This window comes from Rhizobium sp. CFBP 13726 (genome assembly GCF_014841925.1).
Classification (GTDB): Bacteria; Pseudomonadota; Alphaproteobacteria; order Rhizobiales; family Rhizobiaceae; genus Neorhizobium; species Neorhizobium soli.
The window spans coordinates 1,360,002-1,416,519 of sequence record NZ_JACYUU010000002.1; the positions used below are offsets into that span (position 1 = coordinate 1,360,002).

At 60.3% G+C, this 56,518-nt stretch carries 53 protein-coding genes (2 of these 53 only partly in view); 27 read left to right on the forward strand and 26 right to left on the reverse strand.

From position 1 onward, the window contains the following. The 5 genes from IFT66_RS13695 to IFT66_RS13715 all read left to right on the forward strand — a co-directional run. A protein-coding gene (locus IFT66_RS13695; protein ID WP_062462141.1) for an ABC transporter permease subunit crosses the window boundary here: on the forward strand, positions 1-353 show its 3' end. Its footprint begins 652 nt before the window's first position; only the last 353 of its 1,005 coding nucleotides appear in the window; the start codon falls outside the window, past its left edge; its stop codon occupies positions 351-353. A gap of 29 nt (positions 354-382) precedes the next feature. Next, positions 383-1,300: an ABC transporter permease subunit gene (locus tag IFT66_RS13700; protein WP_062462138.1), complete on the forward strand. Its 918-nt coding sequence runs from the start codon at positions 383-385 to the stop codon at positions 1,298-1,300. Between the two features lie 2 nt (positions 1,301-1,302). Beyond that, positions 1,303-2,160 carry an ABC transporter ATP-binding protein gene (locus IFT66_RS13705; RefSeq protein WP_082471963.1) on the forward strand — a complete coding sequence of 286 codons (858 nt, stop codon included), beginning with the start codon at positions 1,303-1,305 and terminating at the stop codon, positions 2,158-2,160. A gap of 5 nt (positions 2,161-2,165) precedes the next feature. Continuing rightward, positions 2,166-3,011: a dipeptide ABC transporter ATP-binding protein gene (locus IFT66_RS13710; protein WP_062462611.1), complete on the forward strand. Its 846-nt coding sequence runs from the start codon at positions 2,166-2,168 to the stop codon at positions 3,009-3,011. A 167-nt stretch (positions 3,012-3,178) separates the two neighbouring features. Continuing rightward, complete coding sequence (locus tag IFT66_RS13715) at positions 3,179-4,105, forward strand: methylenetetrahydrofolate reductase (protein ID WP_192077893.1); 927 nt, start codon at positions 3,179-3,181, stop codon at positions 4,103-4,105. Here the strand turns inward: IFT66_RS13715 and IFT66_RS13720 are convergent. After that, positions 4,072-4,884, reverse strand: a complete 813-nt coding sequence (locus IFT66_RS13720) for an MBL fold metallo-hydrolase (protein ID WP_192077894.1) — start codon at positions 4,882-4,884, stop codon at positions 4,072-4,074. The two genes, IFT66_RS13715 and IFT66_RS13720, sit on opposite strands and share 34 nt — an antisense overlap. Positions 4,885-5,056: 172 nt before the next feature. Between IFT66_RS13720 and IFT66_RS13725 the strand changes: the two genes are divergently transcribed. After that, entirely contained in the window at positions 5,057-6,136 is a 1,080-nt protein-coding gene (locus IFT66_RS13725) for an acyltransferase family protein (RefSeq protein WP_113111668.1), read from the forward strand. Between the two features lie 41 nt (positions 6,137-6,177). Here the strand turns inward: IFT66_RS13725 and IFT66_RS13730 are convergent, their stop codons facing one another. The 9 genes from IFT66_RS13730 to araD1 form a co-directional block, all read right to left on the reverse strand. Then, on the reverse strand, positions 6,178-6,831 hold the full coding sequence (locus IFT66_RS13730; protein WP_062462125.1) for a TerC family protein: 654 nt from the start codon (positions 6,829-6,831) through the stop codon (positions 6,178-6,180). A gap of 285 nt (positions 6,832-7,116) precedes the next feature. Next, positions 7,117-8,505 carry a virulence factor family protein gene (locus IFT66_RS13735; RefSeq protein ID WP_274604831.1) on the reverse strand — a complete coding sequence of 463 codons (1,389 nt, stop codon included), beginning with the start codon at positions 8,503-8,505 and terminating at the stop codon, positions 7,117-7,119. After that, complete coding sequence (gene mprF, locus IFT66_RS13740) at positions 8,502-11,078, reverse strand: bifunctional lysylphosphatidylglycerol flippase/synthetase MprF (RefSeq protein ID WP_174197202.1); 2,577 nt, start codon at positions 11,076-11,078, stop codon at positions 8,502-8,504. Before mprF ends, IFT66_RS13735 begins: the two co-directional genes overlap by 4 nt. A 216-nt stretch (positions 11,079-11,294) precedes the next feature. Next, positions 11,295-12,485 carry a multiple monosaccharide ABC transporter permease gene (mmsB, locus tag IFT66_RS13745; protein WP_062462120.1) on the reverse strand — a complete coding sequence of 397 codons (1,191 nt, stop codon included), beginning with the start codon at positions 12,483-12,485 and terminating at the stop codon, positions 11,295-11,297. A 2-nt stretch (positions 12,486-12,487) separates the two neighbouring features. Further along, entirely contained in the window at positions 12,488-14,047 is a 1,560-nt protein-coding gene (gene mmsA, locus IFT66_RS13750; protein WP_062462117.1) for a multiple monosaccharide ABC transporter ATP-binding protein, read from the reverse strand. Positions 14,048-14,100: 53 nt separating this feature from the next. Then, positions 14,101-15,162, reverse strand: coding sequence for a multiple monosaccharide ABC transporter substrate-binding protein (gene chvE / locus IFT66_RS13755; RefSeq protein ID WP_062462113.1), 1,062 nt, complete (start codon positions 15,160-15,162; stop codon positions 14,101-14,103). A gap of 89 nt (positions 15,163-15,251) precedes the next feature. After that, entirely contained in the window at positions 15,252-17,096 is a 1,845-nt protein-coding gene (locus IFT66_RS13760) for an IlvD/Edd family dehydratase (protein ID WP_062581527.1), read from the reverse strand. A 2-nt stretch (positions 17,097-17,098) separates the two neighbouring features. After that, positions 17,099-18,031: a Gfo/Idh/MocA family oxidoreductase gene (locus IFT66_RS13765; protein ID WP_192077895.1), complete on the reverse strand. Its 933-nt coding sequence runs from the start codon at positions 18,029-18,031 to the stop codon at positions 17,099-17,101. A 1-nt stretch (position 18,032) separates the two neighbouring features. Further along, on the reverse strand, positions 18,033-19,022 hold the full coding sequence (araD1, locus tag IFT66_RS13770; RefSeq protein ID WP_184654661.1) for an AraD1 family protein: 990 nt from the start codon (positions 19,020-19,022) through the stop codon (positions 18,033-18,035). Between the two features lie 329 nt (positions 19,023-19,351). Here araD1 and ytfQ point away from each other — a divergent pair, with 329 nt between their 5' ends. From ytfQ to IFT66_RS13795, 5 genes are all read left to right on the forward strand, one after another. Continuing rightward, complete coding sequence (gene ytfQ / locus IFT66_RS13775; protein WP_113111665.1) at positions 19,352-20,311, forward strand: galactofuranose ABC transporter, galactofuranose-binding protein YtfQ; 960 nt, start codon at positions 19,352-19,354, stop codon at positions 20,309-20,311. 172 nt (positions 20,312-20,483) lie between these two features. Next, positions 20,484-21,989, forward strand: coding sequence for a sugar ABC transporter ATP-binding protein (locus IFT66_RS13780; protein WP_249406434.1), 1,506 nt, complete (start codon positions 20,484-20,486; stop codon positions 21,987-21,989). Beyond that, positions 21,989-23,023, forward strand: coding sequence for an ABC transporter permease (locus tag IFT66_RS13785; protein WP_192077897.1), 1,035 nt, complete (start codon positions 21,989-21,991; stop codon positions 23,021-23,023). The genes IFT66_RS13780 and IFT66_RS13785 overlap by 1 nt, the downstream gene beginning before the upstream one ends. Then, a complete protein-coding gene (gene yjfF / locus IFT66_RS13790) occupies positions 23,020-24,006 on the forward strand; it encodes a galactofuranose ABC transporter, permease protein YjfF (RefSeq protein ID WP_082471961.1) in 987 nt (328 codons plus the stop codon). The genes IFT66_RS13785 and yjfF overlap by 4 nt, the downstream gene beginning before the upstream one ends. 1 nt (position 24,007) lies before the next feature. Beyond that, positions 24,008-24,808, forward strand: a complete 801-nt coding sequence (locus IFT66_RS13795) for a FadR/GntR family transcriptional regulator (RefSeq protein WP_082471960.1) — start codon at positions 24,008-24,010, stop codon at positions 24,806-24,808. Here the strand turns inward: IFT66_RS13795 and IFT66_RS13800 are convergent. The 6 genes from IFT66_RS13800 to IFT66_RS13825 all read right to left on the reverse strand — a co-directional run bounded on the left by IFT66_RS13800 (position 24,786) and on the right by IFT66_RS13825 (position 30,784). After that, complete coding sequence (locus IFT66_RS13800) at positions 24,786-25,622, reverse strand: GNAT family N-acetyltransferase (RefSeq protein ID WP_192077898.1); 837 nt, start codon at positions 25,620-25,622, stop codon at positions 24,786-24,788. The genes IFT66_RS13795 and IFT66_RS13800 overlap by 23 nt on opposite strands. Continuing rightward, positions 25,619-26,365, reverse strand: a complete 747-nt coding sequence (locus IFT66_RS13805; protein WP_192077899.1) for an aspartate/glutamate racemase family protein — start codon at positions 26,363-26,365, stop codon at positions 25,619-25,621. The genes IFT66_RS13800 and IFT66_RS13805 overlap by 4 nt, the downstream gene beginning before the upstream one ends. 9 nt (positions 26,366-26,374) lie before the next feature. Then, positions 26,375-27,193 carry an ABC transporter permease gene (locus IFT66_RS13810; protein ID WP_062462092.1) on the reverse strand — a complete coding sequence of 273 codons (819 nt, stop codon included), beginning with the start codon at positions 27,191-27,193 and terminating at the stop codon, positions 26,375-26,377. Positions 27,194-27,211: 18 nt separating this feature from the next. After that, entirely contained in the window at positions 27,212-28,117 is a 906-nt protein-coding gene (locus IFT66_RS13815) for an ABC transporter permease (RefSeq protein WP_092659174.1), read from the reverse strand. A 251-nt stretch (positions 28,118-28,368) separates the two neighbouring features. Beyond that, entirely contained in the window at positions 28,369-29,658 is a 1,290-nt protein-coding gene (locus tag IFT66_RS13820) for an ABC transporter substrate-binding protein (protein WP_062462086.1), read from the reverse strand. A gap of 37 nt (positions 29,659-29,695) precedes the next feature. Continuing rightward, positions 29,696-30,784: an ABC transporter ATP-binding protein gene (locus IFT66_RS13825; RefSeq protein ID WP_192077900.1), complete on the reverse strand. Its 1,089-nt coding sequence runs from the start codon at positions 30,782-30,784 to the stop codon at positions 29,696-29,698. A 234-nt stretch (positions 30,785-31,018) separates the two neighbouring features. Between IFT66_RS13825 and IFT66_RS13830 the strand changes: the two genes are divergently transcribed. The 5 genes from IFT66_RS13830 to IFT66_RS13850 all read left to right on the forward strand — a co-directional run bounded on the left by IFT66_RS13830 (position 31,019) and on the right by IFT66_RS13850 (position 34,928). Then, the gene (locus IFT66_RS13830; RefSeq protein ID WP_192077901.1) at positions 31,019-31,732 is read left to right on the forward strand and encodes a GntR family transcriptional regulator; all 714 of its coding nucleotides are present in this window, start codon (positions 31,019-31,021) and stop codon (positions 31,730-31,732) included. A 169-nt stretch (positions 31,733-31,901) separates the two neighbouring features. Continuing rightward, positions 31,902-32,732, forward strand: coding sequence for a transporter substrate-binding domain-containing protein (locus tag IFT66_RS13835; RefSeq protein ID WP_092659166.1), 831 nt, complete (start codon positions 31,902-31,904; stop codon positions 32,730-32,732). Between the two features lie 101 nt (positions 32,733-32,833). Beyond that, positions 32,834-33,475, forward strand: coding sequence for an amino acid ABC transporter permease (locus IFT66_RS13840; RefSeq protein WP_192077902.1), 642 nt, complete (start codon positions 32,834-32,836; stop codon positions 33,473-33,475). Beyond that, positions 33,472-34,140 carry an amino acid ABC transporter permease gene (locus tag IFT66_RS13845; protein ID WP_184654670.1) on the forward strand — a complete coding sequence of 223 codons (669 nt, stop codon included), beginning with the start codon at positions 33,472-33,474 and terminating at the stop codon, positions 34,138-34,140. Before IFT66_RS13840 ends, IFT66_RS13845 begins: the two co-directional genes overlap by 4 nt. After that, positions 34,137-34,928, forward strand: a complete 792-nt coding sequence (locus tag IFT66_RS13850) for an amino acid ABC transporter ATP-binding protein (RefSeq protein ID WP_192077903.1) — start codon at positions 34,137-34,139, stop codon at positions 34,926-34,928. The genes IFT66_RS13845 and IFT66_RS13850 overlap by 4 nt, the downstream gene beginning before the upstream one ends. A gap of 7 nt (positions 34,929-34,935) precedes the next feature. Here IFT66_RS13850 and rocF read toward each other — a convergent pair whose 3' ends face one another. The 3 genes from rocF to IFT66_RS13865 all read right to left on the reverse strand — a co-directional run bounded on the left by rocF (position 34,936) and on the right by IFT66_RS13865 (position 38,304). Beyond that, on the reverse strand, positions 34,936-35,856 hold the full coding sequence (rocF, locus tag IFT66_RS13855) for an arginase (protein ID WP_192077904.1): 921 nt from the start codon (positions 35,854-35,856) through the stop codon (positions 34,936-34,938). A gap of 137 nt (positions 35,857-35,993) precedes the next feature. Next, positions 35,994-36,920, reverse strand: a complete 927-nt coding sequence (locus IFT66_RS13860) for a dihydrodipicolinate synthase family protein (RefSeq protein WP_192077905.1) — start codon at positions 36,918-36,920, stop codon at positions 35,994-35,996. A 187-nt stretch (positions 36,921-37,107) separates the two neighbouring features. Next, positions 37,108-38,304 carry an amidohydrolase family protein gene (locus tag IFT66_RS13865; RefSeq protein ID WP_192077906.1) on the reverse strand — a complete coding sequence of 399 codons (1,197 nt, stop codon included), beginning with the start codon at positions 38,302-38,304 and terminating at the stop codon, positions 37,108-37,110. Between the two features lie 301 nt (positions 38,305-38,605). Between IFT66_RS13865 and IFT66_RS13870 the strand changes: the two genes are divergently transcribed. Beyond that, positions 38,606-38,809 (forward strand): cold-shock protein, encoded by a 204-nt coding sequence (locus tag IFT66_RS13870; protein ID WP_012760580.1) that lies wholly within the window; start codon positions 38,606-38,608, stop codon positions 38,807-38,809. 104 nt (positions 38,810-38,913) lie between these two features. Here IFT66_RS13870 and IFT66_RS13875 read toward each other — a convergent pair whose 3' ends face one another. Then, a complete protein-coding gene (locus IFT66_RS13875) occupies positions 38,914-39,399 on the reverse strand; it encodes an Lrp/AsnC family transcriptional regulator (protein ID WP_192077907.1) in 486 nt (161 codons plus the stop codon). A gap of 96 nt (positions 39,400-39,495) precedes the next feature. On the opposite strand from IFT66_RS13875, the gene IFT66_RS13880 reads away from it, so the two are divergent. The 6 genes from IFT66_RS13880 to IFT66_RS13905 all read left to right on the forward strand — a co-directional run bounded on the left by IFT66_RS13880 (position 39,496) and on the right by IFT66_RS13905 (position 46,096). Continuing rightward, complete coding sequence (locus IFT66_RS13880; protein WP_192077908.1) at positions 39,496-40,989, forward strand: aminotransferase class V-fold PLP-dependent enzyme; 1,494 nt, start codon at positions 39,496-39,498, stop codon at positions 40,987-40,989. Positions 40,990-41,291: 302 nt separating this feature from the next. After that, positions 41,292-42,431 (forward strand): ROK family transcriptional regulator, encoded by a 1,140-nt coding sequence (locus IFT66_RS13885; protein WP_192077909.1) that lies wholly within the window; start codon positions 41,292-41,294, stop codon positions 42,429-42,431. Then, positions 42,428-43,198 (forward strand): ATP-binding cassette domain-containing protein, encoded by a 771-nt coding sequence (locus IFT66_RS13890; protein WP_192077910.1) that lies wholly within the window; start codon positions 42,428-42,430, stop codon positions 43,196-43,198. The genes IFT66_RS13885 and IFT66_RS13890 overlap by 4 nt, the downstream gene beginning before the upstream one ends. A gap of 34 nt (positions 43,199-43,232) precedes the next feature. Next, positions 43,233-44,273 carry a sugar ABC transporter substrate-binding protein gene (locus tag IFT66_RS13895; RefSeq protein ID WP_062581491.1) on the forward strand — a complete coding sequence of 347 codons (1,041 nt, stop codon included), beginning with the start codon at positions 43,233-43,235 and terminating at the stop codon, positions 44,271-44,273. A 60-nt stretch (positions 44,274-44,333) separates the two neighbouring features. Further along, positions 44,334-45,329, forward strand: coding sequence for an ABC transporter permease (locus IFT66_RS13900; RefSeq protein WP_192077911.1), 996 nt, complete (start codon positions 44,334-44,336; stop codon positions 45,327-45,329). Further along, positions 45,326-46,096, forward strand: coding sequence for an SDR family oxidoreductase (locus tag IFT66_RS13905; RefSeq protein ID WP_192077912.1), 771 nt, complete (start codon positions 45,326-45,328; stop codon positions 46,094-46,096). The genes IFT66_RS13900 and IFT66_RS13905 overlap by 4 nt, the downstream gene beginning before the upstream one ends. Before the next feature lie 52 nt (positions 46,097-46,148). Here the strand turns inward: IFT66_RS13905 and IFT66_RS13910 are convergent, their stop codons facing one another. From IFT66_RS13910 to IFT66_RS13930, 5 genes are all read right to left on the reverse strand, one after another. Next, complete coding sequence (locus IFT66_RS13910) at positions 46,149-47,156, reverse strand: ABC transporter permease (RefSeq protein ID WP_092659144.1); 1,008 nt, start codon at positions 47,154-47,156, stop codon at positions 46,149-46,151. Positions 47,157-47,165: 9 nt separating this feature from the next. Beyond that, positions 47,166-48,665: a sugar ABC transporter ATP-binding protein gene (locus tag IFT66_RS13915; protein ID WP_192077913.1), complete on the reverse strand. Its 1,500-nt coding sequence runs from the start codon at positions 48,663-48,665 to the stop codon at positions 47,166-47,168. A gap of 75 nt (positions 48,666-48,740) precedes the next feature. After that, the gene (locus IFT66_RS13920) at positions 48,741-49,688 is read right to left on the reverse strand and encodes a sugar-binding protein (protein WP_113167750.1); all 948 of its coding nucleotides are present in this window, start codon (positions 49,686-49,688) and stop codon (positions 48,741-48,743) included. Between the two features lie 126 nt (positions 49,689-49,814). After that, on the reverse strand, positions 49,815-50,807 hold the full coding sequence (locus tag IFT66_RS13925) for a sugar-binding protein (RefSeq protein WP_092659140.1): 993 nt from the start codon (positions 50,805-50,807) through the stop codon (positions 49,815-49,817). Between the two features lie 41 nt (positions 50,808-50,848). Next, complete coding sequence (locus IFT66_RS13930) at positions 50,849-51,829, reverse strand: NAD-dependent epimerase/dehydratase family protein (RefSeq protein ID WP_192077914.1); 981 nt, start codon at positions 51,827-51,829, stop codon at positions 50,849-50,851. 252 nt (positions 51,830-52,081) lie between these two features. Here IFT66_RS13930 and IFT66_RS13935 point away from each other — a divergent pair, with 252 nt between their 5' ends. The 3 genes from IFT66_RS13935 to IFT66_RS13945 are packed head-to-tail and all read left to right on the forward strand — an operon-like array spanning position 52,082 to position 54,780. Then, positions 52,082-52,720, forward strand: coding sequence for an ATP-binding cassette domain-containing protein (locus IFT66_RS13935; protein WP_244476247.1), 639 nt, complete (start codon positions 52,082-52,084; stop codon positions 52,718-52,720). A gap of 12 nt (positions 52,721-52,732) precedes the next feature. After that, entirely contained in the window at positions 52,733-53,722 is a 990-nt protein-coding gene (locus IFT66_RS13940) for an ABC transporter permease (RefSeq protein ID WP_092659134.1), read from the forward strand. Between the two features lie 35 nt (positions 53,723-53,757). Next, complete coding sequence (locus IFT66_RS13945) at positions 53,758-54,780, forward strand: LacI family DNA-binding transcriptional regulator (RefSeq protein ID WP_244474108.1); 1,023 nt, start codon at positions 53,758-53,760, stop codon at positions 54,778-54,780. Positions 54,781-54,851: 71 nt separating this feature from the next. Here the strand turns inward: IFT66_RS13945 and IFT66_RS13950 are convergent, their stop codons facing one another. Further along, positions 54,852-55,763: a LysR substrate-binding domain-containing protein gene (locus IFT66_RS13950; RefSeq protein WP_192077915.1), complete on the reverse strand. Its 912-nt coding sequence runs from the start codon at positions 55,761-55,763 to the stop codon at positions 54,852-54,854. A gap of 311 nt (positions 55,764-56,074) precedes the next feature. Here IFT66_RS13950 and IFT66_RS13955 point away from each other — a divergent pair, with 311 nt between their 5' ends. Beyond that, positions 56,075-56,518 carry the 5' portion of a TerC family protein gene (locus tag IFT66_RS13955; RefSeq protein WP_192077916.1) on the forward strand. The gene runs 546 nt beyond the window's last position, so only the first 444 of its 990 coding nucleotides appear in the window; the start codon lies at positions 56,075-56,077; its stop codon lies off the right edge, out of view.

Genomic DNA, 56,518 nt, shown 5'->3' on the forward strand with positions numbered 1-56,518 from the left:
CCCGCCAGACCCGCTCGGCCATGCTGGAAGTGCTGTCCGAAGACTACGTGCGTACCGCCCGCGCCAAGGGCCTGTCGCCGTTCCGCGTCGTCGGCGTGCATGCGCTGCGCAACGCGATGATCCCGGTCATCACCACCATCGGTTTGCAGATCGGCGTCATGCTTGCGGGCGCGATCCTGACCGAGACGATCTTTTCCTGGCCGGGCATCGGCAAGTGGATGGTCGATAGCGTCTTCCGTCGCGACTACCCGGTCATCCAGGGTGGCCTGCTTCTGATCGCGGCGATCATCATGACGGTCAACCTCATCGTCGACCTCATGTACGGCCTCATCAATCCCCGTATCCGCCACTGATCCGCCGAGATAAGAAGGAGAAAAATCCCATGGCAGATGCAATAACCGCCAAGACGCCAGAGATCGTCACGACCGGGCAGATGCGCCGCCAGATGCTCAAGGAGTTCTGGTTCTACTTTTCCGAAAACCGCGGTGCCGTCATCGGCCTGTTCGTTTTCATCGCTCTCGTGGTCGTAGCCGTCCTCGCTCCGGTGATTGCCCCGCATTCACCGTTCGAACAGTATCGTGACGCCGTGCTGCGGCCGCCGGTATGGGCCGAAGGCGGCAGCTGGAGCTTTCTTCTCGGAACAGACCCTGTCGGTCGCGACATTCTTTCGCGCCTGATCTACGGCGCACAGTATTCGCTGTTCATCGGCCTGTTCGTGACGACGCTGTCGCTGCTCGGCGGCATTCTCGTCGGCCTGATCGCGGGCTACTATCGCGGCTGGATCGATACGGTGATCATGCGCCTGATGGACATCATCCTGGCGTTTCCGTCGTTGCTTCTGGCGCTGGTTCTGGTCGCAATCCTGGGGCCCAGCCTCACCAACGGCATGATCGCGATCGCGCTCACCCTGCAGCCGCATTTCGTGCGACTGACCCGCGCCGCCGTCATGGAAGAGAAGACGAAGGATTACGTCACCGCTGCCCGCATCGCCGGCGCCGGTCCGATCCGTCTGATGTTCCGCACCATCCTGCCGAACTGCACCGGACCGCTCATCGTCCAGGCGACCTTGTCCTTCTCGAACGCGATCCTCGATGCAGCAGCGCTGGGCTTCCTCGGCATGGGCGCACAGCCGCCGGCGCCCGAATGGGGCACGATGCTGGCCGAAGCACGCGAGTTCATCCTGCGCGCCTGGTGGGTCGTCACCTTCCCCGGCCTTGCAATTCTCATCACCGTTCTTGCCATCAACCTGATGGGCGACGGCCTGCGCGATGCGCTTGACCCGAAACTGAAGAGGTCCTGATCATGGCGCTTCTGCAAATCGACAATCTCACCGTTGAGTTCGAAACCGCGACCGGCTGGTTCCGGGCCGTCGACGGCGTCTCGATCACGGTCGAAAAGGGCGAAGTGCTCGCCATCGTCGGCGAAAGCGGCTCCGGCAAGTCCGTTTCGATGCTGGCCGTCATGGGGCTTCTGCCGTGGACGGCGAAGATCACCGCCGACCGCATGCTGTTTGAAGGCAAGGACTTCCAGAAACTGAGCCCTGCCGATCGTCGCAAGCTGATCGGCAAGGATATCGCGATGATCTTCCAGGAGCCGGTGGCAAGCCTCAACCCTTGCTTCACGGTCGGCTTCCAGATCGAGGAAGTGCTGCGCATCCACCTCGGCCTCGACAGACAAGCCCGCCGCGCCCGCGCCATCGAACTGTTCAAGCTGGTCGGCTTGCCGGACCCAGCGGAACGGCTGAACAGCTTTCCGCACCAGATGTCGGGCGGCCAGTGTCAGCGCGTGATGATCGCCATCGCGATTGCCTGCGACCCGAAGCTGTTGATCGCCGACGAACCGACGACGGCACTCGACGTCACCATCCAGAAGCAGATCCTCGACCTGATCATGGACCTGCAGACCCGCACCGGCATGGGCCTGATCATGATCACCCACGACATGGGCGTGGTTGCCGAAACGGCCGACCGGGTCGTGGTGCAGTACAAGGGCCGCAAGATGGAGGAAGCCGACGTGCTTTCGCTGTTTGAGAACCCGCAGAGCAACTATACCAAGGCGCTTCTCGCAGCCCTGCCGGAAAACGCGACGGGTGACCGACTGACCACCGTCTCCGCCTTTTTCGACGGCAATCCGGACCAGCCTTCGGGAGTGAATGCATGACCGATATGACCAACACCGACATCATGCTGGAAGTGCGCGACATCAAGCGCGACTACGAACTGCCGGCTGGCTTCATGAAGCCGAAAAAGACCGTGCATGCGGTCAAGGGCGTCTCCTTCAAGCTGGAACGCGGCAAGACGCTGGCAATCGTCGGCGAAAGCGGCTGCGGCAAGTCCACGCTTGCCCGCATGATCACCTTCATCGACGAACCGACGGCCGGCGAACTGATCATCGACGGCCAGAAGATGGATACGCGTCCGGGCCACCTGACATCAGAAATGCGCCAGAAGGTGCAGATCGTGTTCCAGAACCCCTATGGTTCGCTCAACCCGCGCCAGAAGATCGGCGACGTTCTGGGCGAACCGCTGGCGATCAACACCTCGATGCCGGCATCCGAGCGGCGCGATCGCGCAACCGAGATGCTGATCAAGGTCGGCTTGGGTCCGGAACACTACAACCGCTATCCGCACATGTTCTCCGGCGGCCAGCGCCAGCGCATCGCGATCGCCCGTGCGCTGATGATGAACCCGAAGCTTCTCGTGCTCGACGAACCCGTCTCGGCGCTCGATCTTTCGGTTCAGGCACAGGTTCTGAACCTGCTGGCCGACCTGCAGGACGAGTTCAACCTCACCTACGTCTTCATCAGCCACGACCTTTCCGTTGTGCGCTACATCGCCGACGAGGTGATGGTAATGTATTTCGGCGAGGCGGTCGAATACGGAACGCGCGAAGAAGTGTTCTCGGCGCCGAAGCACGAATACACCCAGACCCTGTTCAAGGCGACGCCGCGCGCCGATGTCGAATCGATCCGCGCTCGTATTGCTAAGAAGAAGGCTGCCTCGGCCGCTTGAACGCCTAAGATGCACTGATAATGCCGGCAGCTGTCGGCATTATCACGGAATTGAGCTTGAAGTTGACGCAGAGAGAAATCTCTCGCATCAGAAGTCATGCAAGAAGAAACCTCTGTCAGCTCGCCGGAAAGCGGCGAGCGTCATTGTGGCAGGGTGGGAGTAGCGGCATGGCATTGTTGAACTTGTTCAGAGGCAGGCAGCAGGACAAAGCGCCGGAGCCCGCCTCGCTCAAGTCCCTGGTCGAGGGATACTCGATCGAGGTGATGCCGCGAACCGCGGCCAAGATCGACGACTTCACGACGCTGCTGCCCGCAAACACCCGGGTCTATATCGCCCATATCGACGGCACACCAATCGACGATATGGTGAAGACGGCCAAACGGCTGCGTGAAGATGGCTTCGAGGTCATGCCGCACATTCCGGCCCGCAGCATCGAGAGCCGCGCCATGCTCGACGACTGGGTAAGCCGATATCACAACGAGGCAGGTGTGGACCAGGCGCTCGTCCTCGGCGGCGGTCTATCGCGTCCTGCTGGCGCTCTCAACAGTTCGCTGCAGCTGATCGAGACCGGCATCTTCGACCGTCACGGCTTCAAGCGTCTGCATGTCGCTGGCCATCCCGAAGGCAACAGGGATATCGACCTCGACGGCACGACCAAGCTTGTCGACGAAGCCTTGAAGTTCAAGCAGATCTATTCCGAAAGCACCGATGCGAAGCTCGCGATCGTCACCCAGTTCGCCTTCGATTCGCGGCCGGTGATCCTGTGGGCGGAGCGGATCGCCGCAACCGGCGTCCGCATGCCGATCCATCTCGGCGTCGCGGGACCGACCAAGCTTCAGACGCTGATCAAATTCGCCCTCACCTGTGGTGTCGGCCCGTCGATCAGCGTCATCCAGAAGCGGGCCATGGACATCTCCAAACTCCTGGTACCCTACGAGCCGACCGAATTCCTGACTGAAATCGCCGACTACAAGGCCCGCAACCCGCAAAGCTTGATCGAGCAGATCCACGTCTTCCCGCTGGGTGGTATCAGAGCCAGCGCGGAATGGATGAACGAGCGTCAACCTGCGCTGGCTGAAATCCGCGCGATATAGTCTTTTGCCGAGCGCGCGACGATCGCCTGGCCGTTGCCGCGGATATCCTGTTTGGCGAAGGCTCCGTAGATCCGCTCGAACGGCCAGGCCGCCAGCCGTTCCGCGACATCCGCCACCTCAGCTGCGCTGAGCGGCATCATGTTGGGATAGCTCCACATAAAGGAAACCCGGTCGGCCCCCGGCGTCACCTGCACAATGTCACCGGCCAAGAGCACGCCTGTTCCATCCGGCGCTGTCCAGTGCATCACAGTTCCGCCAGCGAAATGACCGCCGGCATGTACAAGCGTCGCGGAAGAAGACAGGACGAGCGCATCCTCGTCCCACAGGCGGACGTGATCGGACGGACGCTGGATCCACTGGCTGTCCAGAGCGTGGATATAGATCGGGCAATCGAAGGCCTCGGCCCAATCCTGCATGGTTGAGTAATAGTGCGGATGGGAGATCGCGATGGCGCTCAACCCGCCCAGCGATTTGACCAGCGTCTTCGTCGCGTCGTCGAGGAGCGCGATACAATCCCAGAGAATGTTTCCGGACGGTGTCTGCACCAGAAGCGCCCGCTGGCCGATAGCAAACGCGGGAACGGTACGGATGGAAAGGAGGCCAGGCTCGAGTTCGAGCCAGCTATTGGCATGCCCCTGCGGAAGCTTTTCAGCGGAAACCCACGCCTGGCCGGAAGCCGGGACATATTGCCGGTCGTCGAGGCAGATGGGGCAAGATGCGGGTGGTTCGGCACGATCGGGATAGGATGTGCTACAGGCATTGCAAAGAAAAACCGTCATGAGCCCCCCGCTCCGGATAACCGCGATCAATCGGTTATAGACGAGAACGGACTTCCCGATAGAGGCTGGGAGCCACATTCCGGTAAAGCGGCAAGAGCAGCCGGCCTCATTCACGCTTTCCCAACGCGGCCGCGATACGCTGTAGCGATGTTGCGGTTGCCGGGAGGCTGTGATGACGGAAGCAAAGCCTGTGCGGCTCTTGAACCTCGATCTGCTCCGGCTGGTCTCGGCCCTGCTCGTCCTGTTCTTCCACTACGGTTTTCGCATGCGGATCACCGGAGAAGGCGCCGGGATCGGCTTTCCGGAGCTCGCGCCGATAGCCAAGTGGTTCGATATCGGCCTGCTGATCTTCTTTGCCATCTCCGGCTACGTCATCATGATGTCGGCAGAAGGTCGATCGGCCTTTGATTTTGCCGCTGGACGGTTTGCAAGGCTCTGGCCGACATTCGTCGTCTGCGCCACCATCACCGCCGTCGTCCTGTCGATCTGGCCGGTCCCGGCGCTCAGTGCCCCGACGGTGCGGCAATGGCTGGCCCATCTCGTGATCCTGTCGCGCGTATTCGGCCAACCCTTCCTCGACGGAGCATACTGGACGATCGCCTACGAGATCATCTTCTACGGCTGGATCTTCGTCGCTCTCGCAACAGGCCTGTTGAAGTCGCACTGGCGTCTCATCGTCACGGTCTGGCTTGCCATTTCGGTGCTGAACGAGACAGCGCTGCAAAGCGTCGTGCTGCAGAAACTGCTGATCACCCAGTATTCAGGCTATTTTGCCTTCGGATTGGCGCTGTTTCGGACGCGACTGGAAAACTCCCGGGCAAGCTTTGCAGTGCTCAGCCTCGCAGCCGGCTGGGCCATTGCTGCACCGTTCATAACGGAGCCGGAATTCATTTCCCTGTACGGTTTCGGGAGAAATACCGCGGGCCTGGCCGCGATGGGGCCGCTGGCGCTTGCGGCCGTGACGATCGCGATCTACGCGCCGACACTGCCGATCAAGAGAGGGCTCGCGATCTCGCTCGGCGGGCTGACCTATCCGCTTTACCTTCTGCATCAGAATATCGGCTATGCCGCCTTTGCCAATTTCGGCACGTCGGACAATCGCTTCGCCATTCTGGCTTTGTTGATTGGGGGATTGTTGGCTGTCGCGATGATCATCGCAAGAACAGTTGAGCCTGCCGCGAGACGGGCGATCATTGGGCTTTCAAAGCCCGTTCAGGCCAGCCTGACGCGACTGCGCGCCCGCTTTGCCTGAGGGACCCCGCGGCGGAAAAACCGCCGCAGGGTCTTGTGCACTCAGCCGTTGATGTAAGGCATGACTTCCAGAACGCCGCGGTAGATCATCTCCAGCGAAACGTAGAGGATGACGACCAGACCGACATAGGCAATCCAGCGATGCTTGTTGAGCAGGCGGGCGATGAAGCTTGCCGCGATACCCATCAAGGCGATCGAAAGAATGAGGCCGAAGATCAGCACTTCGGGATGTTCGTGTGCGGCACCGGCAACGGCCAGAACGTTGTCGAGCGACATGGAAACGTCGGCGATGACGATCTGCCAGGCAGCCTGGGCGAAGGTCTTGCGTGGCGCACCGCTGACGGACGCGTTCTCGCCTTCCTCGACGGCCTTCGAGACGACATTTTCGGCATCGTCCTCATGGCTGTGCGGGGTGCGCAGCTCGCGCCACATCTTCCAGCAGACCCACAGAAGCAGGACACCACCGGCAAGAAGCAGGCCGACGATCTGCAGAAGCTGGGTCGTGGCAAGCGCAAAACCGATACGCAGCACGGTGGCGGCAATGATACCGATCAGGATCGCCTTGGCGCGCTGATCCTTGGGCAGTCCGGCGGCGGCGAGGCCGATGACGATTGCGTTGTCACCCGCCAGAACAAGGTCGATCATGATTACTTGCGCGAGGGCGGACAGTGCCTCCGGCGTAAAGAATTCCATCATTTGGTACCCGATCTTTCAATACGGAGCACCCATGTCGTGGAGAGGGGCGACGAATTACGGGCGGAAATTCACCGCTATCCATTCGATTGCCGTCAAGGTCGAGTGACGACCCCACAAACACCAGGCACCTGAAGTTGAACAATCCAGTCCGACATCACAGTTCCTGCGAACTGCCAGAGGGGCCCGGTCCTGGTGCGCTGAGATTTATCTTGGGAGCCGCAGAAATCAAGCCCCATCTCACGAACCAGCTCACGGGAAGGTGATTTCTTCGCGGGAAAACGGCTTCTACTTGTTCAGCCGCTTGTGGAGGCTATCAAGAATGAGCTTTCCAAGCCCCTCGTAATCTTCATCGAAATGGTGTCCGCCTTCGATGCCGACCGTCTCGATACCCTGCGGTTTCAGCGTCGGGCACGGATCGTCGTCCTCATCGGTACCATAGAGGCACTGGACGACACGCGGATCGATCTTGGCGATATCGGAAATGCTGTCGCCGTTCTTGCCATCGCCGGCAACACCAAGCCAGCCGGTGACGGAAATCTCGAAATCGACCTCTCTCGAGAGCGCCAGCAGCGAAATCTGTTTGATCCGCGATTTGGTCGCAGCCGGCAGAACGTTGAACGTCGCCGGCAGGATGTCGGCACCGAAGGAATAGCCGATCAGCACGACGTTCTTCACATTCCATTGGCGCCGGTAGGTATCGATGATCTTGACGAGATCATCCGCCGTTTCCTTCGGCGTGCGTTCCGCCCAGAAATAGCGAAGCGAATCCACCCCGACGACGGGCACGCCCTGGGCCTGTAGATAACCGCCGAGCTCGCTGTCGATATCGCGCCATCCGCCATCGCCGGAATAGACCACGGCCATGGTATCGAGCGTCGGTTTCGTTTCCAGGACCGTCACCGGCAGGTCGAGCTGATCGCTATTGCCGTCACCTTCGATCGCAGTCTTCAGAAGGTCGGCAAGCGCTGTCGTTGCAGGGCCGGATACATCCGTGAGATCGACATCCGGCCACCCGGCCTTGAGACTAGCGGCATGATCCTTGCCGGCGGCATCGGCCGCATCGGTCAAGCCGATCGTCACATCCGCCGGCAGCTTTCCATCGGTAAAGCCATAGATCGTCCGGTCGCCGGCTTTGTCCTTGGTCGCAGGCGTGCAGAGCACCTTTCCCAGCGGAATGCCGGCCGTCGGATCGACCGCGATGGCTTTCGAGATTGTCGCAAACGGGCTCTGCGCGATCATGCCGAGAGCAAGTGCTGCGCCATCCCCGATGCCGGCGATGATCGGATGCCGGTAACTGGCATTGCCGATCCGCCGCTGCACCTGCTGCGACAGGTCTTCGATATCGGAGACCATGTAGATGCAGTCGCCGTCATCCTTGGCAAGCGACGCGATGTAGGACGGGTAATCGATACCGACCACCGCCGCCCCCTGATCGACAAGCGCCTTGGCTTGGCTCTCTTCCTCGGCCCCCCAGCCTGCGCCCTTCGAGATCAGGAAGACCATCGCCTTCAGATCCTTGTCGCCGGGCATATAGATGTGCGGCGAAGCGATCATTCCGGTCTTGTAGTCATCGGTCTGCGAACCGGTTTGCTCTGAAGCAGGCTGCTGGGCGGAGGCAAGGCCGGTGCCGGCCAGCAGAATGCCGACGGCGAGAATTCGGGACAGCATCATCATTTTCCGACCACTCCTCTCAAGCCCCCACCAATCAGCAGCGTCGCATCGACCATCGCAATGGCAGGACTGACGCTTGCCACCGCCAGATAGCGGGGTTCCCAGTGCGGGTGAAACTTGGTTTTGAATGCCTTCAGGCCTTTGAAATTGTAGAAGCGCTCGCCGTGTTCGAAGATCACGCTGCCGATCCGGTCCCAGACAGGGGCGGCTTCCCTCTGTGCCATGCCGGAAAGCGGCGCCATGCCGAGGTTGAAGGTCCGGTAGCCGGCGGCCTGCAGATATTCCATGCAGCGGACGAACAGGAAATCCATCGAGCCTCTCGGCGCATCCGGCGCAAACCGCATAAGGTCGACGGTTGCCTCCTGCTTCGTCTCCGTCAGCGACAGCGTTGCAAAGGCGACGATCTTTCCCTGCGTGCGCAGCACCGCCACCGGCTGGGATGCCACATAGGCATCCTGGAAGGCACCGAGCGAAAACGTCTTCTCGCGTGTCTCGTGGGCGGCGAGCCAGGTATCGGACACCCGGCGCAGATCCTCGATCGAGCCCATCACATCCGCCTGCTCGATAACGTCGAATTCGAGCCCCTCGCGAAGCCCCTTGTTGACGGCCTGACGCAGACCCGCGAGACGGCTTCCCTTGAGATCGAAACGCTCCAGATCGACGATCGCCAGTTCTCCAAGCTTGACGGCCCGCATGCCGGCATCGGCGCAGTAAGGCAGAAGTGCCGGCGAAATCTGGTAGAACACGGCCCGTCCGCCCTGGGCCCTCGCCTCTTCCACGAAGCTCCAGACCAGTTCGGGGATTTCCTCTGCCGGGCCGACCGGATCGAACAAGGCGATCCAGGAACGACCCTGAATGCCGTACATGATGAAAGCCTTGCCGTTTGTGGAAAACATCAGCCGCTTATCGGCCATGCGCACAACATTCGCGTCGGCGACGTCCTGCTGCCGAACGATCGAGACCGCCCGCTCCAGCTCCTCCGGCGTGGAGTGTGCCGTGCGGGTCGCAGCCGGGCGCAACAGGCTGGCAATCGCGATCGTGCCCGCAACGATCGCCACACCCAGGATCGCGCGAAGCCCACGCGGCGCTTCTGCCGAAAACTCGAACTGCCACCAGAGCTCGCGGCTGTAATCCACCTCGCGATAGACGAACAGAAGAACTGTTATCGCTGCCGCCACCAGCACCAGCATCGCCACGACCCAGGCAGGCGTCAGCACCTGCCGGAGGAGTGACGCCGGACGGGTGAACTGCCGGGCGCTGAGCAACAGGCCGGCGAGCAGAATGACGAGAAAGATCGCTTCAAACACCGCGACCGCACGCACGAAGGCGAGCAGCAAAGCCAGCGCGGAACAAGCCGTTGCCGTCCACCACGCACCGTCCAGCCTCTGGCTGACACCGCGGGCGGACGCGAAAAGCACGATGCCGAGAATGCTGGACAGAAAATGCGCGCCTTCAACGACCGGCAGCGGCAGATAGTTGTAGAGGAAATCCAGATCCGAATCCGGCGTCGGTGTAACGCCCGAAAATACCAGCATGGCACCAGCGATCATCGCGAATGCGGCAAGCAGCAGGGGCGCCAGACGGAATTCCAGCTTGCGCAGCGTCGAGGCGACCGGATGATTGGAAAGCTGCTGCACCTCCATGCCGATCACGAAGAGCGTCGCGACCAGAAGCGGCAGGACGTGATAGATGACCCGGTAGAGAACAAGGCTGCCGAGAACCTGATCGATATCGACAGTGCTTCCGAGCGCCGCAACGATGATCGTCTCGAACACGCCCAGCCCCGCCGGAACGTGGCTGAGAACGCCGGCACCGACAGCCGTGGCATAGATCGCCAGGAACGACGGCCAGCCGATATCCGTCTGCGGCAGAAGCACGTAAAGAACCGACGCCGAGGCTGCGATATCGAGCGCCGTGATCAGGAACTGCTGCGACGAGGTTTTCGTATCGGGAAGCCGCAGCTTCAGCCTGCCCAATGCCACTTCGCGGCCATTCCAGCCGGCAACGACAAGCGCTGAGAGCACCACGATGATCGCAACCGCAATGCCGCGCACCCAGCCCTCGCCGATGCCGAGCAGGCTGCCGATCCGAGGCGCCGTGACAAGCGATGCGATCGCAGTCACCCCTAGCAGGCCGATACCGAAGGCGAGCGTGACAAAGGCGATCACCCGGCCGATATCGTCGGGGCTGAGGCCGAGCCGCGAGTAACCGCGGAATCGGATCGCGCCGCCGCTCAAGGCACCGAAGCCGGCTGTGTTGCCAACCGCATAGGCGCTGAACGCGGTCATGGCGACCGGCACCGGTGGCAGCTTTTTGCCGATATAGGAGAGTGCGTTGAGGTCGTATCCGGTCAGGGCAACGAAACTCAGCGCGGTGAAGAAGATCGCGAGAAGGATGGACGATGCCTTCGTGGCGGCAAGCGCTGCAAGCACGTCGTCGTAACTGACTTCGGTGGTGAGATCATAGATCGCAAACGTCGTGAAGCCGAAGACCACGAGGATGATGAAGGGAACGAGATAGCCGCGATAGTTTTCAAACGTCTCGCGGAGGCCGGTCTTCTGCTGATCTGTGGACATCAATGGTCATGCCGGTTGTTGAAGCATTGCCGGGGATTTCTCCCCGAACGAGCCGGGCAGCTAAGGCGACCCGATCGCGGCAATAATATGTCTGTGTTGCCGCCCTCATTACGTAGGCGCTCGCCTACTTTCAATAAGGGTTTAGCGCATCGGCGTCGCAATAAAAAAGGCGGAAGCTGAAGCTCCCGCCTTTCGCTGTCTCTCTGTGATGAGGGTTCAACGGCGCTGGTTGTAGACGTCGACGCAGACGGCGCCGAGCAGAACCAGACCCTTGATGACCTGCTGATAGTCGATGCCGATGCCGAGGATCGACATGCCGTTGTTCATAACACCCATCAGGAAGGCGCCGATCACGGCACCCGTGACCTTGCCAACGCCGCCGTAAGCCGAGGCGCCGCCGATGAAGCAGGCCGCGATGACGTCGAGCTCGAAGCCCGTGCCGGCCTTCGGGGTCGCGCTGTTGAGGCGAGCGGCAACGACGAGGCCGCCAAGCGCTGCAAGCACACCCATGTTGACGAAGGTCCAGAACACCAGACGCACGGTCTTGATGCCGGACAGCTCGGCTGCGCGGGCATTGCCACCGACCGCATAGATCTGCCGTCCGATGATCGTGCGGTTGGTGAAGAAGCCGTAGGCGACGATCAGCACGGCCATGATGATCAGCACGTTGGGCAGGCCGCGGTGCGACGAGATCAGGTAGGCGACATAGCCGATGGCAGCCATGACAAGGATGTTCTTGCCGATGAAGAAAGCCATCGGTTCGGATTCGACGCCATGCTCGACACGCCGTGCGCGGCTTCTGAAGTTCTGCCAGACCATCAGGGCGGCCAGTACCAGGCCGATGATGAAGGACGTCAGATAAAGGCCGCCCGTCGAGGAGATCAGTTCCGGGATGAAGCCGGAAGACAACTTCTGGAAGGTCGGATCGAAGGGACCGATCGACCGGCCGCTAAGGACCGCGATCATGAACCCGCGGAAGACCAGCATGCCGGCAAGCGTCACGATGAAGGACGGAATCCTGAAATAGGCGACGAAATAGCCCTGCATTGCGCCGATCACGCCACCGAGCACGAGGCAGATGATGCTCGCCGTGACAAAGTCGAAGCTGTACTGCACCATCAGCATCGCCGCGACCGCGCCGACGAAACCGGCGACCGAACCGACCGAAAGGTCGATGTGGCCGGTCACGATCACCATCAGCATGCCGAGCGCCATGATGACGATATAGCTGTTCTGGAGAACGATGTTGGTGATGTTGAGCGGCTTCAGCAGAACGCCCCCCGTTGCGACCTGGAAGAAGATGACAATCACGACCAGCGAGATCAGCATCCCGTAGTCACGAAGATTTTCCTTCCAGAAACCTGTCGCCGCCTTGGGAGCGGTAATTGCTTCCTGCGGAGTGCTCATAATTATCTCCCCTTGCGGCGCATGATAGCGCGCATGATATTTTCCTGCGTTGCCTCTTCGCCGGCGACTTCGCCGACAAATTCGCCCTCGTGCATGACCATAATCCTGTCGCAGATGCCGATGAGCTCGGGCATTTCGGACGAGATCACGATGACTGCCTTACCGGCATCCGCAAGTTCGTTGATGATGGAATAGATTTCGTACTTGGCGCCGACATCGATGCCGCGTGTGGGTTCGTCCAGGATCAGGATGTCCGGGTTGGTGAACAGCCATTTCGACAGCACGACCTTTTGCTGGTTGCCGCCGGAAAGCTTGCCGGTTTCCTGGTAGACGTTATGGCTGCGGATCCGCATACGGTCGCGGAATTCCTGGGCAACCTTCATTTCGCGGATGTCGTCGATCACGCCGCGTGACGAAACGCCGCCCAGGTGCGCGAGCGAGACATTCTTGCGGATGTCCTCAGACAGGATCAGCCCGAGATGCTTGCGGTCTTCGGTGACATAGGCGAGGCCCGCCTTGATCGCCCGGTGCACGTCCGAGGTATCCGCAGGTTTGCCATGGATCTTCACGGTGCCGGAAATATCGCGGCCATAGGCGCGACCGAACACGCTCATCGCGAACTCGGTGCGGCCGGATCCCATCAGGCCGGAAATGCCGACGACTTCGCCGGCCCGAACCTTCATGGACACGTTCTTGACCACCTTGCGGTGCGAATGCTGCGGATGATGGACGGACCAGTCGTCGACCTCGAAGATCACCTCGCCGATCTTCGGCTCGCGCTTCGGGTAACGGCTTTCGAGATCGCGATCGACCATGCGACGGACGATCTCGTCCTCGTCGACCGGACCTTCGTGACAGTCAAGCGTGCCGACCGTACGACCGTCGCGCAGCACGGTGATGCGGTCCGCAACTTCCGAGATCTCGTTCAGCTTGTGGCTGATCATGATCGAGGTAATGCCGTTGCGGCGAAATTCCTTGAGGAGTTCGAGCAGGGCTGCGCTGTCGGTTTCGTTGAGCGAAGCGGTCGGCTCGTCGAGGATCAGCAGGCGCACGTCCTTGGACAGTGCCTTGGCGATCTCGACCAGCTGCTGCTTGCCGACACCGAGGTTGGTGATGAGGGTTTCGGGCACCTCGGCAACGAGACCGACCTTGGCGAGCAGGGCCTTGGTGCGGATGTAGCGAGCATCGCGGTCGATCACTCCGTACTTGGATGGCGCGTTCGCGAGAAAGATGTTCTCGGCAATCGACATCAGCGGGATGAGCGCGAGCTCCTGGTGAATGATGATGATACCGAGCTTTTCGGAATCGTTGATGTCGCGGAAGTGGCGTTCCTCGCCGTCGAACAGGATCGAGCCTTCGTAGGAACCATGCGGGTACACGCCCGAAAGCACCTTCATCAGCGTCGACTTGCCGGCACCGTTCTCGCCGACAAGGGCGTGAATCTCGCCTTCCTTGACGGTAAAGCTGACGTCCGAAAGCGCCTTAACGGCGCCAAAACTTTTTGAAATGCCGCGCATTTCCAAAATAGGCGGTTTGTCCGCCGACAATACAGGATCAAGCATGAGAACTCCTGGAATAGGAAGCCGCGCGACGCTTGCGCCGCGCGGCCAGAGACTTACTTGAGCTGCGATTCCTGGTAGTAGCCGGTATCGACGAGGACCTTCCAGTTCGTCTTGTCGACGACAACTGGCTTCAGCAGGTAGGACGGGACGACCTTCTTGCCGTTGTCATAGGTCTTGGTGTCGGTGACAACCGGTTCCTTGCCGTTCATGGCAGCGTCGACCATATCAACAGTAACCTTCGCGAGTTCGCGCGTGTCCTTGTAGATCGTCGAATACTGTTCGCCGGCGATGATCGACTTGACCGAAGGCACTTCCGCGTCCTGACCGGAGACGATCGGCATCGGCATGTCGCCGGAACCGTAGCCTACGCCCTTCAGCGACGAGATGATGCCGAGCGAGATACCGTCATAGGGAGACAGAACGCCGTTCAGCTTCTTGTCGGAATAGGTCGAGGACAGGATGGCGTCCATGCGAGACTGGGCAGTTGCCGGATCCCAACGAAGGGTCGCGACCTTGTCCATGCCGGTCTGGCCGGAGCCGACCTTGAGCGTGCCCTTGTCGATCAGCGGCTGAAGGACGCTCATCGCACCGTTATAGAAGAAGAAGGCGTTGTTGTCGTCCGGCGAACCGCCGAACAGTTCGATGTTGAACGGGCCCTTTTCGGTATCGGCCTTGAGACCCTTTACCAGCGAGGTTGCCTGCTGAACGCCGACCTGGAAGTTGTCGAAGGTCGCGTAGTAGTCGACATTCGGTGTTTCGCGGATGAGGCGGTCATAGGCAATGACCTTGATCTTCTGATCGGCAGCCTGCTGCAGAACGTCGGACAGCGTCGTGCCGTCGATCGATGCAATCACGAGAACCTTGGCACCCTTGGTGACCATGTTTTCGATCTGCGACAGCTGGTTCGGGATATCGTCTTCAGCGTACTGAAGGTCCACGTCATAGCCACGTTCCTTCAGAACCTTGACCATGTTGTCGCCATCGGCGATCCAGCGGGCAGAAGACTTGGTCGGCATCGCGACGCCGACGAGACCCTTGTCTGCAGCAAACACAGGCGACGCGAGCGCGACACCTGCGAAAATTGCAACCGTGGTCATGAGTTTCAAAATTTTCATAAGTAACTCCTCCGTTTCAAGCAGCTCACAATTAAGCTGCCGTATTATCCGGGAGAGGCTCCCCGCCTCCCCTCACGACCTTTTTCAGGTCAGTGATTGTCGCGCGGCAGACCTTCGGTCTGCGCAATGCGCTGGTATTTGACAGCCGGTTCGAGAACCGCACCGGTTTCCATCTGCCCGACGATGCCGCGCTGAATTTCCTGCCACGGCGTCTGGTGCTTCGGATAGCGATAGCCGCCCTCGGCGTCCAGAGTGCTTCGACGTTGTGCAAGCTCATCATCCGAAATCAGGATGTTGGCTTCGCCGCGACCGAGATCGATGCGCACACGGTCGCCGGTCTTCAAAAGTGCGAGACCACCACCTGCTGCCGCTTCCGGAGACGCGTTGAGGATCGACGGGCTGCCCGACGTGCCGGACTGGCGTCCATCACCGATACAGGCGAGCGAGCTGATACCCCGTTTCAGAAGGTAATCGGGAGCGCGCATGTTGACCACTTCGGCAGCGCCCGGATAACCGATCGGACCGGCACCGCGCATGAAGAGAACCGAATGCTCGTCGATCTCGAGCGATGGATCGTCGATGCGGTGGTGATAATCTTCCGGACCGTCGAACACGATCGCACGGCCTTCGAAGGCTTCCGGATCGTTCGGATTGGAGAGGTAACGCTCGCGGAACTCAGGCGAGATAACGCTGGTCTTCATGATTGCGGAAGAGAACAGGTTGCCGCGCAGAACGCGGAAGCCGGCGCGTGCCTTCAGCGGTTCGTCGTAACGCTTGATGACCTTGTCGTCCTCGATGATCGCACCGCGACAGTTGTCGCCGATCGTCTTACCGTTCACCGTCATCGCATCTTCGTTGATGAGGCCCTGCGTCATCAGCTGGTTGACAACAGCCGGAACGCCGCCGGCATGGTAATAGTCTTCACCGAGATATTCGCCGGCTGGCTGCAGATTGACCAGAAGCGGAACTTCCTCGCCATAGGTCTGCCAGTCGTCGACCGTCAGTTCCACGCCGGTATGGCGGGCGAGCGCGTTCAAGTGGATCGGCGCATTGGTCGAGCCGCCGATCGCCGAGTTGACGCGGATGGCGTTGATGAAAGCGTCCTTGGTCAGGATGTCGGAAGGCTTCAGGTCTTCCCTGACCATTTCGACAATGCGAAGGCCGGTGAGATAGGAAACTTCCTGGCGGTCACGGTAAGGAGCCGGGATGGCGGCCGAACCCGGCAGCTGCATGCCCAGCGCTTCGGCCAGCGAATTCATCGTCGTTGCCGTGCCCATTGTGTTGCAATAGCCGGTGGATGGTGCCGAAGACGCGACAAGCTTCACAAAGCCCGCGTAATCGATTTCGCCCTTGGCCAGAAGTTCGCGTGCCTTCCAGACGATCGTGCCGGAACCGGTGCGTTCACCGCGGAACCAGCCGTTCAGCATCGGGCCGACCGACAGGGCGATGGCTGGAATGTTGACGGTGGCAGCAGCCATAAGACAGGCTGGCGTGGTCTTGTCGCAGCCGATCGTCAGCACGACGCCATCGAGCGGGTAACCGTAGAGAACTTCGACAAGGCCGAGATAGGCTAGGTTGCGGTCAAGGCCCGCGGTCGGGCGCTTGCCGGTTTCCTGGATCGGATGCACCGGAAATTCGATGGCGATGCCGCCCGCTTCGCGAATACCTTCACGCAGACGGTTGGCAAGCTCCAGATGGTGGCGGTTGCACGGCGACAGGTCCGAACCGGTCTGGGCGATGCCGATGATCGGCCGGTCCGACTGAAGTTCGGCCTGGCTGAGACCGAAGTTCATGTAGCGCTCGAGATAGAGCGCGGTCATGTCGACATTGTCAGGATTGTCGAACCAGGCGCGCGACCGCAGCTTGCGCGCGTCCTGGCGGCGCTCTCCGGTTTCGGCGATTTCACTTGAGGGCGCGTTTTCCGAATTGCTCATCTTCAGTCCTCGAATGCTTCAGTTTCAATGCGCCGGCCAAGCATGAAGGCATCCGCCACATGCACCAGCGGTGAGAAATCCGTATCGCTGTCACCCTTGGTGACGAGCGCCACGAAATCCCGATACAGATTGCGATATTCGCGATCTTCCTCGACGATCTGCGCCTCGCCGTCGACGATCAGGCGGCTGCCGCCGTGGGTGAGGACGATCGTGCCCTCTTCGGTCTCGACCCGGATGTCCCAGGTCTGCGGACCCGTCTGACGCCAGTCGAATTCGGCCGCCACAGGCAAGCCGCTTTTCGTTTCGAAGGCAAGGCTCGCAGCGATCGGCGCTGCACGATTGGCCGGGAAGGTCAGTTCCGAGCGCACGAGATGGAACGTCTCGGGCATGATCCGCGTGACGATCGACAGGGCATTGATGCCGGGATCGAATACGCCGAGACCGCCCGGCTCCCAGATCCACGCCTGACCCGGATGCCAGTGGCGAACATCTTCCTTCCACTCGACCGAAACGCTTTTCAGCGTCCGCTCGGCCATCAGCGCCCGTGCAGGCTCGACAGCCGCGGCAGCGCGGGAATGCCATGTTGCAAACAGGCTGAGGCCTTTTTCTCTCGCCAGCGTTTCCAGCGCAAAGACCTCCGAAAGCGTCGCACCCGGGGGCTTTTCGAGCATTACATGCTTGCCGGCTTCAAGCGCTGCCTTTGCCTGCTCGAACCGGCCCTGGGGCGGCGTACAAAGAGAGACGGCGTCGATTTCGACGCCGGAGGCCAGCAGCTCGTGAATATCGGCAAAGCACGCGACATTCTCGATCGAGGCGTTGCGGCTGGCGACTGCGACGAGATCGATCCCGTCGGTCGCTTCGATTGCGCCGAGATGCTGGTCCCTGGCAATCTTGCCAAGTCCGACGATAGCGAGACGAATGGGGGTCATGGCCACCTCAGAGCGCCTTGATCGCGACAGGCGTTTCCGCTGCCACAGCCAGACGGTTCACGAGCGGAAGCTTGAACGGCGCCGCATCGATCTCGAACACATCGCCGGCTTCGGTCTTGATGCCATGCGAGACCGACAGCGTCGCCGTGCCGAAAAAATGGACATGCAGATCGCCCGGCTGGCGGAACAGGTCGTATTTGAAATTGTGGTATTCGAGGTTGGCGATCGAGTGCGACATGTTCGCTTCGCCCGACAGGAACGGCTTTTCGAAGATCACCTCGTCACCACGACGGATGCGCGACGTGCCTTCGACATGAGCAGGCAGCTCGCCGACCAGAAGTTCCGGTCCGAGCGCTGCCTGGCGCAGCTTGGAATGGGCAAGCCAGAGATAGTTGCCCTTCTCGGTCACGTGATCGGAAAATTCGTTGGAGAGACAGAAGCCGAGGCGGAACGGCGTGCCGTCGGGGCCGATCAGATAGATCGCCGCCAGTTCCGGCTCCTCGCCGCCATCAAGCGCGAACGAGGGAGAAACGAGATCTTCGCCGGTTGCGCGCAGCTGCGTTCCATTGCCCTTGTAGAACCATTCCGGCTGAGCACCGACTTCGCCGTCCTTCGGCTTGCCGCCCTCGACGCCCATCAGGAACATGCGCATGGAATCGGTCGGCTTTTCTTCCGACTGCGCTGCCTTGTGCATCTTGTCGCGACCATCGGCGGAACCGAGATGCGTGAGGCCGGTGCCGGCGACGATGAAGTGGGCTGGATCGGGATGCGAGACCGGCAGACCAAGACGTCCGCTCTGCGCGGCAACGTCGAGGTCGACTTCATCACCAAGCCCGAGTGCTTCGATCTGCTGCGCCAGGCTCAGGCCTGCTGCAATGGCCTTCTGGGCAAGCTCGTAGGTTGAGGAAACGCCATTGACGACGCGCGGAGTATCTCCGCTCCAGGCGACAACCTGAACATCGCCAGACAAGCTCGCAACCTGAAGAATTCGCAACATATGCCCTGCCATCCGATAAGTCTGATAATATTGAAGCGCAGTGTCTCCCGAAACCGCGCCAACCCCTCCCATCAGATCACGATCCGATGCGTCATTAATACGACTATTGGATAACGGGACGTACTGTCAAGAACGAGATGGCTTCAGAGTGCCATCATCGTAAACAAGGGAGAATCCTAAATAGCGAGTGGAATCATATAGATAAATGAGTATCTCGCAGAATCGCGTTTCGAAAGCGTGATTTTTCGCAATTTTGCGTCTTGCAAAAGTATGATTATATGCCAAACCTTCGACCGTCAGTTTTCTTATCATCTCTGGGAGGATTTAAGATGAAGAGAGCACTATGGGCGGCTACCGCCATTGTTACCGCATGCCTGGCGTCGAGCGTTTCCGCAAAATCCCTGACAATCGGCTTCTCGCAGATCGGATCTGAATCCGGCTGGCGCGCTGCCGAAACGACAGTAACGAAGCAGCAGGCCGAAAAGCGCGGCATCACCCTGAAATTTGCCGATGCGCAGCAGAAGCAGGAAAACCAGATCAAGGCAATCCGGGGCTTTATCGCCCAGGGCGTCGATGCGATCCTGATCGCACCTGTCGTTGCCACCGGCTGGGACGCAGTCCTGAAGGAAGCCAAGGAAGAAAAGATCCCTGTCATCCTTCTCGACCGCGAAATCGATGCACCGAAAGATCTCTATCTGACGGCCGTCACCTCTGACCAGACCTTTGAAGGCAAGGTTGCAGGCGACTGGCTGGTGAAGGATGTCGGCTCCAAGGACTGCAAGGTCGTGGAACTGCAGGGAACCACCGGTTCCTCACCTGCCATCAACCGCAAGAAGGGTTTCGAACAGGCTATTGCCTCGCATTCGAACATCAAGATCGCGCGTTCGCAGACAGGTGACTTTACCCGCACCAAGGGTAAGGAAGTCATGGAAAGCTTCATCAAGGCAGAAGGCGGCGGCAAGGGCATCTGCGCCGTTTACGCTCATAATGACGACATGGCCGTCGGCGCGATCCAGGCCATCAAGGAAGCCGGCCTGAAGCCGGGCACCGACATCAAGGTCGTCTCGATCGACGCCGTTCCGGATATTTTCCAGGCTATGTCGAAGGGTGAAGCAAACGCGACTGTGGAGCTCACGCCGAACATGGCAGGCCCCGCGCTCGACGCACTCGAAGCCTACCTGAAGGACAAGAAGGAACCACCAAAGTGGATCCAGACAGAATCGAAGCTGTACACGGCTTCTGATGACCCGATGAAGGTGTACGAAGCCAAGAAGGGCCTCGGCTACTGATCTCCCGCCGCCCGATCTAGCTCGCGACCGAGCCGGGCAGTTTTCAACCGGGGCAGCTTTTTCAAGAGCTGTCCCGGCCTCCACTTATGCGGGCTGGAGCATGACAGACATACAGACTTCCTCAGAAAATTCGTTCTCCGCCTTAAACCGGGAACGTCTCGATGACCCGCTCATGGAAGCAAGGGGCATCGGCAAATCCTTTCTCGGCGTCACCGCGCTTGAGGGCGTGGACTTCACGCTGCAGCGGGGCGAAATCCACGCGCTGCTTGGTGAAAATGGCGCCGGCAAATCCACGTTGATCAAGATCCTGACAGGTGTCTACACGCGTGACCGCGGCGAGATGCGGCTGGATGGCCAAGACGTGACGCCGGCCAACGTCGCGGAAGCGCAGGCGCTCGGCATCGGCACCGTCTATCAGGAAGTCAATCTTCTCGAAAACCTCACGGTGGCCGAAAACCTGTTCCTCGGTCGCCAACCAAGCCGCTTCGGGTTCATCGACCGACGCGAGATGCGTCGGCGCGCGAAAGCGCTTCTCGCGAGATACGGCCTCGATATCGACGTCGATGCGCTTCTCTCCTCCTATTCCGTCGCGATCCGCCAGATCGTCGCGATTGCCCGTGCCGTCGACCTTTCCGGCAAGGTGCTTGTTCTCGACGAACCAACCGCAAGTCTCGACAGCCAGGAAGTCGAAATGCTGTTCGTCGTGCTGCGCAGGCTGCGCGAACAAGGTCTCGGCATCATCATCATCACGCACTTTCTGAACCAGGTCTATGCGGTGGCCGACCGGGTCACCGTGTTGCGCAATGGCAGACTGGTAGGAAGCCGCGCGCTGGCCGACCTGCCGCGTCTCGAACTCATCTCTATGATGCTCGGCCGCGAGCTGCAGGACATCACCCGCGAGCATCAGGCCCAGGAAGAAACCATCGCCCCGATCGGCGAGGCGCCCATTCGTTTCGCCGGCTACGGAAAACGCGGTAGCGTCGCCCCGTTCGATCTCGACATCCGCCCAGGCGAAGTCGTCGGCGTCGCCGGACTTCTCGGGTCTGGCCGCACCGAAACGGCCTTCCTCCTTTTCGGCATCGACCGCGCAGACAGCGGCACAGCCAGCATCGACGGCCAGGAGATCGCCCTCTCCTCGCCGGTCGCGGCCATTTCGAACGGGTTCGGCTTCTGTCCGGAAGAACGAAAGACGGACGGCATCATCGGCGACCTTTCCGTGGCCGACAACATCGCCCTGGCACTGCAGGCCCGTCAGGGCTGGGCAAAACCGATCTCGTCGCGCGAGCGCCGGGCCCTGGCTGAAGGGTTCATCAAATCCCTGGACATTCGCCCCGCCGACGCGGAGCGGCCTATCAAGTTCCTCTCCGGCGGCAACCAGCAGAAGGCTATCCTCGCCCGCTGGCTGGCGACCGAACCACGGCTTCTGATCCTCGACGAACCGACCCGCGGCATCGATATCGGCGCTCACGCGGAAATCCTGAAAATGATCGAGCGGCTGTGTGCCGAAGGCATGTCGCTTGTTGTGATTTCCTCGGAACTTGAGGAACTGACGGCGATCGCCCACCGGGTCATTGTTCTTTCCGACCGCCGCCACGTGGCGGAACTCACCGGCAGCGACGTCAACGCCGACAATATCATGCAGGCGATTGCTGCACCGAACCGGACGGAGGCCGCCTGATGAACCCGATAACCCGTCGCCTCAAGCGACTGGCGCCGCAGCTGATTGCACTTGTGATCATCCTCGGGATGATCACGGCGATTGCGCCCGGCTTCCTGACGATCTCGGTCCAGAACGGCCGCGTTTACGGCAGCCTCATCGACATTCTTGTGCGCGCCGCGCCGGTGGCACTTCTGACAATCGGCATGACGCTGGTCATCGCGACGCGCGGTATCGATCTTTCGATCGGCGCCGTCATCGCCATCTGCGGTGCCGTTGCCGCAACGCTGATCGCCGATGGATATCCGATCCCGGTCGTCATCGTCGTATCGCTCGGCATCGGCCTCGTCTGCGGTCTCTGGAACGGCATTCTGGTTGCCCTCCTCGATATCCAACCGATCATCGCAACGCTGATCCTGATGGTGGCGGGACGCGGGATTGCCCAGCTGATCACAGAGGGCGTCATCCTCACCTTCAATGACGACACGTTTTCGGCGCTCGGATCCGGTTCCTTCGCCGGCATTCCGATCCCGATCTTTCTCTGGCTCGGCACCGGCCTTCTCGTCGGCCTGCTGGTCCGCCGCTCGGCGCTCGGCTTCCTGATCGAGGCGACCGGCATCAACCGCCGTGCCGCAACGCTTGCCGGTGTGAAGGCCCGCTTCCTGCTGTTCTTCGTCTATGCGATCTCGGGCCTCTGTGCCGCAGTCGCCGGCCTGATCGTGACCGCCGATATCCGCGGCGCCGATGCCAACAATGCCGGTCTCTGGCTTGAACTCGATGCGATCCTCGCGGTCGTCATCGGCGGCACGTCGCTGAACGGCGGGCGCTTCTCGATCACAGCGTCGCTGATCGGCGCGCTGATCATCCAGTCGATCAACACCGGCATTCTCGTTTCCGGCTTCCCGCCGGAATTCAACCTCATCATCAAGGCCGGCATCATCATCATCGTGCTGACACTGCAATCACCCGCCGTGATCACCATGCTCGGCTTCTTGAGGTCGCAGCCGAAAGCCAGCAAGAACCCGGTTTCCAAGGTTGAAGGAGCGGCAAGATGATCCACACCCGCAACCTTCCCTTCGTCACGACGCTTGCCATCTTCGTCATAGCCTACGGTCTCTGCATCCTGCAGTTTCCAAACATGCTGTCGACGAGGGTGATCGGCAATCTGCTGACCGACAATGCGTTTCTCGGCATCGCCGCTGTCGGCATGACCTTCGTCATTCTGTCGGGAGGCATCGATCTCTCGATCGGCTCGGTGATCGCCTTCACGAGCGTGTTCGTGGCCGTGGCCGTCGGCTCGCTCGGCCTGCACCCCCTCACCGCGTTCTTGGCCGTTCTCGTCATCTCCACGCTGTTTGGCAGCCTGATGGGTGCGATGATCCGTTATCTCGGCATTCCGCCTTTCGTCGTCACACTGGCCGGCATGTTTCTCGCGCGCGGTGCCGCCTACCTGATTTCCACCGCGTCGGTACCGATCAGCCACGAGATGATCGACGCGATCCAGGGTTTCTACTTTCGCTTTCCCGGCGGCGGGCGGTTGACGGCGCTTGCGATTTTGATGCTGCTCGTCTTCATCATCGGCGGGTTCATTGCCGGAAGGACGCGGTTCGGCGCGAATGTCTACGCGATCGGCGGCAATATCCAGTCGGCGGAGCTGATGGGCGTACCCGTCGGCTCCACGACGATCGGCATCTATGCCCTGTCAGGCTTCCTGTCGGGCTTGGCCGGCATTGCCTACACGCTTTATACCTCGTCGGGTTATTCGCTGGCCACCGTCGGCGTCGAACTCGATGCGATTGCAGCCGTCGTCATCGGCGGTACGCTTTTGACCGGCGGCGTCGGGCTTGTAGCCGGCACGTTCGTCGGCATCCTTATCCAAGGCCTGATCCAGACTTACATCGTCTTCGACGGAACCCTGTCGTCCTGGTGGACGAAGATCGTCATCGGCATCCTCCTTTTCGTGTTCATTGTGTTGCAGCGCGGTATCATCTGGTATTCAAACCGGCGATTGGCCGAGAGTCGGCTTAAGGAGATCTAGTTTGAGTTTGCTGGAAACGACGATTAACGGGCGAAAGCGCCGTAGCAACCACGCAACGGTGGTCGCTGGGCTTGGCCGCGGGATCGTTTCCGGCACGTTCCCCGAAGGCTCTCTCCTGCCCGGCGACACCGAGCTTTCCGCACGGTTCGGCGTATCGCGCACGGTGTTACGCGAGGCGATGAAGACGCTGTCTGCCAAGCGGCTGGTCGAAGCCAAGGCGAAGGTCGGTACCCGCGTCCTCGACAGTTCGAGCTGGAATTTCTTCGACGCGGATGTCTTGAGTTGGCGTTTCGAGACGAGTCTCGATTACGAATTCATCGAGCATCTGGCCGAAATGCGCACCGCGCTTGAGCCGGCAGCGGCGGCGGCGGCGGCTTTGAGGGCAACGAGCGACGACATCGTTTCGCTTTACGCGATCGCTGCCAAATTCGACAATCTCAACCACACGCCGGAATCGATTGCCAACGTGGATCTCGAATTCCACCTGGCCATTGCCCGCATGTCGGGCAATCCGTTCATGCGTTCGGCAAGCGCTTTGATCGAGGCGGCACTGGCGATTTCCTTCCAGCTGTCGTCACCGGCCGCGTCGCCGGAAATGATCGACGAAGTCGCCTCCAACCATCTGCGCATCGCCCATGCCATCGCGTCCCGCGATCCGCAAAAGGCGATGTCGGCGATGCGTCATGTGATCGACGTCGGCAAAATCCGCATCCGCACGTCGCTGGATGCTGCGGAGAACGTGCCAGGCAACAAGACCGCCGAGCTGCGCTTCCCGGATTCTACCCGAGTTCCAACGTCGTGACCCCGAAGATATCGGCTGTCCGCGCACTCGGTGGCAGGCCGCGATACATTCGGGCCGTGGTGAAACCTTTTTGGAATCCGGCTTCTGAAAGATAGTCCGAAAATCCCTGCTGCGGCGCCGGCACATCGATATGGACAGTCTCGCCTTCGGTTTCCGCGACGAGGCTTTGCACCAGCGTGACGGCTTCGGTCGTACCCATGGCGAAAAGCGGACCGATCTTGAACCCGTCGTTACATCTGCGACAGACGCCATATCCTCTGATCTCTCCATCATCGATCAGGACCTTCGTCGACCTCGGCGGCTTCAGCCACTCGGAAAGAAACGCTTTGCGGACTTGCGGGAAGACGCTGCGATCGTAGTGGATGATAGCCGGCAAATTACCGACGCTGACATCGGTCACGCCGGCGACGGCGGTACCCCTGAGGCGGCCACTCCAGCGTATAGTCTCGTAGAACGGCTCGAACCCCATGCTGCGATAATTCTGCTGTTGCTCCGCAACGCCATCGAGACCGATCGTCCGGCCCTCGATATGGGCCATCCCGGCAACCCATACACGCCGGCCCATACCCTGCCCGCGAAAATCGGGATGCGCGATATAGAGGCCGATAAAGCCGAAGTCGTTGCCGTATCGCACCGCGGAAATGCCTGATGCGAACACGCCATCGACGAAACAGCCGAAGAAACCATCGGGGTCCGCCGCATGGAAAGCCGCCGCATCGGCAAGCCCGGGGTTCCAGCCTTCCGCTCTCGCCCAGTCGAGAAGGCATTCGAGCTCCGAAAGTGCCAGCGTCCGGATGACGGCTGAGCCTGTCATCGCGTCGCAAGCCTGCTAGGCGCAAAACCCTCGAGAAGCCCCGCATACAGCTTGTTGACCGGCGTCGCATAGGCGCCGTTTTTAGCTGTCGACAGGCCGAGTGCCACCAGCATTTCCGCCTGTTTGACGGCAGCCGCGACACCATCCACGACCGGCACCCCGAATTCGGCCCGCAGCTCTGCGGTAAGGTCGGCCATGCCGGCGCACCCGAGCACGATCGCCTCGGCCTTATCCTCCTTCAAGGCCAGCGCGATTTCGGAGCGGAGCCGTTCACGTGCATTGGATGTCGGATCTTCCAGCGACAGGACCGGAATATCGGCGGCCCGCACCTTGCAGCGGCCGGCCATGCCGTAGCGATGGACGAGATGTTCGAGCGGCAGGCGTGAGCGCTCCATGGTCGTCACGATCGTGAAGCGTTGCGCGATAAAGGCGGTGGCAGAAAGCGCCGCTTCGCAGATGCCTATAACAGGGATATGGGCGAGAGCCCGGGCTGCATCGAGCCCCGTATCATCGAAACAGGCGATGATCGCCGCGTCGGCACCGGCCTTTTCACCCTTGGCAAGCTCGACCAAAAGGCCGGGGACCGCAAACACCTCATCATAATAGCCCTCGATCGACACCGGCCCCATGGACGATGTGACGGCCTCGATCTGCGTGCCGGAATTGGCAACGCGGGCGGCGCTGTCGGCAACGGTCGCCGTCATGCTGGCGGTGGTATTGGGATTGACGATCAGAATGCGCATCGTGTGGGATCAGCTCCGCAGTCGGCGACGGTTGATATAGACGATCAAGCCGAGCGTTCCGGCAATGACCAGGAACGAGAACACCGTCGTCACGGTCCCGAGCGCATAAAGCACCGGCGTCGTGACATTGGTGGTCATGCCGTAGATCTCGAGCGGGAGCGTATTGTACGTGCCAGCTGTCATCAGCGTGCGGGCAAACTCGTCATAGGAAAGCGTGAAGCCGAACAGTCCGACGCCGATCAGGCTGGGTGCGATCATCGGCAGCACGACATTGGAAAACGTCTGCCAGGACGAGGCGCCGAGATCGCGCGCAGCCTCTTCATAGGCAGGCGAAAAGCGGTTGAACACGGCAAACATGATCAGCACGCCGAAAGGGAGCGTCCAGGTCAGATGCGCGCCGAAGGCAGACGTGTACCAGGTAGGCTCCAGCCCGAACTGCTGGAATACGACGCCGATGCCGAGCGAGACGATGATCGACGGCACGACGAGACTGGCGACCGCCAGATAAAAGAGAGCAGTCGCACCGGCAAACTTGCGGCGAAAGGCAAGGCCCGCGAGAAGTGCCACGACGACGGTGACGATCATCACCATCACCCCGAGTGCTGTGGAGCGGCGGAATGAACCGCCGAAATCGCCGACTGCCTGGGTCTCGAACAGGTTGACGAACCAGCGGGTGGAGACGCCGTTCAACGGGAACGTCAGGCCACCGTTCGGTCCCTGGAACGACAGGATCAGCACCGCCGACAGCGGCCCGTAGAGAAACAGCACGAAGATGGCGAAGAATAGAGCGAGGAAATAGAATTCGCGGCCGCGCTTGTCGCTGTGCATCTCAAAGCTCCCCCATCTTCACAGTTCTTTGCGGATATCGACGATGCGCAGGATGCCCGCGACCATCAAGAGAACGAGGACCAGAAGAACCACCGCGTTGGCGGCAGCAGCCGGATATTGCAGCAGCGACATCTGGTTCTTCATCATCAGCGCCACCGAAGCGCTCTGGCCGCCGGACATGACCTGCACGGTGGAAAAGTCGGCCATCACCAGCGTCACCACAAAGATCGTGCCGATCGCCATGCCGGGCTTGGCCAGCGGAATGATGACATTGGTCAGGATCTGAAACGATGTGGCACCGGCATCACGCGCCGCTTCGACGAGCGATTTGTCGATGCGCATCAGCGTGTTGAAGATCGGCGTCACCATGAACAGCGTGTAGAGATGCACCATGGCAAGCACCACGGCGAAATCCGAATAGAGCAGCCACTGGATCGGCTCCGGCACGATGCCGGCACTGACGAGCGCGCTGTTGATCAACCCGTTTCGCCCGAGAACCGGGATCCACGAAATCATCCTGATGATGTTGGATGTCAGAAACGGCACGGTGCAGACCAGAAACAGCACCATCTGCATCGCTGAGGTGCGAATGTGGAAGGCGAGAAAATAGGCGACCCAGAATCCGACGAACAGCGTGATCGCCCAGACGATCGCCGCAAATTTCAGCGTGTTGAGATAGGTCTTCCAGGTGACCCAGGATCCGAGCGTCTCCACATAGTTCATGGTCAGAAAGTCGGGATACATCTGGGCGAAATCGTAATCCCAGAAACTGACGATCACGATCATCAGGATCGGAAGCGCCAGGAAAAACCCAAGGATCAGCGTCAGCGGCGTCGCCTGCAGATAGGAGACGAGGCCGAGCGGGATGCGGATCTGCCGCTTCGGCTTCGGTTCGCCAACACCTAGGAATCGCACTGCCACCATCACCAAAAGGCTCCTGTCGTTTCGAAAAAGAGCGGTCCGGAAAGGTGCCCCTCATCCGGCTGCCGCCACCTTCTCCCCGCGGGCGGGGAGAAGGGATCTGTGGCAAGGTTGGTGCCCCACCCTCATCCCTGTGCTCGTCACAGGGATCCAGCAACCGCGCGTCTGCGCGGTTAGAGACCCTCTTCAGCCCAAGGGCTTGGGCTGGCTGGATTCCTGTGACGAGCACAGGAATGAGGGAAGGAAGATGTCGATCAAGCCGCGATGAATTCGTTCCAGCGGCGAACCATGTAGCGGTCCTCGTCCATCACCGAATTCCAGCAGGCGACGTGACCCATGCGTTCCTCAAAGGAACCGCCATCGCGCACGGCACCGGCCTTTTCCATGACCTTGCCATCGGGCGCGACGATATCGCCCTGGGCTGCCTTGCCTTCGATCCAGTAGCCCCACTCGTCGGCCGACATGTGTTCCTTGGCCGTGTCCATGGCAGCGGAATAGTAACCCTGGCGGTTGAGGTAGGCGCCGACCCAACCGGATGTGTACCAGTTGATATATTCATAGACCGCATCGAGCTTTGCGCCGGAAAGATGGGCGGCAAGACCGAGACCGCCGCCCCACGAGCGATAGCCTTCCTTGAGCGGCTGATACTTGCAGGCGATGCCCTTGGAGCGGACAGCGGCAACGGCTGGCGACCACATCGACTGGATGATGACTTCGCCCGACGACATCAGGTTGACGCTCTCGTCGAACGACTTCCAGAAGGCGCGGAACTGGCCCGCCTGCTTGGCCTTGATCAGGAAATCGATGGTCGCATCGATCTCGGCCTTGGTCATGTTGCCCTTGTCGGCATACTTGATGTTGCCCATGGCTTCCATGATCATCGCGGCATCCATGATGCCAATCGACGGGATGTTCAGGATCGACGTCTTGCCCTTGAACTTCGGGTCCATGATATCGGCCCAGGTGGAGATTTCACGGCCGACCAGATCCGGACGAATGCCGAGCGTATCGGCATTGTAGATCGTCGGCATCATGGTGAACCACTGGGTCTCTTCCTTGGCGAACTTCTTGTCGCCCGCCTTTTCGACGAAGCCGACCGTATGCGGCGCCGTGCCCTGGGCGATCACGCTGTCCGGCTTCAGCTTGCCGTTCTTGAACAGCGGCACGACCTTGTCGTAATATTTCAGCTTCTTCACATCCATCGGCTGGATGACGCCTGCCGGATAGACCTTCTTGAGGATCCAGTATTCGATGTCGGCAATGTCGTAGGAGTTCGGCTGCGTGACGGCGCGCTGGGCAGCTGCATCCGAGTCCGTTGCGGTCATCTCGAGCGTGATGCCGAGATCCGCCTTGCACTTTTCGGCAATCGCATTGAGGTTCGAAACGCCGGTACCGAACTGGCGGATCGTGATCGGGTTCTGCGCCCAGATGGTGGGGAAGCCGGTAATGGCGCCCGAACCGGCGGCAAGGCCGGCAGCAGCGGATGCGGTCTTCAGCAGCGAGCGGCGCGAAAGTCCCTTTGCGCCCTTTTGAATTTCAGTCATTCCCATGTTCTCCTCTAGTTGATTATTGTGAGTGGGATCAGTGCTTGAGGCGCCCGAGGACAATCGCGTCCTCCCGGCCCCAGCATAGGGGGATCGCCTCTCCGACCTTGACCGGATTGGCGAAGAAATCGGTGTCGGAGAGGATCGCGGTAAAATCCTCGATGCCGGCGCCGTTGACCGACAGCTTCACCGAGGAACCGCGATATTCGATATTGGTGATGGAGCCGGTGAAGCCGAGGCCCGTCTCGGACGGCTGGCCGATCCGGACATGATCGGTGCGGATGGCGATATCGGCCTGATCGGTCAGGTCGCCATTGTCGCCGACGGCCAGGAAATCGGCACCGGCTGGCACCGACAGCATCAGTTCCTGGCCATCGCTCTTGGTAACGCGACCGGAGATGACGTTGTGGTCGCCCATGAACTTCGCGACGAAGGCCGTCGCCGGCTTTTCGAACACGACGCGCGGATGGGCCGCCTGCTCGATGCGACCGTCATTCATGATGACGATGATATCGGCAAGCGCCATCGCCTCTTCCTGGCTGTGCGTCACATGCACGAACGTGATGCCGAGCGAGGTCTGCAGCTTCTTCAACTCCGCGCGCATACGGATCTTCAAGAACGGATCGAGCGCCGAAAGTGGTTCGTCGAGCAGCAGTGCTTCCGGATCGGTAATCAGCGCGCGGGCAAGCGCCACGCGCTGCTGCTGACCGCCGGAAAGCTGGGCCGGACGGCGTGTCGCATAGCCTTCCATCTGCATCAGCCGCAGCAGGTCCATCGCCTTGGCGCGGCGGACATCCTTGTCGACGCCCTTCATCTTCAGGGAGAAGGCGACGTTGTCGACCAGATCGAGATGCGGAAACAGCGCGTAGGACTGAAACATCATCGCGGTGCCGCGTTTGGCCGGCGGAAGATCCGTCACCACCGTGTTGCCAAGCCGCACATCGCCCGACGTAATGCTCTCGTGGCCGGCGATCATTCTCAGCGTCGACGTCTTGCCGCAGCCGGATGGCCCCAGCAGGCAGCAATAGGTGCCGGCCGGGATCTTGAGACTGATCGCATGGACCGCCGTCGTCGTCCCATAGGTCTTGGTGACGGAGGCGATATCGATTTCGGCGGCTTTGCTCATTCGTGGCTCCCTGCTTGGGAAATGAGATGCATCCGCCGTGCCAGTTTCCCTAAGCCTTTGGCACTGCTGGAACTTCAATCCGGTCAGAAATGAGTTTTGCGTGCAGTGCGCAAAAATCATGCGATCGATGCCGATCCCATGCGCAAATCGTATGCAATCCTTCCCGTGGATCGAAGACATCCGTTCTGGCAATCTCTATTTGTCTGGAGTAATGGAGATTAACGGGATGTGGTGATGAGTATCAGCGAGCAGATCATTCTCAGCGAGACGACGCCGGAAGACCGGTCTATGGCGATACGCGAAGCGCTGCGCAACGCGATCATCGACCGTCGCCTGGCGCCGGGAACCAAGCTTTCGGAAGCCGAAGTCGGCTCGCTATTCGATGTCAGCCGCACCGTTGCCCGCGCCGCACTGCAGATGCTGACCTTCGAAGGCCTGGTGAAAACAGAGCGCAACCGCGGCGCCTTCGTCTCAAATCCCTCTCTCGATGAAGCGCGCCAGATCTTCGCTTCGCGCCGGCTGATCGAGCCCGGCATTGTCGCGGCCGCGCTCGAGCGGATCACGCTTGAGGACATCGAGCAGTTCCGGCGCCAGCTTCAGGAAGAAGAGCGCTACATGACCGAGCGCGGTCCGGCCGCACGACGCGCGGAGATCAAGGCTTCAGGAGATTTCCACCTGATGCTGGCTTCCGTTGCCAGCAATTCCATCCTGCAGCGCTTCATGGACGAATTGATAGCCCGCTCTTCACTGGTGATCGCGCTTTACGGACGTTCCGGTGTATCGAGCTGCGGCCACAACGAGCACTTCGCCATCCTCGACGCGCTTCAAGCCGGCGATGGCGAGCGGGCCGCCACTCTGATGCTGCACCATATCGATCATATCGAGGCTGATCTCGACCTGCAGGAGAAGCAGGGTCTCGGCTTGAAAGACGCGCTCGCGATCGGCTGATCGATCGCTATCTTCGCACTTACCTAGCCTATATTGCAGTGCGAAACCGCGTTGACTCTGTTTCGGAAGCTCTGTCTATTTGTTCCATGCTTTGCCGGTTCACTCCGCCGAGCCAATAAACGGGAACAGCCATCGGCACGCGTATGCCGATAACGTGGAGACATCACCAATGCTGAAGAGACACCTGCTGAAGGCCGCCGTCGGCGCCGCGCTTCTCGTAACCACGGCACTTTCCGCCCATGCCGCAGATGACGCGCTTGCCCGCATCAAGGCGGCCGGCGTCATGAAGGTCGGCACGGAAACCGCCTTTGCTCCTTTCGACTTTATCGATGCCGGCACCCATACGGGCCTCAACGTCGATTTCTTCGCAGAACTCGGCAAGGATCTCGGCGTCAAGATCGAATGGGTCGAGCTTCCCTGGGACGGCGTCTTCCCGGCACTGGAAGCCGGCAAGTTCGATTTCGTAGCCGGCCCTGCCACCATTACCAAGGCACGCCTGGAACGCTTCAAGATGACCGCGCCGATTGCAGAGGCAACCGTCGCCATCCTGAAGAAAGCAGGCGATACATCGATCACCAAGCCTGAAGACATTGCCGGCAAGGCCGTCGGCGCCGGCAAGGCGACCGCGCAGCTCGCTCAGCTGCAGCAATATTCCGAGACGCTTCCGACCAAGGTGACCGCCCGCGAATACGTTTCCTTCAACGACGCCTATGCGGATCTGGCTGCCGGCCGTATCGTGGCCGTGGCAAATTCGCTGCCGAACATTGCCTTCGTCGCAAAGCAGCGCGCCGGCGTCTTCGAAGTGGTGACGCCCGCCTTCGGCAAGAAGGCCTATTTCGGCTTCATCGGCAAGAAGGACGCCGACAGCGCGAGCCTCGTCGAATACGTCAATTCCGAAGTCATCAAGATGAAGAAGGACGGGCGCCTCGCCAAGCTGCAGGAAAAGTGGTTCGGCACGACGTTCGATACGCCGGACGAAGTGAAAGAACCTGCGTTCTAACAAACCTTGCGAACGGGCAGGATACGACAGGTCGTGTCCTGCCCGCTTCAATCCACTGCTCCATCCGCCCGCCGAATTCCCCGGGCGAGACGTGACGACAGATGACGTTAAAACTATTCACGCTTCTCCTGCAGGCGGCGGTGTCGACCATCGGCATCAGCCTGGTCTCGATTGCGATCGGATTCGTCATCGCGATCCTGCTTTCGGCCGCGACCCTGTCCGGCAAGACGATCTACTCGGCACCCGCACGACTGTTCGTCAGCTTCTTCCGCGGCGTGCCGCTGCTTGTCCAGCTGTTGCTGATCTACACGCTGCTGCCGGCGATCGGTCTCAATGTGCCCAGCATCGTCGCCGCGATTATCGGATTGTCGCTCTGCACCGCGGCCTATCAGGCGGAAAACCTGCGCGGCGGCTTCTCCAGCGTGCCGAAAGGCTTGATCGAGGCTGCTGAAGTGACGGGGTTTAGTCCGCTGCAGATCTTTGCACGCATCCAGGTCCCGATCGCCCTGCGGTTGACGCTCCCGACGCTGGTCAACGAATCGATCATGATCCTCAAAGCATCGTCGCTCGTGTCGGTCGTGGGGATCATCGAGCTGACAAAGATGGCGCAGGATCTGGCCTCCAGCACCTACCAGCCGATCCCGATCTTCCTCAGTGCCGGACTGGTCTATTTCGTGATCTGCTCGACGATCGCTCTGCTCGGTCGATACGCGGAAAGATCCATGGCGAGGACTTCCGCATGATGTTCAATCCTCAGGTCATCATCGAAAAGCTGCCGGAACTCGGCAGCGGGCTGTTCGTCACGCTCCTGCTCTGGATCGCCGGCATTGCCGGTGGCGTCGTCATCGGCTTTCTCGTCGCAACCGCCCGCCGCTTCGGTGGATTTGCGACCAACGCGGCCCTCGGCTCTGTTGTCGAAGTGCTGCGCGGCACGCCCTTCCTGATCCAGATCTTTCTTCTCTATTACGGCGGTCCGTTCGTCGGTCTGATGCTGGATCCGATCCCCTGCGGCCTGATCGGTTTGACGGTCTACAGCGCCGCCTATTACAGCGAGATTTTCCGAGCCGGTTTTGCCGCCGTGCCTGTTGGCCATGTTGAGGCTGCCGGCTGCCTTGGCATGACGCGCCTGCAGACGATCCGCCGCATCCAGATCCCGGAAATGGCGCTGATCGTGCTGCCGCCGGCAGTCAATCTCTCGGTCATCCTGCTGAAGGAATCCGCCGTTCTGTCGATCATCACCGTGCCGGAACTGACGGCCACCGTCAGCGCCATCGGCTCGCAGCAATATGCCTATCTCGAGGCAATCTTCATTCTCGCTGTCGTCTACTGGGCACTTGTCGAGCTGACCGACCGGCTTGGCCGCGCCGCCGAATACCGGCTTTCCCGTTTGAGGTTTTTGAAAGCATGACCCTACCCGCCATCACCATCCGCAACCTGGTCAAGCGGTTCGGAGAGACGACCGTTCTGCAGGATATCAATCTCGAAATACCCGAGGGCAAGGTTTCCTGCCTGATCGGCCCTTCCGGCTCCGGCAAGAGCACGCTTTTGCGATGCCTGGCCTTCCTGGAAGAATCAACCAGCGGCATGATCACCATCAACGGCGAGGCGCTGGGCTTTTTCGAAAAGCCCGACGGCAAGCGCGAACGACTGCCCCCGGCGCAGATCCGCGCTGTCCGCGCCCAAACCGGCATGGTCTTCCAGCAGTTCAATCTATGGCCGCACATGACGGCGCTCGGCAATGTCAGCGAAGCCCTGAAGATCGTCCGGAAGCTGTCGAAAGCAGACGCCGAGGAAAAGGCCATGGCGCAGCTGCGCAAGGTCGGCCTGGAAAACCGCGCCGGCCATTACCCCTCGCAATTGTCCGGCGGCCAGCAGCAGCGCGTCGCCATCGCCCGCGCCCTGGCACTTGAGCCGAAGATCATGCTGTTCGACGAGGCGACATCAGCGCTTGATCCGGAACTGACGGGCGAAGTGCTGAAAGTGATGCGGGATCTGGCCGATGAAGGCATGACCATGGTCGTCGTGACCCACGAGATCGGTTTTGCAGCCACTGTCGGCCAGCAGATCTCGTTCCTCGACCATGGCAAGCTGCTGTTTTCCGGCCCACCCTCGGAAGTCTTTGCCAAGCCGCGCCATCCGCGTCTCGACCAGTTCCTCGATACCTATCTCGACCGCGGCGCAAGCATGCTCATCTGACGAGCGGTCAGAACCGCCGGGTCGGGCGGTCAAGCACGGTGCGGCCCATCAGGCTGGCGGTGAGGTCCACCAGAAGCGTCGCCGTGCGGCCCCGTTCATCGAGGAATGGGTTGAGCTCGACCAGATCGAGGCTGGTGACGAGACCGCTGTCATGCAGCATCTCCATGACAAGATGCGCCTCGCGGAATGTCGCACCACCCGGCACCGTGGTGCCGACGGCGGGTGCGACCGAAGGATCGAGGAAATCCACATCGAGGCTCACATGCAGCAGACCGCCTGCGGCCTCGACCTTTTCGATGAAGGAGCGCAGCACGGCGCCGACACCGTGTTCATCGATCGCCCGCATGTCATGCACCGTGATGTCGCTTTTGTTGATCGCGGAGCGCTCCTGCGGATCGACACTGCGGATGCCGATCATGCAGACATTGGCCGGATCGACCGGATGCGACAGGTGCGGGAAATAACCCTCGAAACCTGGTTGGCCCGTGAAATAGGCGACCGGGACGCCGTGCAGATTGCCGCTGCCGGTCGTTTCCAGCGTGTGGAAATCCGTGTGCGCATCGACCCAGAGAACGAACAGCGGTCGCTGCTTTTCCGCCGCGGTGCGTGCCAGACCCGCAACGATCCCGGCCGACATCGCATGGTCGCCGCCGAGAAAGATCGGCATGCCCTCGGCACTTTCACGGTGGGCGATCTTGGTCAGCAGTTCGACCCAGGCGACGATCTGAGGCAGGCGGCGAACCGCCGTGTTGGGATGCGTAATCTCCGATACCGCCGGCAGCGCCAGATTGCCGAGATCGCTGACCTGATGGCCGAGATCGGTGAGCGCGCCTGCAAGGCCTGCCGTGCGCAACGCACTCGGCCCCATCTCGCAACCGAGCTGGGATGCTCCATCCTGAAGGGGAACGCCGATGAGTTTGCAATGCATGCTGTTTTTCCGTCGCTGACCGAATCTTGGGGCTCAAGACCTATCACGGAACGCGGCCGATAGGCAGCAGTCACCCTCATCCATGGAAAATCGGGCGGAGGAAGGAGCGGGTACGGGATATCCCGCTCCGTCCGATGTCAGAGTGCTGCGCGCTTGTCGTGTTTGGCGAGGCGTGCGAGCAGATAATCCACCTCTGCCTTGGCGGCGGCTGTCAGCATCTGTGCCGGCTTGCGCTGCGCATCGGACGCAATCACGCCGCGGCGCTTGAGCACGTGCTTGCGCACCGCGAGACCGATGCCGAGCTGCTGCTCATAGCGGATCAGCGGAAGATGCGCGTCGAACAGGTCATGCGCCTCGTCGCGTTTGCCAGCGGCAAAAAGCCCGACCAGCTCGGTCAGCATGTCCGGGAAACCGTAGCCGGTCATTGCCCCATCGGCGCCGCGCTCCGGCTCGAAATCGAGGAACATGCCGCCATTGCCGCAGAGAATGGAGAACGGCCGCAACTCTCCGGCCTTCTGCATCGCGCGCAGCCTGGAAATCTTTTCAAGACCCGGCCAGTCCTCATGCTTCAGCATCAGGCAGGAGGGATGGTTGGTGATGATCTTGGCGACCACGCTGGTTGCGATCACCGTGTTGAGCGTCAGCGGATAGTCCTGCAGCACCCATGGCACGTCTTCACCAACCGCTTCCACGGCGCCTGCAAAATAATTGATGGTCTGGTCGTCGGTCTTGGCGCCCTGCCCCGGCGCGATCATCACGCCTGCGGCACCCATGTCCATGGAGGAGCGAGCGAGCGACCGCATGGCGGCGAAACCGGGCGCCGACACGCCGACGATGATCGGCACCTTGGCACGGGAAACCACCCGCTTGATGATCGCCCGGCTTTCATCCGCCTCCAGCTTCGGCGCCTCTCCCATGATGCCGAGAATGGTAATGCCGGTGCAGCCGCTCTCCTCATAGAAATCGGTCAGCCGATCGACGGAATCGAAATCGATCGAACCATCCTCATGAAACGGTGTCGCGGCAATGGCGTAAACGCCCTTGGTTTCGGCATTGAATGTCATGAAATCTCCTCTCAGTATCGAACGAGCTGCAGGGTAATTCGCGTCAGGACCTCCGGTAATAGCAAAGGCCTGTCCGACTCCGGCTGTTCGACCGGTATCATGATGTGGACGAAGAACACCATGCCCGCCATCCCGATCGGCGGAGTTACGGTTTCAAGCTGCCCTCCGTCACCGATCTCAAAGCGAATCAGACCCGTTTGCCACCCTGGGCAACGACACGTCCACCCTTGAACACACGCCTGTTGCCGGGGAAAGCAACGACCGCTTCCGGAATATTGGCAGCCGAAAGCGTCACGAAATCGGCTTTCGCGCCAATCTCGATACCATAGGACTCGATCCGCAGCGCCTTGGCGCTTTCAGACGTGACGATATCGAACACTGCCTTCAGGTCCTCGTCGGTATAGAAGCCCGAGCGATAGCCGATGATTTCCGCCCGGTGCAGCATGTCGCCATCGCCATAGGGCCACCAGCTGTCGCGAATATTGTCGCTGCCGCTGAACACGGTGACGCCTTCTCGCCGCAACAGAGCGACCGGCGGGAAATTGTGGTTGCCCGGCGCATTGGTCATGATCGAAACGCCGCTTTTCGCAATCGTTGCGGCAATTTTGCGCGCCGCATCAGCGCCGAGATCCCCAAGCCCATAGGCATGGCTGATCGCGACATGGCCCTGCATGCCGAGCGCCACCGTGCGGGCGCAGATTTCCTCGATGGTAAACGCGCCCATGCTGCCGGCATCGTGGAGGTGAATGTCGATATCGACGCCGTGCTTTTCGGCAACGCCGAAGACCACATCGAGATGGCCGGTGACGTCACGGTCGAAACTGGCCGGATCGAGACCGCCGACCAGATCGGCACCAAGCCCGATGGCCTCGTCCAGCAGCGCCGGTGTGCCGGGGCTCCTGAGGATGCCGCTCTGCGGAAAAGCCACCAGCTGGATATCGATCACATCCCTATAGTCTTCGCGAACCGCCAGGATCGTCTCCAGCGATTTCAACCCGACCGCACCATCGACCATCACGTGGCTGCGCATGGAAAGCGTGCCATTGGCGATGCAGAGATCGAGCTGATCGCGGGCCCGCTTGTCCATCGGCGCCGCGGCGGCCATGTTCTCCGCCTGGAAGGTGACCCGCTCCTGCACGTCGAAACCGTTGGTGCAGGGCCGATGCGGCATCCATTTATCGCCGTAGAAGCTCGTATCCAAATGGATGTGCCCTTCGACAAAACCCGGAACCAGCAACTCGCCGCCGATGTCGATGACCTCGGCAGAAGGAGTAACCGAGCCTGCTGCTTCAATCGCAGATATCCGCCCCGACTCGACGTGAATATCGCGCAGAACGCCCTCCGCCAGCCTGGCATTGGTGAAAACCGTCGTGCTTTTGGTCATGGGCTTCCTCAAATTCTAGCATCGTTTACAGCGTCAGGTCGGCGGCAACCCCCTGGTTTATACGGCTTATTGCCCGCTATGCGACCAATATCCGATCAAGATAACGGAGTTAGGTGTCGCGGCAGGCTTGCTCGCCAGAGATATCAATGCTTAAGATACTTTGCGTAGTCGGTGGCAAGAAAATTTGGCGTTGATACGGGCCGGGCATCACGGTGTTCATGGTGCTGGGGTTGATAGTGAAGCGGTGGCGCTATAGTTTGCCCATCGCAATTTCGCGGATTACATAGGAAACAGGTTTCTCATGGCGACAGGTACGGTTAAATTCTTCAACGACGACAAGGGCTTCGGCTTCATCACGCCTGAGAATGGCGGCCAGGACGTGTTCGTTCACGTTTCTGCTCTGCAGCGCGGCGGCTCGCTTCGCGAAGGTGACAAGGTCAGCTTCGAAGTCGGACAGGATCGCAAGACCGGTAAATCGAAGGCTGAAAACGTCTCGGTTCTCTAAGCGACGATAAAAAGCGCCTAGCCTGCTTTAGGGTGGGCTAGGCACATTCTGCGGGTTAATCCATCGGTTGTGCCGCCAAATATGGCTGGAAACCGAACCAAGTCTCACCGGTTCATTCGGCTGAGATCCAGTGCACGGTTGCGAATGATCGCCTCCATCGCGAAAAAGCCCGTCACCGTCGCAAGATCGAAATTCGTGATGAGCTTCTGATAAAATGCGTCATACCCGGATATTCCGCGGGTCACGACCTTGATCAGATAATCCCAATCTCCCCCGATCCTGTAAAAGTCGATCACCTCCGGCAGGCGATCCACATGACGGCGAAAATCGTCGGCCCATTCCTTGGAATGGTGGCGTGTGCGAATCATCACAATGACCGTCAGATCGAACCCCAGCAGGTCGAGATCGATCTCGGATCGCGAATTGCCGATGATCCCGCTGGCCTGCAGACGCTGCAGCCTGCGCCAGCATGCATTTTGCGAAAGCCCGACAAGCTCTGCCAAATCACGCTGCGACAAGGCCGAGTTGCGTTGCAGGCTTGTGAGGATCCGTAGATCGATTTCATCGAAATTCAGGTCTTTATCGATCATGTGACACAGTTCCTGGCAAAATCAGCGCAAATACGGTGAAGAATTCAGACCCTGCTTCAGTTTATAATCGCAGTCAACTCGTCAAGGAGATCGACAATGCGCCAGCTGGCTGACTGCATGCCACGAACCGAACCCGAAACTGCTCTTCAGGGATTTCGTCGCAGTCTGGCTGGCGCCGATCCGATTGCAGCACTGACCTCGGGAATGATTGGCGCATCCGCCAAGGTGGACGGGCCATACGGCCTGAAGGATCTCGTCTATGCCGATTATGTGGCGTCAGGACGGGCGCTCCGGCAGGTGGAAACCTTCGTTCTTGAAGAGGTCCTGCCTTATTATGCCAACAGCCATACGGAAGCGTCCTTTTGCGGAGCGATGATGACCCGCATGCGCCGTGAAGCGCGTGCCACTATCGCCGAATGCTGTGGCGCCGACAGCCGCCACGCGGTGATCTTTGCCGGATCCGGTGCAACGGCCGGCATTAACCGCCTGGTCAAGTTGCTCGGCGTCGAGGATGCGGTCACTACCGGCAAACCCGCCCGCGTCATCATCGGCCCCTACGAGCATCATTCGAACATCCTCCCCTGGCGGGAAAGCGGCGCTGAGATCATCGAAATTCAGGAAGGTTGCGATGGAGGCCCTGACCTCATCCTCCTGGAAAAGGCTCTTAAGGACAGCAGGGACGTTCTGACGATCTGCTCGTTTTCGGCCGCATCGAACATCACCGGTATCCTGACGGATATCGAAGCGGTCACCCGGCTCGCAAAATCGGCAGGCGCAAAGATCCTCTGGGATTTCGCCGGCGCAGGTCCCTATATCCCAATCACGATGACACCGGCTGAAGGCGCCGAGATCGACGCCATCGTCGTATCGCCCCATAAATTCCTCGGTGGCCCCGGTGCCTCCGGTATCCTCGTGGTCAGACGCGATGCAGTCGTCACTACAAAACCCTCTTGGCCAGGCGGCGGCACCGTCAAATTCGTCTCCCCGACGGGCCACGATTACAGCGACAATATCGAAGCGCGCGAAGAAGCCGGAACCCCCAACGTCATCGGCGATATCCGCGCTGCACTCGCCTTCTTGGTCAAGCACGCAATCGGCCTCGAGAGAATTGCGAGCCTGAACGAGAATTTCACCGCGCGCGCATTCGAGGCTTGGCAGGGCATTCCCCAGATCGAGCTGTTGGGCTCGATGAGCATGTCGAGACTGCCGATCTTTTCGTTTCGCATCAGCGATGGAAAGGGTGGCTATGTGCATCAGCAGCTGATCACCCGCATGCTTTCCGATCGCTTCGGTATACAGGCACGCGGCGGCTGCGCCTGCGCCGGCCCCTATGTCCACCGCCTCCTGTCGATCGATGACGAGCATTCGGAGCAGATCAGGCAATCGATCCGGAACGGCAACGAAATCGAGAAACCGGGTTTCACCCGGCTCAATCTGAGCGTTCTCCATTCCGAGGAAAAAGTCAGGTTCATCCTGGAAGCGGTGATCCAACTCGCCCGGGATGCCCCTTCGCATACGGCGTCATACATGGTCGATCGCAGCCGGGCGATATTCTCGCCCCTCGCTCAACCGTTGAAGGCGACGGCATAGCTTTTGCCAAACGCCTCCCGTTTGGCGTGCCCACCCGGCCGCCTTGCGGGTACGACCCCCGTGACATAGCGCGACCTACCGGCGGAGGATGACGCTTTCGTGCTCATGTTGATCAGGCGCTGGTCATGATTCCTGGCTCCGAGGGTGAGGCGAACTCTTTCGCGGAAAGCGCGCGAACCGTCAGGTCAGCCTTTGCAACGTCAGCGCGATCGGGCCCTTCGCGCGCACATTTTTCTTTTTTGAAAACCATTTGACTAAATACGTGACCGCTGACACACTTTCGCTATTCGGAGACATTCGAAATGGCGCTGCGCGGTACCAACCAGGAATCCGGAAGGCCCTACAACAGACGGATCGTCTTGGAAGCGATCCGCCTGACTGGTCCGACGACGCGTGGCGAAATTGCCGAACGGGTTCAGCTCACCGTACAGACTGTCTCCACCATTGTCCGGGAACTCGAAGAACAAGAGCTCATCGTCTCGGTGCGCGAAAAGCCTCGGGGCCGCGGTATTCCGCCCTCGAAGCTGACCGTCAATCCGGAGGGTGGGCATGCGGTCGGCATTCACCTGACGCCGCTTGGCATCGACGTTGCCTTGGTCAATCTGCGCGGTGATGTCGTCGAGAGCCGCCACCGCAGCGCGTCCAACCCGAAACCGGACGAAGCCTTCGCTCTGATTGGCGAGATGGTGGACGAACTCAAGGCAAGCCCATGCCGCGGCCGCCTGCTGGGCGTCGGACTGGCTTTGCCCGGGCCGTTCGACGTGGAATCCATCAGCTTCGTTGGCCCGACAACGATGACCGGCTGGAAAGACGTCGACATCAATTCCCGCCTCACAGAGGCGACAGGTCTGCCGGCCTTTATGGAAAACGACATGGCGGCAGCGGCGCTCGGCGAGCAGCTCTACGGTCTCGGCCAACAGATTTCGGATTACTATTACCTGTTCTTCGGCGTCGGCCTTGGCGGCGCGATGATGCATGACGGGACAGTGATGCGCGGCGCCTGGGGCAATGCCGGCGAAATCGGCCATATCCCCGCCGTTCCGGATGGCGAGCCCTGCCCCTGCGGCAACAATGGCTGCCTTGAGCGCTATCTTTCGCTCGAGGCCTTCACGCGGCGCGGCCTGCCCGAGGCCGAATGGGTCCGCGAGATCGCGCCGATCTTTCGCAATGCCATCCGCACGATCGAGAACCTTTTCGATCCAGAGACTGTCGTGCTCGGTGGCCTGGCGCCGCAGTCTTTGATCGAGCAGCTTGCCGCACTGGCCGACGGCCTGAGCAATTCGGTTTCCGCCCGCACCAACCGCCCGCATCCACGTGTCGTCGTCGCCAGTGACTGCCAGCATTCGGCACTCAGAGGCGCAGCCGCGCTAGCCGTTTTCGGCGTCCTGTCGCCGCGCTTCGGCCAGATGTTCGAGACTTCAGAGAAGGGGACTGTCGAATGACCGAAAAACTGCTTGTCCTGAATGATATCCGCAAGAATTTCGGCGCGATCGAAGCGCTCAAGGGCATCAGTTTCTCGATCGGAAAGGGAGAAGTGGTCGCCCTTCTTGGCGACAACGGCGCAGGCAAGTCCACGCTTGTGAAGATCATCTCGGGTGGTCTGCAACCCACGTCAGGTCAGATGCTCTTCGAAGGCGAAGAGTTCGAGGCAAAGACGCCTGCCGAGGCCAAGGCAGCCGGCATCGAGACGGTCTACCAGGACCTGCCTCTCTGCACCAATGTGGACGTCGTCGCCAATTTCTTCATGGGCCGCGAGATCACCCGCAAGATCGCGGGCATCCCCTTCCTCGATGAGCGTGCGATGGAGGAAATCACGACCAAGGCACTGACCAGTGCCGGCACCCGCATTCCCTCCATGCGCACCAAGGTCGAGCATCTGTCCGGCGGCCAGCGGCAGGCGATCGAGCTCAACCGTTTTGCCCATTGGGGTGGCAAGCTCCTCTTGCTTGACGAGCCGTTCGCCGCGCTCGGGGTCGAACAGACCCGTCGAGGGCTGGACATGATCCGCCACGTCGCCAGCCAGGGCATCGGTGTCGTCATCATCACCCACATCATGCAGCAGGCCTTTCAGGTCGCAGACCGCATCGTCGTCATCCGCCACGGCGTCGTCGCCGGCGATGTCGACAGAACCAAGACAAGCCCGGATGCAGTGATCGAAATGATCACAGGGCAAACCCTCACCGGCGCCGGACCGGTGGGCAAACAATGACAAGGGGTCCGGCGTAAAACTGGAGAGAACGATCATGAGACGAATAATGCTAAGCTTGCTGAGCGTTTTGGTGCTCGGCCTTTCAATGCTCACAACGGCGGCCGCACAGTCCAAGGGTACGGTCTATTATCTTGTGCCGACACTGCTCGACGAATTCCAGACAGGCTCGGTCAGCGCCTTGGAAATGTTTCTGAAGCAGACCGGCTACGAGATGAAAACCCTTAACGCCGACAACAAGACAGACGCACAGCAGTCGCAGATGAACGACGTCATCGCCTTGAAGCCGGCGGCGATCATCCTCGCCGCTGTCGACTTCAACGCATTGAAACCATCCATCGAGGCAGCCCGTGCGGCCGGTATTCCGGTCGTCGAGTTCGACCGTCAGGTCACCTCGACCGTGTCAGACTTCACCTCGGTCGCCGGGACGATCGAGATCGGCCATGTTGCCGCGCAACAGGCTGAAGCGATGCTCAAGGCCAAGAATGGCGACGTGAAGGGCAAGATCCTGCAGGTTCTGGGCGACCCTGGCGATCCCTACACGCTCGATATCCAGAAGGGCTTCGAAGAGAAGATGAAGGCCTTCCCGAAGGTGACCATCATCTCTGTGCCCGCCATGCAGTGGGAAGCCAGCAATGCAGGGACGATCGTCTCCGATCAGATGCTGGCCAATCCCGATATCAACCTGATCTTCCTGCATGCAGCCCATCTTTCGGTTGCAGCCGTCGCCTCGCTTGAGTCCGCTGGCAAGAAACCAGGTGACGTCATGATGATGAGCTCGAACGGCGCTCCCGTCGGCCTCGATCTGATCCGCAAGGGCTGGCTCAATACCGAAGTCGAGCAACCGCTTTATGCTCAGGCGGCAGCCATTGCCATGTTCATGGACAAGATCGTCGGCAAGCAGGAAATCAAGGCCGGCGACTATGACGTGCTTGGCCTGAAAGGGGTCGTGACGAAGGAAGCCTGGGGGCCGAACATCAAGATCCCGGGTGCGGCGATCACCAAGGAGAATGTCGACAACCCGGCCTTCTGGGGCAACATGAAAGCGCCGACAGCCTCGATCAAATCCGTCGAATAACAACCCTTCATCCGGGGTTGAAAGACCCCGGATTCCTTCCCTCAAGTCCGGATTTGCCGCATGACGCCCCGTACGCGCAAAAGTCTAGAATCTGTACTCGATAACCTCGTCTGGTTCATGCTCATCGTCGTGCTTGCCCTGTTTTCGGCCCTGATCCCGAACTATTTCCAGATCGGCATTTTCACGAACATCATCGAAGCGTCGAGCGTGCTGGGCGTGATGTCGATCGGCCTGGCTCTGGTGATCATCGCCGGCCATATGGACCTTTCGGTGGAATCCGTTGCCGCTTTGGCGGCCATGGCGGTCGGCATCCTTTTCTGCTCGGCAGGGATCGGCATGGGGATCAGGCTCTCACCGCAATGGCTGATGATCCCAGCGTCACTGCTCGTTGCCTGCGGGATCGGCGCGTTGATCGGTCTCTTCAACGGTTTCCTTGTCGTGAAACTCAAGATGAGCGCCTTCATCATCACGCTTGCCTCCTTCATCTGGGTGCGCGGCATCGTGCTGGCGGTTTCCGGCGGACGCTCCGCCCAGGATCTGGATCCGGCCATCCGCTGGTTCGCTATTGAGCGTGTGGCTGGCATTCCGCTGTCAGCCTGGATTGCGATTGCCTGTTTCGTGGTCTTTTCGGTGCTGATGGCCAAGACGCCATTCGGCCGGCACTTGGTAATGATCGGCGGGAACGAGACCGCCGCTTACCGCGCCGGCATTCGCGTCACCCGCAATTTGATCATCGCCTTTGTACTGGCAGGCGCCATCGCCGGCCTGGCTGGGTGGCTGCTTGCCATACGCACATCAGGCGCCACGGCAAACCTCGGCGTTGGACTGCTGTTCAACGCCTTTGCGGCAGTCGTCATCGGTGGTGTAAGCCTCAAGGGCGGTGTCGGTGCGCTGCCCGGCGTCTACGCCGGAGTGCTGCTCCTCTCGTCCATCAACACCGCCATCAACCTGATGGGCCTGCCGGCAAACTATACCCAGGTCATCCACGGCTTCCTGGTGCTTGCAGCGGTTCTACTCGATACGTTCAAACAAAGGCTCCGCCAGAGGCTCGCATGACAGACAGATTGAAAGACAAGGTGGCGCTGATCATCGGCGCATCGCGCGGCATCGGCAAGGCAATCGCCGTCCGCTTCCAGGAGGAAGGCGCAAAGCTGGTGCTGGCTGATTCCGAGGCCGACGACGGCAAGGCGGCAGCCGATGATCTCGACATCGACTTCGTCCACACCGACATCTCGAAGATGGAAGACGCCGTTGCCGCGGTCGAATTCACACTCGAACGTCACGGGCGGCTCGACATCATCGTCCAGAACGCCGGCATCTATCCGTGGCAGCTCATCGAGAATACGTCTCCGGAAGACTGGGACAGCGTGATGGGGGTCAATCTGCGTGGATGCTTCAACGCCGCACGCGCCGCGCTGACGCCGATGAAAAAGCAGGGCTCGGGGCGTATCCTGTTTACGTCATCCATCACCGGCCCGCATGTTACAAGCCCGGGCCACGGCCACTACGCGGCGAGCAAGGCTGGCATCAACGGCTTCATTCGCTCAGCGGCGCTGGAGTTCTCGTCCTATGGCATCAATGTCAATGGCGTCGAGCCCGGCAACATATTGACGGAAGCGATCCAGCTGCACCGTAGCGCCGCCTTCATCAAGAACATGGAGGACGCAATTCCGCTCGCCCGCCTCGGCTCGCCGCGCGACGTTGCCAATGCCTTCCTGTTTCTCGCCTCCGACGATGCGAGCTATGTGACCGGCACCACCATCGTCGTCGATGGCGGGCAGCTCCTGCCGGAAGGCGCGGACTTCAGGCTCCTGCCATCCTGATCATTTCCAGCATCCGGGACCAGCTCTGTGTCGATCGTCGACGACCTAACTGTCATCCGTTTGCCGACGGGATGCGGGAAACCTCGGCCAAGGCAGAGCGGGTCGCCTGATGATGTCGCCTTTGCCGATAGGCATGGAACTGCGTATCGGCAATAACACCCACCAGAATGACCGCACCCATGACCGCGAAATTGAGCGAAGAGGGAATGCCGAGCAGGTTGACGAGGTTCTGGAGGACCTGAAGCAACACGACCCCGAGCACTACCCCGACGATCGAGCCTTCCCCACCCCGCAGGGAAAATCCGCCGAGGACCGCAGCCGCGATTGCATAGAGCTCGTAGAAATTCCCATGCGACGAGGGCTGGACGGACTTGGTGTACATGGCGAAGAAAATGGCCGAGACGCCCGTCAGAAAGGAACAGAGAACATAAGCCGTGACGATCACGCGCTTTGTATTGATCCCGCAATAACGAGCCGCCTCCTCGTTCTTTCCGACGGCCAGAAGATGACGTCCGAAAACGGTTCGATGCAGGAGAAACCATGCAAGCACCGCAAACACGGCAAAAGCCATGACGGAATGGGGAACGCCCGCTGTTCGTCCGACGAACAGATATTCGAGCATGGGAAGATCCGTCCCGAAGGTAAAGCCGGCCGTCCCGTCCCTCGTATAGAAGCGCGCTATGCCTCGGTAGATCAGCAGACCGCACAGTGTGACGACGAAGGGCTGCAGCTTGAGCCGTGTAATGAGCCAGCCATGCAGCAATCCGATCACAACCGACAGGACCAGCACGATCGCAAAGGCGACAGGCCAGGGAACGCCATGCGAGGCGATCAGGTCGATGAAGATGACGCCGAGAAGGGCGATGACGGAGCCGATCGAAAGCTCGATCCCTGCGGTGACGATGACGAAGGCCTCGGCAATCGAAAACAGCCCGAACAGTCCAATCAGATTGGCTGTGTTGGCAAGATTGACCGGTGAAATGAAACGCGGATTGACCAGTGTCACGATGGCGCCCACGGTCAGAACGAGGACGGCAAGGCCGATGTCTTTCTTGTGCATGCCAATCTCCTATCCGACCGCCAGACTGAGGATCGCTTCTTCGGACAGATCCGCCCGCGACAGGATGCCGGCAATGGCCCCGCGCCGCATCACCGCCACGCGCGTCGAGACGCCGATGACTTCTTCCATATCGGACGAGATCATCAGCACCGCGGCTCCGCCCTCCGCGAGATCGCGCATGAGCCGGTAAACCTCAGCCTTCGCTCCGACATCGATGCCTCTCGTCGGCTCGTCGAGAATGATCAACCTGGGATCGAGCCCGAGCCACTTTGCCAGCACGACCTTCTGCTGGTTGCCGCCCGACAATTCGCTGACTGCACGGTCGAGCCGCGGCGCACGGATCGATAGCCGGCTGCGGGATCGATCGGCGATCTTCATTTCGGCCCTGCGATCGACGAAGCCAGCGGTCGCGATCGTCGAAAGGTTCGGCATCACCACGTTTTCGGAAAGCGAGAAGTCGAGAAACAGTCCCTCACCCTTGCGGTCTTCCGGCACCAAACAGATGCCGGCGGCGATTGCTGCAGGCACCGATCCGGATGCAACCGGCTTGTCGTTCATCTCGACACGACCGCCCTGGACGGGATCGATGCCAAAGATCGCACGCGCAAGTTCCGTCCGACCGGCGCCCACCAGACCGGCAAGGCCGAGAATTTCCCCGCCTCGAACCTCGAGATCGACCGGGGCCTGCGGATAGGCCTCGGTTCTGAGTTTTTGTATCCGAAGCACCACCGGCCCCTGCCTTACCTGCGGGGGCGTGTAGAATTGCGTCACGTCGCGGCCGATCATCAATCGCACCATGGCATCTCGATTGATGCTGCCGCTTCGGAGCTCCCCGGCATTTCGACCGTCCCTGAGCCCGACCACCCGGTCTGCGACGGCTTCGACTTCGGCAAGGCGATGGGTGATAAACAGAATGGCAACTCCATCTGCCCGCAACCGGCGCACCACATCGAGCAACCGTAGTGTTTCAGCAAGCGTAAGGCTCGATGTCGGTTCGTCGAGGATCAGAAGGCGGACATTGGTCGAAAGCGCCTTGGCGATTTCCATCAGCTGCTGGTCCGCCAGCGAAAGTTCCGAAGCCTGGGTGGATGGCTGAAAGCGAGCGCCCAGCATATCGAGCAGTGGTTTCACCCGCTCGGCCATGGCCGCATGGTCGATAAAACCGAAGGGGCGGCTGCGCGGCTCACGGCCCAGGAGAACGTTGCCCGCCACATCGAGATTGAAAAATGGGTTGAGCTCCTGGTGCACGAACGCGATGCCACGGGCCAAGGCCTCGGCGGGTGTCAGATGGGACGCCGTCTTCCCATCGATGACGATCTCACCTTTATCGGGCACGATCGTGCCCCCAAGCACCTTCATGAGCGTGGATTTTCCAGCACCGTTTTCGCCGATCAACCCGACGACTTCGCCGCCGCGGATGCCGAGCGACACCTGATTGAGCGCCACAGCGCTTGGATAGACCTTGGTGATGCCGATGAGATCAAGAGATATGCGGGCGGCAGCTGTCATCTGGCGTGAACCTCGAATGCGTTGAGGGCCAGCGCGCAGCCCGAAAGATCCGCGCTGGCCGCGTCAAGGCGCGTATTACCCGCCCATCCGCGCCTTGAGCTGCTTCTCGAACGCATCGACATTCGCCTTGTCGATGACTTTGGTCGGCACGATGATCAATCCATCTGCCGGCACTTTGGACTTGTCGCCCTTCAGGTACGCCGCCATCAGCTTCATCCCCTGGTAGCCCCATTGATAGGGGTCCTGAACGACCGTGCCTGCAAACTCGCCTTGCCGCACGGCTCCGAGCGTGATCGGATCTTCATCGAAAGCGATCACCGTGATGTTCCCGAGCTTTCCGGCCGCTTTCAACGCTTCATAGATCTTCGGTGGATTGTAGGAATAAAAGCCCACCATGCAGGTGATGTCCGGATTTGCCGCGAGGACATCGTCGACATTGGACCGCGCGCGGGCGAAATCGACGTCATCGCCCCGCACATCGACGAGTTCGATCGACTTGCCCTTCACGGCCTGGCGAAAACCGTCGATCCGCTCCCTGGCGTTATCAGCGCCAAGGAAGCCGACAAAACCCATACATTTACCACCCTTGGGCAACGCCTTGACCGCGATTTCCCCCGCCTGGATGCCGGCTTGGGTATTGGACGAACCCAGATAGGCGATGCGCTTCGACTGCGGCGCATCGCTGTCCGTCGTGAAGAGCGGAACCTGCGCTGCGATGCGGTTGAAGGCATCGACGGAATTCTTCGGGTCAGCCGACGAGATCATGATTGCGTCGGTCCCCGCAGCCACGAGGTCATCCATCAGGGCGTTCTGCAGTGCAGCCGTGCCCTGCGTGGGATAACGGAACTGCAACTCGAAATCCGGAAGCTCGGTCTGCGCCGCCTTGACCCCTGCCTCGGCCAGCTTCCAGAAATCGGAAGCGGCATTGACAACGAAGGCGAGAGCCTTTTTCTCTGCAGCGACCGCTGGCATAGCCACCATGGTCGCCATGGCCACGAGGGCCGTGATCGTAAACCTTTTCATCTTGTCCTCCCGCAACCCACTCCTCCAGGGCTGCTCCAGGTTGAAGGGCGACAACCGAGCAATGCAAAGCCTTAGCCCGGTTATCGGGTCCGTTTCAGCGGCTGCGCCAAGGGCGCCACGGCGCCGTCAGTTGGTCTTGCAGAAACCGGGATCTTCGGCGTTGCAGATGTCGAGGCCGGTAAACAGCGGATCATCCACCTTCTCGCCTTTGATCAGCTTGATCATCACGTCGGGTGCCTTGTAGCCCATCTCGAAGGGCCGCTGACCGACCTGCGCATGGCTGCGGCCCTCGCGGAAAGCCTGGGTCTGCGGTGGCAGCGTATCCCCCGCCACGATCACCAGTTCCTTCGACTTCAGCTTGCTCATGACCTGGTCGGTGACCTGGGTATAGGCCTGTGGCGCGAACTGTGCCCACCCGCCGATCAGGATGAAGGCATCGAGCTTGGGATGGGCTGTAAAGACATCCGACATCTGCTGATTGGCGAGGTCCGCCTGGTCGTTGGTATAGACGGGGCATCCCTCGATTTCAGTCCAGCCGTTCTGTCCGCTCAGCCGCTTCACGTCCTTGGCTCCCGCAATCGTGTCACGGAAACCCTGGGCACGCGCATTGATGTTGGCGGCACCAACATTGCCGAGTTGCAGACACACCGTGCCACCCTTCGCCTTCAGCTTCTTCGTCTGCTCGGCCATCTTCACACCCATCAGATAATTGTCGGTGCCGAGATAGGTCTTGCGCAGATCATGGTCTTTCTCGAGGAAGTCCGCATCGACGGTCATGACGGGAATTTGCGGCGCGATCTGGCGCACGCGGTTCGCCATGGCCGGCGCGTTCGACGGCGAGATTGCAATCGCTGCAACACCGCGCGTCAGCAGATCGTCGACAATCTGGACCTCACCCGCTTCGTCGGCCGAAGAGGCCGGTCCCGTATAGAGGCACTCGTATTCGCTCTTCGGATTTTCCGACAGCCACTTCTTGCAGCCCAGATTGATCTGCTCGAAGAACGGATTGTCGAGCCCTTTGACGACGATGGCGAGTGTCTTTTTGCTCTCCGCAGCGCTCTCGCCGGCCAGCAACATGAGAATAGGTATTGCAGTGAATGCCAAATATCTTGTTTTCATTGCCTTTCTCCTCCTCTAAATCGCCGGCGAAACCCTCCTGCTCAGCCGGGATACCAAATGATGCGCGGATCATTTTCTGAACGCCTGTAGCTCCAGGCATGCTCGACGAGTCCTTCGACATCGATTTCCGGTTGCCAGCCGAGAACCATCCGGGCCTTTGAATTGTCGAGCCAGTTGCTGTGAAACGGCGTCGGGATGTCGCGGCGCTGCCAATCGCCGGAAGCCTCCAGGATATCGGCCAGCGCGCCGTAATCGACCGGCTGGTCCATGGCGACGTTGAACAGTTCTCCATACGCAGCCGGATTGTCCAGCGCGGCGATCATCGCATTGACGAGATCATCGACATGAAGAAAGCTGCGCTTGAGATAGGCGCCGCGACCATCCCGCATGGCAGGTACGGCCCGGCTTTTCCTAATCGCGTCGAGGTCGTCCGCTCCCATCATCGCCGACCAGGGCGGCCCGCCGAACTGATCAGGACCGACCTCCATTGCGTAGCGGAAGTCGTCCTTTTCCATGATCCACGGCGCGCGAAGCGTGGTCCAGTTGAGACCCTCCTGGATCCCGAACTGTTCCACCATGGTCTCTTCCAGCACCTTGGTCAGGGCATAGACACCGCGATAGGCTCGCCTCGGCGACTGCTCCGTGATCGGTGCGCTGTAACCATGAAAAATGTGCCCAACGACACAATCACCGCTCAGAAGCATAAATTGCTGTTTCGCAGCCGAACGGCTGAAACCCTCCAGCAGGAGGTAGAGCCCCTTGAGAGCAACATCGATGGCCTGATCGGGCGTCTCTTTCACGGCAGCCAGGTGCAGCACATGCGTCACACCTTCGAGCGCCTTCCCGACAATCTGCGGATCTGCCATGGACCCCTTCACGACGGAGACACGGGGACCGGGTTCCAGGGCCCGGTTGTTGCAGAGCGCTACGACATTCCATTTCGCAAAGCGCGGCTTGGAAAGGAAGGTGGGAAGGAAGGCTTGGCCCACCTTTCCGGTGGCGCCCGTCACGAGCAACCGCATCACCGCCCCCTTTTCGCTTTCAGGTTGAATAATTAATATTTGGTTATAATATTAAGTCAAGCATTATTGATACCTGTTTACGGGCGGGCAACGTGCAGGCTATGGTGCCGACAGAATGCCATCGTGGGATCAGCCGAGGGAGGGCGGAGCGTGTCACGGCTTTCATTGCATTCAATTTCAAAGAGTTACGGCGCAATACACGCGCTGTCGCGTGTCAGTGTCACCGTCGAACCAGGGGAGGTTCTGGGACTGATGGGGGACAACGGCGCCGGCAAGACGACGCTTGTCAAAATTATCGCCGGCAACTTCCCACCATCGACAGGAGAGATCCGCGTCGATGACCAACCGGTGACCTTTCACAACCCACGCGACGCACAGCGACACGGCATCGAGGTCGTCTATCAGGACCTTGCGCTGTGCGACAATCTCTCGGCTGCCTCCAATGTCTTCCTGGGGCGAGAGACCATGCGCAGCCTCGGGCCGCTGCGCTACATCGACTATGCCAAGATGAACCGCGTCGCAGCGGAGCTGTTCCGGCAACTGAAATCGGAAACGAGACCACGCGATTTGGTGCGCCGCATGTCCGGTGGCCAGCGCCAGGCGGTTGCGATCGCCCGCACGCTGTTATCCGAGCCCAAGATCGTCATCATGGACGAGCCGACCGCTGCAATCTCCGTCCGCCAGGTGGCCGAGGTTCTCGATGTCATTCGCAGGCTGCGTGATCACGGCATCAGCGTCATTCTCATCAGCCACCGCATGCCCGACGTCTTCGGTGTTTCGGACAAGATTGCGGTGCTGCGGCGCGGCGAACTCGTCGCCAGCAAACGCGCCGATCAGTCGTCGCCCGAAGAAGTGACAGGATTGATCACCGGCGCCATCGAAGCCGCTTGAAAGGAGATCGCCATGACCACATTGGATGACGTGATTGCCCGCAGCGAGCATCGAAGCTGGATCTCACGCGTATCGAGCCGGCAGCTGTTCTGGGTCTTTATCGCTGCGGTCCTTGCCTGCCTCGCGCTCAGCATTCTAACGGACAGCTTTGCAACAGAGCGCAATCTCTTCAATGTTGCGCGCAACTTCGCCTTCGTCGGCATCATCGCGATCGGAATGACGACCGTAATCGCCTCGGGCGGCATCGATCTGTCGGTCGGCTCAACCGTCGTGTTGAGTGCCATGGTGATCAGCGTCACCATGGAGGGTGGCATGCCCTTCCTCCTCGCATTTCCTCTTGCGCTGCTTGCAGCCCTCCTTGTGGGCGTACTGAACGGCGTGCTTGTCGCCTATGCCGGAATGCCACCCTTCGTCGTCACCTTGGGCACTCTTTCGGCCGCTCGGTCCCTGGCCATGGTCCTGTCGGACAACAAGATGATCTGGAATTTCGGCCCCGACCACGACCTGCTGATCTGGGTCGGCGGCGGCTCGACGCTGGGCATACCCCACCCCCTGTACGTCCTCGCTGCGCTAGCCCTTGTAATGTCGCTGGTCTTCAGGTGGACCCGATGGGGGCAGCATCTGCTTGCGATCGGCAGCAATGAGAACGCCGCCATCCTGACAGGCATCCCCGTGCGGCGCATGAAGGTGAGTATCTATGGCGTGTCGGCTCTCACCGCCGGGCTCGCCGGCGTTCTGATGGCTGGATGGCTCGGCAGCGTGACCACCAATCTCGGCCAAGGCATGGAGCTGACGGTGATTGCCGCGGCCGTCATCGGTGGTGCCAATCTGGCCGGTGGCGAAGGCAATGCGCTCGGTGCGGTCGTTGGAGCACTGTTGATAGAAGTTATTCGCAACTCTCTGATCCTGCTCGGCATCTCGACATTCTGGCAAGGAATGTTCATAGGTACCTTCATTGTGGTTGCCGTAGCCTTCGACCGTGTCCGGCACTTTCGATCCTGACACGGCACCATCCCCCGGAAACCACGGTGTCCGACATGGAGAATGCCTTGAAACCGACGATGATGGACGTGGCTGCGCTGGCAGGCGTATCTCAGGCGACCGTTTCCCTCATTCTCAATGGCAGTTCCGGCGCCCGGTTCACCGAAGCCACCCGCAAGCGGGTCTTCGACGCGGCGGATCAGTTGGGCTATCGTCTCGCGAACAAGTCATCAGCAAGTTCCGGACCCGGCAGTGCGCCCGCCAACAAGGTAATCGTTTTTGCCGTCGACGAACTGACCACCGATCCATGGATGGCCCTTGCCTACGAAGGTGCCCGCGAAAAGGCACTCGAACTCGGGATTATCGTCACACTTGGCGTCTTCCGCAAAGGCGAGGACCCGGATGGCGGCATCTTTTCGATCTGTGACGGACAGGCACTTATCGGCTACATTTTCGGCACTATTTTGACCCGCAAGATCGATCCGCCGGAACCGCTTCTGAAGGTCCCCTCTGTGCTGGTCAACTGCTACGATCAAGAGCGTCGGCTTCCGTCCATTCTGCCGGGAGACGTCGCCGGCGGCCGGGCGGCGACGGAACGGCTGATCAGCGCCGGGCGCAAGCGGATAGCCCTGATCAACGGCCAGGAAGGTCTCGACAATCCGCGCGACCGCTTGCGCGGATACAAGCAGGCTCTTGCCAGCAACGATCTCTCCTACGACCCCGACCTCGTGCACTATGGCAACTGGGAACCGCCGTCCGGATACGAAAAGACGCATGCGCTGATGAAGCTGAAGGATCCCCCGGACGGAATATTCTGCGCGAACGACCTCATGGCGCTCGGCTGTATCGAAGCGCTGAACGAACTCGGCAAGTCTGTCCCGGAGGATGTCTCCGTCGTCGGCTTCGACAACAGAGACATTGCCCAGTTCACGATGCCGCCGCTGACAACCTTCCATCTTCCGATGTTCGAGATGGGCGTGATGGCCGTCGAGCTGCTTTCCGATATGGCTGGCGGGCTGACCAGCAATCACGACCAGTTGAAGGTGGAGTGCCGACTGGTCGCCCGCAGTTCCGCCTGAGCTCAGACTGGCCTGCGGCAAGGTTCGCGGCCAATGGAATGACTTGCTGAGCAGAAAGGACCGCCGGCGCGTCAGCCGATCCCGAGCTCCAATGCAGCGTCTGTCGCCCTTCTAGCAAGTTCCTGAAAATGCGCCACCCGGCCGCTGGTTGACCTGAAATAGACGCCGACCTGACGGGTCTCACTCCAGCCCTCGATTTCCAAAAGATGAACGTCTTCTGCGTTGCGGAACTCCGCCTGCGCGTAGAGTTCGGGAAACAGCGAGCAGCCCATGCCGATCGACACCATTTGTCTGATCGCGTCCAGGCTGGTACCGGCATAGTCGTCAATGACAGTCGCGCCGGACGCCTTCGCCAGTCGCTGAACGCTCTCGAGCAACTGGTGTCCGCTTCCAAGCGCCAGCAGACGCTCGCCTTTCAGCTCTTGAACGGAGACAGCCCGACGTTTTGCAAGCCGATGGTCAGCGGGAACGCCCAGCAGCAGCCGCTCCCTGCCGATCGGCACGAACATCAGGGGCCGCTCGCCGAACAAGGGGCCGAGGCCACAGTCGAGCGTTCCTTCCGCGACAGCGGTTTCGATCGCAGCAGGACGATCTTCGACGATGTAGATCTTCAGATCGGGGTATTGTTTATGCAAGGACGGTAGGAACCTGGGCAGGAAATACGGCCCGAAAGTCGGCGGCGTGCCCAGCCTGATGACGCCGCCAAGCGCTGCGCTGTGCTTTGCGACGGTCTCGAGCAGATCGCCCATAGCGGCAAGCGCTACGCGGGCACCATGCACAAAACGTTCCCCGACCGGCGTGAGGATAACCGTTGCCGACGTCCGCTCAAACAGCTGGACTCCCAGATTTTCTTCCACGATCCCCACTTGAACGGAGAGTGTTGGTTGCGAGACATGGCATTGCTTCGCGGCCTTTCCGAAATGACCACATTCAGCAAGCGCGACGACATATTCGAGTTGGCGAAGACTGGGGCGAAACGGCATGCTCAATAGTCGATCACTATCGAGACGATTTCAACAATCAATTGGCGCAATGACGATGGGATCGCCAGATCAGTCTTTGATCAAAGAGGAGGTCGAAGATGGAACTGGCTTTGACCTCGAAAGGCCATCGCGGCGCTCCGACTGAAACGCGCAAGCCCTCTTGATCACGATCCAGTTCCATCTGCTACCGCGGGTCCTGCGCCCGCGGTTTACTCCTTGTGCCCCTGTCCGGGCCCCTCTGGCGAGAGCTGCCGGTCCTCTCGCGATGTCGGACGCCGCATCCACCGTGAACGACCGGCTGGAGTGTTCACATGGACTTTGCATTCTTCTTCGCAGACTGGCTCGGCAAGCCCGTCTGGATGTGGCTCGGTTTCCTTTCGATCGTGGTTGCCCTTTTGGCCTTGGACCTCGGCGTTCTTCACCGCGACAACCGCGAGATTGGTGTCCGCGAGAGCCTGATCCTGTCTTCGATGTATATCGCGCTCGGTCTTGCGTTCGGCGGCTGGATCTGGTGGCAGCTCGGCGGTGAGCAGGGGATGAACTACCTGACGGGCTTCGTGGTCGAGAAAACGCTGGCGCTGGACAACGTCTTCGTCATCGCGCTCATCTTCTCTTTCTTCGCAGTGCCGCGCAAATACCAGCACCGCGTCCTCTTTTGGGGCGTGCTGGGTGTGATCGTTCTGCGCGCCATCATGATCGGACTTGGCGCGACGCTGGTTTCGAACTTTTCATGGGTCCTCTATCTCTTTGCCGCC

What these genes read in the sequence shown, in the direction of transcription:
- ytfQ (WP_113111665.1), top strand. Translation starts at nt 19,352, where the DNA reads ATGAAGAGAGCACTATGGGCGGCTACCGCCATTGTTACCGCATGCCTG.
- IFT66_RS13720 (WP_192077894.1), bottom strand. Translation starts at nt 4,884, where the DNA reads ATGACGGTTTTTCTTTGCAATGCCTGTAGCACATCCTATCCCGATCGT.
- yjfF (WP_082471961.1), top strand. Translation starts at nt 23,020, where the DNA reads ATGATCCACACCCGCAACCTTCCCTTCGTCACGACGCTTGCCATCTTC.
- IFT66_RS13870 (WP_012760580.1), top strand. Translation starts at nt 38,606, where the DNA reads ATGGCGACAGGTACGGTTAAATTCTTCAACGACGACAAGGGCTTCGGC.
- IFT66_RS13905 (WP_192077912.1), top strand. Translation starts at nt 45,326, where the DNA reads ATGACAGACAGATTGAAAGACAAGGTGGCGCTGATCATCGGCGCATCG.
- chvE (WP_062462113.1), bottom strand. Translation starts at nt 15,162, where the DNA reads ATGAAAATTTTGAAACTCATGACCACGGTTGCAATTTTCGCAGGTGTC.
- IFT66_RS13890 (WP_192077910.1), top strand. Translation starts at nt 42,428, where the DNA reads ATGACCGAAAAACTGCTTGTCCTGAATGATATCCGCAAGAATTTCGGC.
- IFT66_RS13935 (WP_244476247.1), top strand. Translation starts at nt 52,082, where the DNA reads ATGGGGGACAACGGCGCCGGCAAGACGACGCTTGTCAAAATTATCGCC.
- mprF (WP_174197202.1), bottom strand. Translation starts at nt 11,078, where the DNA reads ATGTCCACAGATCAGCAGAAGACCGGCCTCCGCGAGACGTTTGAAAAC.
- IFT66_RS13915 (WP_192077913.1), bottom strand. Translation starts at nt 48,665, where the DNA reads ATGACAGCTGCCGCCCGCATATCTCTTGATCTCATCGGCATCACCAAG.
- IFT66_RS13710 (WP_062462611.1), top strand. Translation starts at nt 2,166, where the DNA reads ATGACCAACACCGACATCATGCTGGAAGTGCGCGACATCAAGCGCGAC.
- IFT66_RS13865 (WP_192077906.1), bottom strand. Translation starts at nt 38,304, where the DNA reads ATGACCAAAAGCACGACGGTTTTCACCAATGCCAGGCTGGCGGAGGGC.
- IFT66_RS13885 (WP_192077909.1), top strand. Translation starts at nt 41,292, where the DNA reads ATGGCGCTGCGCGGTACCAACCAGGAATCCGGAAGGCCCTACAACAGA.
- IFT66_RS13785 (WP_192077897.1), top strand. Translation starts at nt 21,989, where the DNA reads ATGAACCCGATAACCCGTCGCCTCAAGCGACTGGCGCCGCAGCTGATT.
- araD1 (WP_184654661.1), bottom strand. Translation starts at nt 19,022, where the DNA reads ATGTTGCGAATTCTTCAGGTTGCGAGCTTGTCTGGCGATGTTCAGGTT.
- IFT66_RS13875 (WP_192077907.1), bottom strand. Translation starts at nt 39,399, where the DNA reads ATGATCGATAAAGACCTGAATTTCGATGAAATCGATCTACGGATCCTC.
- IFT66_RS13900 (WP_192077911.1), top strand. Translation starts at nt 44,334, where the DNA reads ATGACGCCCCGTACGCGCAAAAGTCTAGAATCTGTACTCGATAACCTC.
- IFT66_RS13925 (WP_092659140.1), bottom strand. Translation starts at nt 50,807, where the DNA reads ATGAAAACAAGATATTTGGCATTCACTGCAATACCTATTCTCATGTTG.
- IFT66_RS13840 (WP_192077902.1), top strand. Translation starts at nt 32,834, where the DNA reads ATGACGTTAAAACTATTCACGCTTCTCCTGCAGGCGGCGGTGTCGACC.
- IFT66_RS13825 (WP_192077900.1), bottom strand. Translation starts at nt 30,784, where the DNA reads ATGAGCAAAGCCGCCGAAATCGATATCGCCTCCGTCACCAAGACCTAT.
- IFT66_RS13735 (WP_274604831.1), bottom strand. Translation starts at nt 8,505, where the DNA reads ATGATGATGCTGTCCCGAATTCTCGCCGTCGGCATTCTGCTGGCCGGC.
- IFT66_RS13930 (WP_192077914.1), bottom strand. Translation starts at nt 51,829, where the DNA reads ATGCGGTTGCTCGTGACGGGCGCCACCGGAAAGGTGGGCCAAGCCTTC.
- IFT66_RS13940 (WP_092659134.1), top strand. Translation starts at nt 52,733, where the DNA reads ATGACCACATTGGATGACGTGATTGCCCGCAGCGAGCATCGAAGCTGG.
- IFT66_RS13880 (WP_192077908.1), top strand. Translation starts at nt 39,496, where the DNA reads ATGCGCCAGCTGGCTGACTGCATGCCACGAACCGAACCCGAAACTGCT.
- IFT66_RS13820 (WP_062462086.1), bottom strand. Translation starts at nt 29,658, where the DNA reads ATGACTGAAATTCAAAAGGGCGCAAAGGGACTTTCGCGCCGCTCGCTG.
- IFT66_RS13895 (WP_062581491.1), top strand. Translation starts at nt 43,233, where the DNA reads ATGAGACGAATAATGCTAAGCTTGCTGAGCGTTTTGGTGCTCGGCCTT.
- IFT66_RS13815 (WP_092659174.1), bottom strand. Translation starts at nt 28,117, where the DNA reads ATGGTGGCAGTGCGATTCCTAGGTGTTGGCGAACCGAAGCCGAAGCGG.
- IFT66_RS13705 (WP_082471963.1), top strand. Translation starts at nt 1,303, where the DNA reads ATGGCGCTTCTGCAAATCGACAATCTCACCGTTGAGTTCGAAACCGCG.
- IFT66_RS13715 (WP_192077893.1), top strand. Translation starts at nt 3,179, where the DNA reads ATGGCATTGTTGAACTTGTTCAGAGGCAGGCAGCAGGACAAAGCGCCG.
- IFT66_RS13950 (WP_192077915.1), bottom strand. Translation starts at nt 55,763, where the DNA reads ATGCCGTTTCGCCCCAGTCTTCGCCAACTCGAATATGTCGTCGCGCTT.
- IFT66_RS13945 (WP_244474108.1), top strand. Translation starts at nt 53,758, where the DNA reads ATGGAGAATGCCTTGAAACCGACGATGATGGACGTGGCTGCGCTGGCA.
- IFT66_RS13760 (WP_062581527.1), bottom strand. Translation starts at nt 17,096, where the DNA reads ATGAGCAATTCGGAAAACGCGCCCTCAAGTGAAATCGCCGAAACCGGA.
- IFT66_RS13730 (WP_062462125.1), bottom strand. Translation starts at nt 6,831, where the DNA reads ATGATGGAATTCTTTACGCCGGAGGCACTGTCCGCCCTCGCGCAAGTA.
- IFT66_RS13860 (WP_192077905.1), bottom strand. Translation starts at nt 36,920, where the DNA reads ATGACATTCAATGCCGAAACCAAGGGCGTTTACGCCATTGCCGCGACA.
- IFT66_RS13800 (WP_192077898.1), bottom strand. Translation starts at nt 25,622, where the DNA reads ATGACAGGCTCAGCCGTCATCCGGACGCTGGCACTTTCGGAGCTCGAA.
- IFT66_RS13850 (WP_192077903.1), top strand. Translation starts at nt 34,137, where the DNA reads ATGACCCTACCCGCCATCACCATCCGCAACCTGGTCAAGCGGTTCGGA.
- IFT66_RS13780 (WP_249406434.1), top strand. Translation starts at nt 20,484, where the DNA reads ATGGAAGCAAGGGGCATCGGCAAATCCTTTCTCGGCGTCACCGCGCTT.
- IFT66_RS13845 (WP_184654670.1), top strand. Translation starts at nt 33,472, where the DNA reads ATGATGTTCAATCCTCAGGTCATCATCGAAAAGCTGCCGGAACTCGGC.
- IFT66_RS13830 (WP_192077901.1), top strand. Translation starts at nt 31,019, where the DNA reads ATGAGTATCAGCGAGCAGATCATTCTCAGCGAGACGACGCCGGAAGAC.
- IFT66_RS13700 (WP_062462138.1), top strand. Translation starts at nt 383, where the DNA reads ATGGCAGATGCAATAACCGCCAAGACGCCAGAGATCGTCACGACCGGG.
- IFT66_RS13725 (WP_113111668.1), top strand. Translation starts at nt 5,057, where the DNA reads ATGACGGAAGCAAAGCCTGTGCGGCTCTTGAACCTCGATCTGCTCCGG.
- mmsB (WP_062462120.1), bottom strand. Translation starts at nt 12,485, where the DNA reads ATGAGCACTCCGCAGGAAGCAATTACCGCTCCCAAGGCGGCGACAGGT.
- IFT66_RS13805 (WP_192077899.1), bottom strand. Translation starts at nt 26,365, where the DNA reads ATGCGCATTCTGATCGTCAATCCCAATACCACCGCCAGCATGACGGCG.
- IFT66_RS13810 (WP_062462092.1), bottom strand. Translation starts at nt 27,193, where the DNA reads ATGCACAGCGACAAGCGCGGCCGCGAATTCTATTTCCTCGCTCTATTC.
- IFT66_RS13910 (WP_092659144.1), bottom strand. Translation starts at nt 47,156, where the DNA reads ATGCACAAGAAAGACATCGGCCTTGCCGTCCTCGTTCTGACCGTGGGC.
- rocF (WP_192077904.1), bottom strand. Translation starts at nt 35,856, where the DNA reads ATGCATTGCAAACTCATCGGCGTTCCCCTTCAGGATGGAGCATCCCAG.
- IFT66_RS13920 (WP_113167750.1), bottom strand. Translation starts at nt 49,688, where the DNA reads ATGAAAAGGTTTACGATCACGGCCCTCGTGGCCATGGCGACCATGGTG.
- mmsA (WP_062462117.1), bottom strand. Translation starts at nt 14,047, where the DNA reads ATGCTTGATCCTGTATTGTCGGCGGACAAACCGCCTATTTTGGAAATG.
- IFT66_RS13835 (WP_092659166.1), top strand. Translation starts at nt 31,902, where the DNA reads ATGCTGAAGAGACACCTGCTGAAGGCCGCCGTCGGCGCCGCGCTTCTC.